This window comes from Massilia pseudoviolaceinigra (assembly GCF_030846505.1).
GTDB classification, from domain to species: domain Bacteria; phylum Pseudomonadota; class Gammaproteobacteria; order Burkholderiales; family Burkholderiaceae_D; genus Telluria_A; species Telluria_A violaceinigra.
Genome location: NZ_JAVCWL010000015.1, coordinates 1 through 54,993, shown reverse-complemented (window position 1 = coordinate 54,993; position 54,993 = coordinate 1). Strand labels below are relative to the sequence as shown.

At 64.4% G+C, this 54,993-nt stretch carries 57 protein-coding genes and 1 tRNA gene (1 of these 58 only partly in view); 27 read left to right on the top strand and 31 right to left on the bottom strand.

Annotation, left to right across the window (positions count from 1 at the left end; genetic code table 11):
- The 6 genes from RBA40_RS16175 to RBA40_RS16150 form a co-directional block, all read right to left on the bottom strand.
- On the bottom strand, nucleotides 1–271 hold the start of the coding sequence (locus RBA40_RS16175; protein ID WP_306648829.1) for a GIN domain-containing protein. It extends 500 nt beyond the left edge of the window; 271 of the gene's 771 nt are visible here — the first part of the coding sequence; it begins with the start codon at nucleotides 269–271; the stop codon falls past the left edge of the window.
- Between the two features lie 38 nt (nucleotides 272–309).
- Nucleotides 310–513, bottom strand: coding sequence for a hypothetical protein (locus tag RBA40_RS16170; RefSeq protein ID WP_306624983.1), 204 nt, complete (start codon nucleotides 511–513; stop codon nucleotides 310–312).
- 175 nt (nucleotides 514–688) lie between these two features.
- Entirely contained in the window at nucleotides 689–1,276 is a 588-nt protein-coding gene (locus tag RBA40_RS16165) for a hypothetical protein (protein ID WP_306648828.1), read from the bottom strand.
- Between the two features lie 197 nt (nucleotides 1,277–1,473).
- Entirely contained in the window at nucleotides 1,474–2,256 is a 783-nt protein-coding gene (locus tag RBA40_RS16160) for a 3-hydroxybutyrate dehydrogenase (protein WP_306648827.1), read from the bottom strand.
- Nucleotides 2,240–3,472 (bottom strand): patatin-like phospholipase family protein, encoded by a 1,233-nt coding sequence (locus tag RBA40_RS16155; protein ID WP_306648826.1) that lies wholly within the window; start codon nucleotides 3,470–3,472, stop codon nucleotides 2,240–2,242. The genes RBA40_RS16160 and RBA40_RS16155 overlap by 17 nt, the downstream gene beginning before the upstream one ends.
- Nucleotides 3,465–4,031, bottom strand: coding sequence for a carboxymuconolactone decarboxylase family protein (locus RBA40_RS16150; protein WP_099873653.1), 567 nt, complete (start codon nucleotides 4,029–4,031; stop codon nucleotides 3,465–3,467). Before RBA40_RS16150 ends, RBA40_RS16155 begins: the two co-directional genes overlap by 8 nt.
- Before the next feature lie 282 nt (nucleotides 4,032–4,313).
- On the opposite strand from RBA40_RS16150, the gene RBA40_RS16145 reads away from it, so the two are divergent.
- A complete protein-coding gene (locus tag RBA40_RS16145; RefSeq protein ID WP_306648825.1) occupies nucleotides 4,314–4,772 on the top strand; it encodes a hypothetical protein in 459 nt (152 codons plus the stop codon).
- A 392-nt stretch (nucleotides 4,773–5,164) separates the two neighbouring features.
- Here the strand turns inward: RBA40_RS16145 and RBA40_RS16140 are convergent.
- The 6 genes from RBA40_RS16140 to petA all read right to left on the bottom strand — a co-directional run bounded on the left by RBA40_RS16140 (nucleotide 5,165) and on the right by petA (nucleotide 9,427).
- A tRNA-Thr gene (locus tag RBA40_RS16140) sits at nucleotides 5,165–5,240 on the bottom strand.
- A gap of 26 nt (nucleotides 5,241–5,266) precedes the next feature.
- On the bottom strand, nucleotides 5,267–5,791 hold the full coding sequence (locus RBA40_RS16135) for a ClpXP protease specificity-enhancing factor (RefSeq protein WP_306648824.1): 525 nt from the start codon (nucleotides 5,789–5,791) through the stop codon (nucleotides 5,267–5,269).
- Between the two features lie 104 nt (nucleotides 5,792–5,895).
- Nucleotides 5,896–6,507, bottom strand: a complete 612-nt coding sequence (locus tag RBA40_RS16130; RefSeq protein WP_054265664.1) for a glutathione S-transferase N-terminal domain-containing protein — start codon at nucleotides 6,505–6,507, stop codon at nucleotides 5,896–5,898.
- Nucleotides 6,508–6,612: 105 nt separating this feature from the next.
- On the bottom strand, nucleotides 6,613–7,374 hold the full coding sequence (locus RBA40_RS16125) for a cytochrome c1 (RefSeq protein ID WP_306624998.1): 762 nt from the start codon (nucleotides 7,372–7,374) through the stop codon (nucleotides 6,613–6,615).
- Nucleotides 7,375–7,403: 29 nt separating this feature from the next.
- The gene (locus RBA40_RS16120; RefSeq protein WP_099873659.1) at nucleotides 7,404–8,816 is read right to left on the bottom strand and encodes a cytochrome b; all 1,413 of its coding nucleotides are present in this window, start codon (nucleotides 8,814–8,816) and stop codon (nucleotides 7,404–7,406) included.
- 2 nt (nucleotides 8,817–8,818) lie between these two features.
- The gene (petA, locus tag RBA40_RS16115; protein WP_099873660.1) at nucleotides 8,819–9,427 is read right to left on the bottom strand and encodes a ubiquinol-cytochrome c reductase iron-sulfur subunit; all 609 of its coding nucleotides are present in this window, start codon (nucleotides 9,425–9,427) and stop codon (nucleotides 8,819–8,821) included.
- A 293-nt stretch (nucleotides 9,428–9,720) separates the two neighbouring features.
- Here petA and mscL point away from each other — a divergent pair, with 293 nt between their 5' ends.
- The 4 genes from mscL to RBA40_RS16095 are packed head-to-tail and all read left to right on the top strand — an operon-like array spanning nucleotide 9,721 to nucleotide 12,371.
- The gene (gene mscL / locus RBA40_RS16110; RefSeq protein ID WP_306625002.1) at nucleotides 9,721–10,140 is read left to right on the top strand and encodes a large conductance mechanosensitive channel protein MscL; all 420 of its coding nucleotides are present in this window, start codon (nucleotides 9,721–9,723) and stop codon (nucleotides 10,138–10,140) included.
- 13 nt (nucleotides 10,141–10,153) lie between these two features.
- On the top strand, nucleotides 10,154–11,308 hold the full coding sequence (locus RBA40_RS16105) for a trypsin-like peptidase domain-containing protein (RefSeq protein WP_306648823.1): 1,155 nt from the start codon (nucleotides 10,154–10,156) through the stop codon (nucleotides 11,306–11,308).
- A gap of 32 nt (nucleotides 11,309–11,340) precedes the next feature.
- Nucleotides 11,341–12,030, top strand: a complete 690-nt coding sequence (locus RBA40_RS16100; protein WP_306648822.1) for a DUF2461 domain-containing protein — start codon at nucleotides 11,341–11,343, stop codon at nucleotides 12,028–12,030.
- A gap of 11 nt (nucleotides 12,031–12,041) precedes the next feature.
- Complete coding sequence (locus tag RBA40_RS16095; protein ID WP_306648821.1) at nucleotides 12,042–12,371, top strand: cupin domain-containing protein; 330 nt, start codon at nucleotides 12,042–12,044, stop codon at nucleotides 12,369–12,371.
- A gap of 297 nt (nucleotides 12,372–12,668) precedes the next feature.
- Here the strand turns inward: RBA40_RS16095 and RBA40_RS16090 are convergent, their stop codons facing one another.
- The 5 genes from RBA40_RS16090 to RBA40_RS16070 form a co-directional block, all read right to left on the bottom strand.
- On the bottom strand, nucleotides 12,669–13,709 hold the full coding sequence (locus RBA40_RS16090; RefSeq protein WP_306648820.1) for an NAD(P)H-dependent glycerol-3-phosphate dehydrogenase: 1,041 nt from the start codon (nucleotides 13,707–13,709) through the stop codon (nucleotides 12,669–12,671).
- Nucleotides 13,710–13,713: 4 nt separating this feature from the next.
- Nucleotides 13,714–14,157, bottom strand: coding sequence for an SH3 domain-containing protein (locus RBA40_RS16085; RefSeq protein WP_306648819.1), 444 nt, complete (start codon nucleotides 14,155–14,157; stop codon nucleotides 13,714–13,716).
- Between the two features lie 117 nt (nucleotides 14,158–14,274).
- Nucleotides 14,275–14,748: a protein-export chaperone SecB gene (gene secB, locus RBA40_RS16080; RefSeq protein WP_206091267.1), complete on the bottom strand. Its 474-nt coding sequence runs from the start codon at nucleotides 14,746–14,748 to the stop codon at nucleotides 14,275–14,277.
- A gap of 147 nt (nucleotides 14,749–14,895) precedes the next feature.
- Complete coding sequence (gene grxC, locus RBA40_RS16075) at nucleotides 14,896–15,159, bottom strand: glutaredoxin 3 (protein ID WP_306648818.1); 264 nt, start codon at nucleotides 15,157–15,159, stop codon at nucleotides 14,896–14,898.
- Nucleotides 15,160–15,172: 13 nt separating this feature from the next.
- Nucleotides 15,173–15,574, bottom strand: coding sequence for a rhodanese-like domain-containing protein (locus RBA40_RS16070; protein ID WP_306648817.1), 402 nt, complete (start codon nucleotides 15,572–15,574; stop codon nucleotides 15,173–15,175).
- A gap of 149 nt (nucleotides 15,575–15,723) precedes the next feature.
- Between RBA40_RS16070 and gpmA the strand changes: the two genes are divergently transcribed.
- The 18 genes from gpmA to RBA40_RS15980 all read left to right on the top strand — a co-directional run bounded on the left by gpmA (nucleotide 15,724) and on the right by RBA40_RS15980 (nucleotide 36,389).
- A complete protein-coding gene (gene gpmA / locus RBA40_RS16065; RefSeq protein WP_099873670.1) occupies nucleotides 15,724–16,470 on the top strand; it encodes a 2,3-diphosphoglycerate-dependent phosphoglycerate mutase in 747 nt (248 codons plus the stop codon).
- A 42-nt stretch (nucleotides 16,471–16,512) separates the two neighbouring features.
- Entirely contained in the window at nucleotides 16,513–17,988 is a 1,476-nt protein-coding gene (locus tag RBA40_RS16060; RefSeq protein ID WP_374710504.1) for a murein hydrolase activator EnvC family protein, read from the top strand.
- Nucleotides 17,989–18,066: 78 nt separating this feature from the next.
- A complete protein-coding gene (locus tag RBA40_RS16055; protein ID WP_306648815.1) occupies nucleotides 18,067–19,560 on the top strand; it encodes a S41 family peptidase in 1,494 nt (497 codons plus the stop codon).
- 37 nt (nucleotides 19,561–19,597) lie between these two features.
- Nucleotides 19,598–20,380 carry a HesA/MoeB/ThiF family protein gene (locus RBA40_RS16050; protein ID WP_306648814.1) on the top strand — a complete coding sequence of 261 codons (783 nt, stop codon included), beginning with the start codon at nucleotides 19,598–19,600 and terminating at the stop codon, nucleotides 20,378–20,380.
- Nucleotides 20,381–20,609: 229 nt separating this feature from the next.
- Nucleotides 20,610–22,730, top strand: a complete 2,121-nt coding sequence (locus RBA40_RS16045; RefSeq protein ID WP_306648813.1) for an amidohydrolase family protein — start codon at nucleotides 20,610–20,612, stop codon at nucleotides 22,728–22,730.
- Nucleotides 22,731–23,015: 285 nt separating this feature from the next.
- Complete coding sequence (gene gspG, locus RBA40_RS16040) at nucleotides 23,016–23,468, top strand: type II secretion system major pseudopilin GspG (protein ID WP_099873674.1); 453 nt, start codon at nucleotides 23,016–23,018, stop codon at nucleotides 23,466–23,468.
- Between the two features lie 26 nt (nucleotides 23,469–23,494).
- Nucleotides 23,495–23,965, top strand: a complete 471-nt coding sequence (locus RBA40_RS16035) for a GspH/FimT family pseudopilin (RefSeq protein ID WP_306648812.1) — start codon at nucleotides 23,495–23,497, stop codon at nucleotides 23,963–23,965.
- A gap of 28 nt (nucleotides 23,966–23,993) precedes the next feature.
- On the top strand, nucleotides 23,994–24,371 hold the full coding sequence (gene gspI / locus RBA40_RS16030; RefSeq protein WP_306648811.1) for a type II secretion system minor pseudopilin GspI: 378 nt from the start codon (nucleotides 23,994–23,996) through the stop codon (nucleotides 24,369–24,371).
- Nucleotides 24,368–25,054 carry a PulJ/GspJ family protein gene (locus tag RBA40_RS16025; protein WP_306648810.1) on the top strand — a complete coding sequence of 229 codons (687 nt, stop codon included), beginning with the start codon at nucleotides 24,368–24,370 and terminating at the stop codon, nucleotides 25,052–25,054. The genes gspI and RBA40_RS16025 overlap by 4 nt, the downstream gene beginning before the upstream one ends.
- Complete coding sequence (gene gspK / locus RBA40_RS16020; protein ID WP_306648809.1) at nucleotides 25,054–26,052, top strand: type II secretion system minor pseudopilin GspK; 999 nt, start codon at nucleotides 25,054–25,056, stop codon at nucleotides 26,050–26,052. The genes RBA40_RS16025 and gspK overlap by 1 nt, the downstream gene beginning before the upstream one ends.
- 18 nt (nucleotides 26,053–26,070) lie before the next feature.
- Nucleotides 26,071–27,288: a type II secretion system protein GspL gene (gene gspL, locus RBA40_RS16015; protein ID WP_306648808.1), complete on the top strand. Its 1,218-nt coding sequence runs from the start codon at nucleotides 26,071–26,073 to the stop codon at nucleotides 27,286–27,288.
- Nucleotides 27,285–27,806, top strand: coding sequence for a type II secretion system protein M (locus RBA40_RS16010; protein ID WP_306648807.1), 522 nt, complete (start codon nucleotides 27,285–27,287; stop codon nucleotides 27,804–27,806). The genes gspL and RBA40_RS16010 overlap by 4 nt, the downstream gene beginning before the upstream one ends.
- Nucleotides 27,803–28,582, top strand: coding sequence for a type II secretion system protein N (gene gspN / locus RBA40_RS16005; protein ID WP_306648806.1), 780 nt, complete (start codon nucleotides 27,803–27,805; stop codon nucleotides 28,580–28,582). The genes RBA40_RS16010 and gspN overlap by 4 nt, the downstream gene beginning before the upstream one ends.
- Nucleotides 28,582–30,837, top strand: coding sequence for a type II secretion system secretin GspD (gene gspD / locus RBA40_RS16000; RefSeq protein ID WP_306648927.1), 2,256 nt, complete (start codon nucleotides 28,582–28,584; stop codon nucleotides 30,835–30,837). Before gspN ends, gspD begins: the two co-directional genes overlap by 1 nt.
- 10 nt (nucleotides 30,838–30,847) lie before the next feature.
- Nucleotides 30,848–32,293, top strand: a complete 1,446-nt coding sequence (gene gspE / locus RBA40_RS15995; RefSeq protein ID WP_306648805.1) for a type II secretion system ATPase GspE — start codon at nucleotides 30,848–30,850, stop codon at nucleotides 32,291–32,293.
- 10 nt (nucleotides 32,294–32,303) lie between these two features.
- A complete protein-coding gene (gene gspF, locus RBA40_RS15990; protein WP_306625027.1) occupies nucleotides 32,304–33,524 on the top strand; it encodes a type II secretion system inner membrane protein GspF in 1,221 nt (406 codons plus the stop codon).
- An 11-nt stretch (nucleotides 33,525–33,535) separates the two neighbouring features.
- Nucleotides 33,536–34,147 carry a type II secretion system protein N gene (locus RBA40_RS15985; protein ID WP_306648804.1) on the top strand — a complete coding sequence of 204 codons (612 nt, stop codon included), beginning with the start codon at nucleotides 33,536–33,538 and terminating at the stop codon, nucleotides 34,145–34,147.
- A 7-nt stretch (nucleotides 34,148–34,154) separates the two neighbouring features.
- Nucleotides 34,155–36,389 (top strand): patatin-like phospholipase family protein, encoded by a 2,235-nt coding sequence (locus RBA40_RS15980; protein WP_306648803.1) that lies wholly within the window; start codon nucleotides 34,155–34,157, stop codon nucleotides 36,387–36,389.
- A gap of 24 nt (nucleotides 36,390–36,413) precedes the next feature.
- Here RBA40_RS15980 and RBA40_RS15975 read toward each other — a convergent pair whose 3' ends face one another.
- The gene (locus tag RBA40_RS15975; RefSeq protein ID WP_306648802.1) at nucleotides 36,414–37,148 is read right to left on the bottom strand and encodes a helix-turn-helix domain-containing protein; all 735 of its coding nucleotides are present in this window, start codon (nucleotides 37,146–37,148) and stop codon (nucleotides 36,414–36,416) included.
- A gap of 143 nt (nucleotides 37,149–37,291) precedes the next feature.
- Here RBA40_RS15975 and RBA40_RS15970 point away from each other — a divergent pair, with 143 nt between their 5' ends.
- Both RBA40_RS15970 and RBA40_RS15965 read left to right on the top strand, forming a co-directional pair.
- On the top strand, nucleotides 37,292–37,864 hold the full coding sequence (locus tag RBA40_RS15970; RefSeq protein ID WP_306648801.1) for an outer membrane beta-barrel protein: 573 nt from the start codon (nucleotides 37,292–37,294) through the stop codon (nucleotides 37,862–37,864).
- Between the two features lie 206 nt (nucleotides 37,865–38,070).
- Nucleotides 38,071–38,556 (top strand): DUF695 domain-containing protein, encoded by a 486-nt coding sequence (locus RBA40_RS15965; protein ID WP_306648800.1) that lies wholly within the window; start codon nucleotides 38,071–38,073, stop codon nucleotides 38,554–38,556.
- A gap of 110 nt (nucleotides 38,557–38,666) precedes the next feature.
- Here RBA40_RS15965 and RBA40_RS15960 read toward each other — a convergent pair whose 3' ends face one another.
- From RBA40_RS15960 to RBA40_RS15915, 10 genes are all read right to left on the bottom strand, one after another.
- Nucleotides 38,667–38,867 carry a hypothetical protein gene (locus tag RBA40_RS15960; protein ID WP_054265693.1) on the bottom strand — a complete coding sequence of 67 codons (201 nt, stop codon included), beginning with the start codon at nucleotides 38,865–38,867 and terminating at the stop codon, nucleotides 38,667–38,669.
- Between the two features lie 10 nt (nucleotides 38,868–38,877).
- Nucleotides 38,878–40,218: an ATP-dependent protease ATPase subunit HslU gene (gene hslU / locus RBA40_RS15955; RefSeq protein WP_208640244.1), complete on the bottom strand. Its 1,341-nt coding sequence runs from the start codon at nucleotides 40,216–40,218 to the stop codon at nucleotides 38,878–38,880.
- Nucleotides 40,219–40,241: 23 nt separating this feature from the next.
- Nucleotides 40,242–40,778: an ATP-dependent protease subunit HslV gene (gene hslV, locus RBA40_RS15950; RefSeq protein WP_306648799.1), complete on the bottom strand. Its 537-nt coding sequence runs from the start codon at nucleotides 40,776–40,778 to the stop codon at nucleotides 40,242–40,244.
- A 141-nt stretch (nucleotides 40,779–40,919) separates the two neighbouring features.
- Nucleotides 40,920–42,251, bottom strand: a complete 1,332-nt coding sequence (locus RBA40_RS15945) for an STAS domain-containing protein (protein ID WP_306648798.1) — start codon at nucleotides 42,249–42,251, stop codon at nucleotides 40,920–40,922.
- A gap of 293 nt (nucleotides 42,252–42,544) precedes the next feature.
- Nucleotides 42,545–42,997, bottom strand: a complete 453-nt coding sequence (gene dksA / locus RBA40_RS15940; protein ID WP_054265697.1) for an RNA polymerase-binding protein DksA — start codon at nucleotides 42,995–42,997, stop codon at nucleotides 42,545–42,547.
- A 199-nt stretch (nucleotides 42,998–43,196) separates the two neighbouring features.
- Nucleotides 43,197–44,252: a CobW family GTP-binding protein gene (locus tag RBA40_RS15935; protein ID WP_306648797.1), complete on the bottom strand. Its 1,056-nt coding sequence runs from the start codon at nucleotides 44,250–44,252 to the stop codon at nucleotides 43,197–43,199.
- 141 nt (nucleotides 44,253–44,393) lie between these two features.
- A complete protein-coding gene (locus RBA40_RS15930) occupies nucleotides 44,394–45,338 on the bottom strand; it encodes a tyrosine recombinase XerC (RefSeq protein WP_306648926.1) in 945 nt (314 codons plus the stop codon).
- A gap of 1 nt (nucleotide 45,339) precedes the next feature.
- Nucleotides 45,340–46,002, bottom strand: a complete 663-nt coding sequence (locus RBA40_RS15925; protein WP_306648796.1) for a DUF484 family protein — start codon at nucleotides 46,000–46,002, stop codon at nucleotides 45,340–45,342.
- A 136-nt stretch (nucleotides 46,003–46,138) separates the two neighbouring features.
- Complete coding sequence (locus RBA40_RS15920; protein ID WP_306648795.1) at nucleotides 46,139–47,422, bottom strand: porin; 1,284 nt, start codon at nucleotides 47,420–47,422, stop codon at nucleotides 46,139–46,141.
- Nucleotides 47,423–47,698: 276 nt separating this feature from the next.
- A complete protein-coding gene (locus tag RBA40_RS15915) occupies nucleotides 47,699–48,760 on the bottom strand; it encodes a porin (RefSeq protein WP_306648794.1) in 1,062 nt (353 codons plus the stop codon).
- Between the two features lie 443 nt (nucleotides 48,761–49,203).
- Between RBA40_RS15915 and RBA40_RS15910 the strand changes: the two genes are divergently transcribed.
- A complete protein-coding gene (locus tag RBA40_RS15910) occupies nucleotides 49,204–50,844 on the top strand; it encodes a tetratricopeptide repeat protein (protein WP_306648793.1) in 1,641 nt (546 codons plus the stop codon).
- 142 nt (nucleotides 50,845–50,986) lie between these two features.
- On the opposite strand, the gene dapF is transcribed toward RBA40_RS15910, so the two are convergent.
- The 3 genes from dapF to RBA40_RS15895 are packed head-to-tail and all read right to left on the bottom strand — an operon-like array spanning nucleotide 50,987 to nucleotide 53,592.
- A complete protein-coding gene (dapF, locus tag RBA40_RS15905; RefSeq protein WP_306648792.1) occupies nucleotides 50,987–51,847 on the bottom strand; it encodes a diaminopimelate epimerase in 861 nt (286 codons plus the stop codon).
- Between the two features lie 24 nt (nucleotides 51,848–51,871).
- On the bottom strand, nucleotides 51,872–52,744 hold the full coding sequence (locus RBA40_RS15900) for an LpxL/LpxP family acyltransferase (protein ID WP_306648791.1): 873 nt from the start codon (nucleotides 52,742–52,744) through the stop codon (nucleotides 51,872–51,874).
- Nucleotides 52,741–53,592, bottom strand: a complete 852-nt coding sequence (locus RBA40_RS15895) for a lysophospholipid acyltransferase family protein (protein ID WP_306648790.1) — start codon at nucleotides 53,590–53,592, stop codon at nucleotides 52,741–52,743. The genes RBA40_RS15900 and RBA40_RS15895 overlap by 4 nt, the downstream gene beginning before the upstream one ends.
- 187 nt (nucleotides 53,593–53,779) lie before the next feature.
- Between RBA40_RS15895 and metK the strand changes: the two genes are divergently transcribed.
- The gene (metK, locus tag RBA40_RS15890) at nucleotides 53,780–54,946 is read left to right on the top strand and encodes a methionine adenosyltransferase (RefSeq protein ID WP_099873702.1); all 1,167 of its coding nucleotides are present in this window, start codon (nucleotides 53,780–53,782) and stop codon (nucleotides 54,944–54,946) included.
- Nucleotides 54,947–54,993 lie beyond the last annotated feature (47 nt).

Here is a 54,993-nt window from a genome sequence, read left to right as displayed (position 1 = left end):
CGAAAGTGATGCCGCGCTTGACGGTACCGATCTGCAAGGTGTCGCCTTGCTGGGTCACGGTCACTTGCGAAACCTCATCCTTGTCGCCGTACAGGATCAGGGAGGGCGTTGCGCCTTGCTTCACGTTCAGATGAATGATGCCGTTGAGCGCGATCTTTACCGCGCGCGCATCGACGCTGCGCTTTTCGCTGACCTGCTCGTCCGCGCTGGCCGCGCCTGCGCTGGTGGTCAGGGCGGCGGCCATGAGGGCGCCGGCAAACAATCTGTTCATGATGGATCTCCGTGGTCGTGTCGGTGAAGTGGCACTGCTCAGCCTTTCAGCTGGGCCTTTTCGGCGGCGCTGAGGCGCTTGGCGCTGACGGTGACCACGGTCATGTTGGCATCGGCGCCGGCTTGCACGGCGGCCGGCGCATGGATGCGCGGGGCCGGTGCGCTGGCGGTGGCAAAGCTCGTTGCAGAGACGACGACGAGGGCGGCGACGAAGATGGCTTCCATGTTTTTTGCGATGTTCATGATTGACTCCTGTGGGTTAAGTTCGTTGGGTTGAGTGAACTATAGCCACAGGGCGGATTGTCAACACGGCCATTGCGATGAACTGCGTGTTTGGCGGGATGGAGCGTCGGTTTCGTGCCGAAAGCATGCCAAGCGGGGGCGCTGACGGCGCCAATGAGCGCGTGGCGCGCGGCGCTTACGGCTTGAAGCGGATTTTCATTTCCGGACGCTGTTCGATGCTGCCGATCTTCCACGAGTAGGTGCCGATCAGGCCGAAGAACGACGGGGTCGAGGTGGCATTGTGCGACAACACTTGCGCGCTGGTCGGTACCGTGACCGACAGCGTGCCGTCGAGCTTGATGCCGAGTTTGGCCATGCTGGCTTTTTCCTTCTCGTCGAGCTTGCCGGCGGCCAGGGTGACCACCCCATCCTTGTCGGTGGCCACGCGCAGCACCCCCAGCAGGTCGAGCGCCTGGCCGCGCTGGCGCTTGCCTTCGACACTGAGATCGTAGCGCGCATTGCCCTTGTAGTCGGCCTGGCGGATATCGCGGTCGCGCTTCATCTTCGCGGCTGCGTTTTCCAGGCTTTCCTCATCCTTGGCGTCGAGCTTGCTGCCCTTGGCCAGTTGCCCGGCCGCCATGGTGTGCACGGCGGTGCCGGCGTAGGAATACTCGTAGCTGCCGTCGGCCTGGAAGGCGGTCTTGGCGCTAAAGCGTTCAGGGACCAGGCATCCGGTCAGCAGCAGTGCGGCGCAGGCGCATGCAGGCAAGAGGCGACGGCTCATCGGGAATCCAGGGGAAGGTCAGAATGGCATAAGTGTAGCTCAGTCGACACAACCTTGTCAGAGTAGACAATTTTACTTACAAAATGCAATCTTGCACACGCTGCGGGCAAGGCCCGGTAGCGCCCGCCGCGTGGGCGGGCCTGTCCATCGTAATACGTAACCGCGCAAGACGCGCGGCGCCGCCACTGCCTGGGCGTTTACTGCATGAACCAGCCATGGCTGACCACGATCGACTGCCCGGTCAGCGCATTGCTCGGGAACGCCGCCAGGAACAGCGCGGTTTGCGCCACGTCGTCCACGGTGGTGAATTCGCCGTCGACGGTTTCCTTGAGCATCACGTTCTTGACCACATCGGCTTCCGACATGCCGAGTGCCTTGGCCTGTTCGGGAATCTGCTTTTCCACCAGCGGCGTGCGCACGAAGCCCGGACAGATGACGTTGGCGCGCACGCCATGCGCCGCGCCTTCCTTGGCGACCACCTTGCACAGGCCGATCAGGCCGTGCTTGGCCGTCACGTAGGCCGACTTGAGCGGCGACGCCTCTTTCGAGTGCACCGAGCCCATGTAGATTACGCTGCCGCCGCGTCCCTGCGCGTACATCACTTTCAGGCAGGCGCGCGTGGTCAGGAAGGCGCCGTCCAGGTGGATGGCCAGCATTTTCTTCCAGTCGGCGAAGGCGAAGCTCTCGAGCGGCGCCACGATCTGGATGCCGGCGTTCGAGACCAGCACGTCGATGCCGCCGAAGCGCGCCGCGACCGCCGCGATGCCGGCCTCGACTTCTTCCTCGCTGGTGACGTTCATGGCCACCGCCATGCTGCGCTCGCCGGATGGGTCGAGCTCCCTGGCGGCGGCTTCGGCCGCTTTGAGGTCGAGGTCGGCGATGACGATCCTGGCGCCGCTGTCGAAGTAGACCTTGGCGATGTGTTTGCCGATGCCGCTGGCGGCGCCGGTGATGACGGCAACTTTATCTTGCAGGTTCATGGGATGGTTCTTTCAAGGTGTTGGTGGTGGCACTGGCGTGCCGGGAAGTGAGGAAATCGTAAATGGCGGGGCTTTGGCCGGCCGGCGGCAAGGCCATGATCTGCGGATGCGACAGCGTCAGCGCCGCGTCATCGTAGCCGGAGCGCCAGTGTTCGTTCATGGTGCGGCGCGAAAATTCGAAGTCTTTCGACTGGCCTTCGTAGTTGGGCGAGCGGTACACCAGCTGGACGATGTTATATACCGCCTCGTCGGACGCCTCGGCCAGCAGGCGCGCCTGCGGCGTGGCTGCCAGCGCGGCCGGCATCTGGGCCAGCAGTTCGTTGAAGGCGGTGCGCAGCTCGGCCATTTTGCGGAACTTGTCGGTGGCGGCGCGCGTGCGGCTGGAAAACTGCACTTCCTTCATGCGCACGGCCACCTCGGTCAGGTCGCGCGGGATCTCGCCGCTGGCGCTCCACAGGTCGACCTGCAGCACCAAGGTGTCCAGGCCCGAGTGGGAAGACAGCACCCAGTCAAGCGGGGTGTTCGAGACCAGCCCGCCATCCCAGTAATGTTCGCCATCGATTTCGACCGCGTCGAAGCCGGGCGGCAGGGCGCCGCTGGCCATGATGTGCCTGGCGGCGATGGTGTCGATCGCGTTGTCGAAGTAGGCGAAGTTACCGGTGCGTACGTTCACGGCGCCGACGCTCAGGCGCATCTCGCCGCTGTTGATGCGGTCGAAGTCAACCAGATTGTTCAGCGTACCTTCGAGCATCGAGGTGTCGTAGTAGCTGGTGGCGCCGCGGTTGGCCAGCGGCAGGTAGGGCGGCGGCATGCGCGGCTTGAAGAAGCCCGGCACGCCATGCGAGAGCACGCGTCCGGCCGCCATCTGGTTGGCCCAGCCGCGCAAGGCGTCGCCGCTGAGCAGGCCGGTCCAGTAATCGCTGGTGCCGCCGTCGCCGGCGTTGCTGACCGTTTCCCAAAAGCTGCGCAGCTTGGCGACCCGGTCCGCGCGCGGGTTGCCGGCAATGATGGCGCTGTTGATCGCGCCAATGGAAATGCCGGCCACCCAGGTCGGTTCGATGCCCGCTTCGAGCAGGCGTTCGTAGACGCCGGCCTGGTAGGCGCCGAGCGCGCCGCCGCCCTGCAGCAGCAGGGCGATGCTGCCGAAGGCGGTGGCGCACGGACGCGCCGCTTCGGGCGGGGCGGTGGCGCGGTTGTGGGTGGATCCGTCACGCATGTTCGGGCACCGGTACGTCGAAACCATTGAGCGTGGTCGATACCATGGAATAGAGTCCGACCAGGTAAATCAGTTCATTCGTGCCTTTCTGGCCGAAGGTGGCCAGCGCCAGGCGGTAGATTGGCTCGGGCAGCAGGCCGCCGCGGCACAGGGCGTAGGCGAGGTCGTAGGCGACGCTTTCTTCCTTGTTCAGGTCGGACGGTTTGAGGTCGGCCACCAGGGTCGCCAGGCGTTCGAGCGGCATGCCTTCGGCCTCGGCCACGGCGATGTGAGCGTACAGCTCGTAGGCCGCATCGAAGCGGGCGCCGACCACCAGGATGGCGATCTGGCGCACATTTTCAGGGAGCACGGCGTTGGCGGTCATCGCCAGGGTCAGGTTCCAGATCGCCTTGCCGATGGCGGGCTCGTGCAGCCACGGGTTCCACGGCCCCATCAGCGCGCCATCCTCGCGCTGGGAGACGAAGGCGTTGAAGTTCGAGGCGATGCCCTTGCGCATGTCGTCGTACAGGGGTTGCTGTTCGGGCGTGAGGTCGGAAGGGGCGATGAGGGGCAGGCGCATGGGGGCTTTCTGGCGTGGTTGGCAAGGGGGGGAGGCCGAACCGGTCCATGCGTGGCGCTGGCCGGCGGCATGAGGATCGTTTCAGCTCGTTGCCAAAGAATACAGGCGCTTACTTAGGCGAAAATTGGTTCGTGCGCCGGGTTTGGCGCGGGTGGAGAAGGGCGCTGGCGCTTGAGGTACAGTGGTTCCCAGCAGCCTTGCATACGGATGCGGCGCCGATGGCGCTACTGCGAAGCTTGCTGGTCAGGAAGCTCGGCAGGCGTTGTTCGCGTCGGGAGAGAAATGATGTCTTCGTTGAAAATTCGCCAACTTAGCTCCTTTGCGAACGCAATTCGCTTGCGTGCCGCGCATGAACTGACCGTGCGCGCTCGTCCCGGTATGACGCTCAATGTGTCTCAGGGGCGGCGTAAGCGCTTGCTTCTGGCGCACCAGGGCGCGGATTACCTTATCAGCGTATTGACGGAGTCGGCCTTGCCCACCGGGGAGGCAGACGATGGACTGGTGGGATTGTTCGAGGGCGCACGCGAGGCGCTGGCTGGTGTCTACAAAAAATGGCGTTCCGAAGGAACAGGCGAGGTCGGCAAGAGCGAAGTAGAAGCGTCGCTGGAGCAACTGGCATCGCTACACGACAAACTCAACACGCTGTGCTGGCTTATCAGGGAGGGTGAGGCCGATCAGGATCGCGTTGTGCCTGGCGTTTTCAGTAGCCCGGACGACTTGTTTGCGGCAATGGGTGTGTAAATGTCGAATGGTATTCCTCGCATAACCACGGTGACGAGGAATGAAAGATTCGACAAGGATTTAAAGAATCTGCCCCGGATATCCAGATCGCGGCGAAAGAAGCAATCAAAGACCTTTTCAAGCATCCCATACCAGGTTCGAGGCGCTTCCACGCCCTCCAGGGCTATCGTAATCCCAAGGTGTTCACCATTGATATTCTGGCTAACCACGCGTATAAAATATCTCTGGAAATAGAGGGCCAAAACGGCAATCTGCGCAGGGTTCGCTCCGCGTAAAGATCAAAAAGCAAGCCGCGGTTGCGGCATGGGTGCCGCATACTCGAAAACCGGCCGGCAATGGAAAAAGGGGTTACATGCCTGAGCATGTAACCCCTTCATCTTGCTGCTCAATTCTGGTGCCGACTGCCGGTTTCGAACTGGCCACCTGATGATTACAAATCAACTGCTCTACCAAATGAGCTAAGTCGGCGAAACTTTTACAGCCCGGATTATACGCTATTTGATGCGCGTGAGCGTCGGACGGCCGCCTTTTTTAGGCGGATCGTTGTTGTCGTCCGGCGACGGCGCCGTGGCCGGCACGCCCGTCGGCGCATTCTCCGACCCCGTGTCCGGCACGCTCGAGAGCGCGGCGCCCGGCGCCTTGGCCAGCGACGGCACGCTCGACAGCGGACTGTCGGTCGGCTGGCCAGCCGCGTTCTCGGACGCCGTGCTGCTCACCTCGAACGCCATCCCCTGGCCGTTCTCGTTCGCGTAAATCGCCAGCACATTTTGCACCGGGACGTAAATTTCGCGCGAGACGCCGCCGAAGCGGGCATGGAACTGGATCGCTTCATTGTCCATCTTCAGGCCCGAGGTGGCGCCGAAGCTGATATTGAGCACGATTTCGCCTTTTTTGACGTATTCCATCGGCACCGTGGTAGCGGCGTCGACCTTCACGGCGAGGTAGGGCGTAAAGCCGCTGTCGGTACACCACTCGTAAATGGCGCGCAGCATGTAGGGCTTGGTTGAGATGTCGGGCATGTTCTGGTAGTGGTGTGTTACGACGTGTACACGCCAGTCTACTGCGATTCGCCCGAAGGCGTTGGGACTGGCGTGTAACGAAAGTGGCGAAGGGCAGCCGCCGATCAGCGGCGCATGACTTTCTCGGACGGGGTCAGCGCTTCGATGTAGGCCGGACGCGAGAAGATGCGCTCGGCGTACTTCATCAGCGGCGCAGCCGTCTTCGACAGTTCGATCCCGTAGTGATCCAGGCGCCACAGCAGCGGGGCGACGGCCACGTCGAGCATCGAGAACTCGTCGCCGAGCATGTACTTGTTCTTCAGGAACAGCGGCGCGAGCGTGGTCAGGCGGTCGCGGATTTCCGCGCGCGCCTTGTCGTGGCTCTTGTCGTTGGCCTTGGCGCGCTCGCTCTCGAGCACGTGCACATGGACGAACAGTTCTTTCTCGAAATTGAACAGCATCAGGCGCGCGCGCGCGCGCATCAGCGGATCGGCCGGCATCAGTTGCGGATGCGGGAAGCGCTCGTCGATGTATTCGTTGATGATGTTCGATTCGTACAGGATCAGTTCGCGCTCGACCAGGATCGGTACCTGGCCGTACGGATTCATCGTCGAGATGTCTTCTGGCTTGTTAAACAGGTCCACATCGCGCACTTCGAAGTCCATGCCTTTTTCAAACAGGACCAGGCGGCAGCGTTGGGAGAATGGGCACGTGGTGCCGGAGTAGAGAACCATCATTTTTATAGTTCCTTAGAAACAAAGGGGGTGAAACGACGAGCGGATCACCCCGAAATGTGCCCGCTGAGCGAGTCAGCGGGCAATGAATGAAGCGTGCAGCCTGTCTTACTTGACTTCTTTCCAGAACGATGCGCTCAGGCGCCATGCGAACAGAGCGAAGATCGACATCAGGAACAGCACCCACACACCGAGGCTCTTGCGGGTAGCCGCGGCCGGTTCGGCCATCCACTCGAGGTAGGCGACCAGGTCGGCCGTCGCTTCGTCGAACTGAAGCGAGGTCATGGTGCCCGGCGCGACTTGCTCGAAACCCTTGAACGTGTGCACGGTTTTGCTTGCATCATGCGGATCTTTTTCTTCGACCATCTTGACGGTGCGCACACCCTGCTGCTGCCACATAACGTGCGGCATCGCCACGTTCGGCACGACCATATTGTTCCATCCGGTCGGACGGGTATCGTCCTTGTAGAAGGTACGCAGGTAGGTGTACAGATAGTCGGGACCGGTGCCGGCCGAGGAAGCCTTGGCGCGGGCGATCACCGACAGATCCGGCGGTACCACGCCGAACCATTCCTTGGCGTCGGCCGGGCGCAGCGCGGTCGTCATCAGGGCGCCGACTTTCTCGCCTGTAAACAACAGGTTTTCCTTGATTTGCTCTTCGGACAGCCCCAGGTCTTTCAGGCGGTTGTAGCGCATCGAGGAAGCCGAGTGGCAGTTCAGGCAATAGTTGACGAACAGCTTGGCGCCGTTTTGCAGCGAGGTCAGGCTTGGGCGCTCGGGCGCCTTGTCCAGCTTGAAGGTGCCTTCGCTGGCTAACGCCAGGCCCGGCAGCAATGCCAGGATCGCGATCAGTTTTTTCGGAAAATTCATGTAATGTCCTTTTGCTGTGATGTCGTCGATTAGTGCGGCTGGAACGTCACACGTTTCGGCACGGGCTTGAAGGTGCCCATCGAGCTCCACCAAGGCATCAACATGAAGAAACCGAAGTACAACAGCGTGCACACTTGCGACAGTGCGGTGAACAGGGCGGTCGGCAGCTGGGTGCCGAGGTAGCCCAGGGTCACGAACGACAGGCCGAACACGATGTACACATACTTGTGCCAGTCAGGACGGTAGCGGATCGACTTGACCGGCGACTTGTCCAGCCATGGCAGGGCGGCGATGATCATCACCGACGAGCCGAACAGCACCACACCCCAGAATTTCGCATCCAGCACCTGCGGCAGCATGCCGATGATGACCAGCAGCGAGACGACGGCGATGGCGGCCTTGACCAGGAACGGCAGGCGCGTCGTGACCCAGATGAAGGCCACGTACAGGGCGATCGCACCCATCAGCACGTACATGAAGTCGGCCGTGGTGGCGCGCAGCACCGAGTAGAACGGCGTGAAGTACCAGGTCGGCGCGATGTGCGCAGGCGTCTTGAGCGAATCGGCCGGGATGAAGTTGTTGTACTCCAGGAAGTAACCGCCCATTTCCGGGGCAAAGAACACCACGGCGCTGAAGATCAGCAGGAATACCGACACGCCGAACAGGTCGTGCGCCGAGTAGTAAGGATGCGACGGGATCGAATCGAGCGGATGGCCGTCCGGACCCAGGGTTTCCTTGACTTCGATACCGTCAGGATTGTTCGAACCGACTTCGTGCAGCGCGATCAGGTGGGCAGCAACCAGGCCCAGCAGAACCAGCGGAATCGCGATCACGTGGAAGGCGAAGAAGCGGTTCAGGGTCGCATCGGAGACAACGTAGTCGCCGCGGATCCACAGCGACAGGTCAGGGCCGATGAAAGGAATCGCACCGAACAGGTTGACGATCACCTGGGCGCCCCAGTACGACATCTGGCCCCAAGGCAGCAGGTAGCCGAAGAAGGCTTCGGCCATCAGGCACAGGAAGATCGCAAAGCCGAACAGCCAGATCAGTTCACGTGGCTTGCGGTACGAGCCGTACAGCAGGCCGCGCGTCATGTGCAGGTAGACGATGATGAAGAAGGCCGAGGCGCCGGTCGAGTGCATGTAGCGCACCAGCCAGCCCCACGGTACTTCGCGCATGATGTATTCGACCGAACCGAAGGCCAGGTTGGCGTCCGGCTTGTAGTGCATGGTCAGGAAAATACCGGTAACGATCTGCAATACCAGCACCAGCATCGCGAGCGAGCCGAAGATGTACCAGAAATTGAAGTTTTTCGGAGCGTAGTACTGGCCCCACTGGTCGTTCCACAGTTTGGACAGTGGAAAACGGTCATCGACCCAGCCCAGTGCCTTGTCGGCCACCGGCGCATTCGCGGGGAACTTGGTTTCTTTAAACGCGGCCATGATTATGCCTCGCCTTTCTCGTCTTTACCGATGATCAGCTTGTTGTCGCTCAAGTACATATGGCGCGGCACTTCGAGGTTGTCCGGCGCCGGCTTGTTCTTGAACACGCGGCCGGCCAGGTCGAAGGTCGAACCGTGGCAAGGGCACAGGAAGCCGCCGGCCCAGTCGTCCGGCAGGTTAGGCTGGGCGCCTTCCGCGAACTTCGAGGTTGGCGAGCAGCCCAGGTGCGAGCAGATGCCGACCGCAACCAGGTATTCCGGCTTGATCGAACGGTGTTCGTTGCGCGCATACTCGGGCGTGAGCGCGTCCGGGGTCCGTTCCGATTTCGGATCGGCGACCACGCCGTCGGTCTTCTTGAGCGAAGCGACCATGTCGGGCGAACGCTTGAGAATCCATACGGGTTTGCCGCGCCACTCAACGGTCTTCATTTCGCCGGCAGCCATGCCGGTAATGTCTACTTCTACCGGCGCGCCAGCGGCTTTTGCCTTCTCCGACGGCTGGAATGTGCTTACCAAGGCTCCCGCCGTGGCCAAACCGACAACACCACCCGCCGCGCACGTAGCGGCGAGCATGACGCGTCGGCCCGGATCGACCTGCTTTTCGTTACTCATACCAACCCCAATCAGTCAAAATGCGAAATCTTAAAAAGCTACTTAGAGCTTCTAGCAACCTTAAATTATAAGGGAATAGGGGGGCGAGTTAAAGAAAAAATGTTGCACGTGCGCCTGTCAAGGCCGAATCATCGCCATTTTGAAACGATTCGGGCGCCCGCCGTGCGCAATTGGCCGCCCGCGCGCCTCGGGGCGGCGATATCGCGCTTCGGCCGGGAACCGATGACCCGGTTTGGTTTCTAACAGCGGTGAGGTATGATCGGCATGGCTATTACACAATCTTGGGGGCAATAATGACGATGATGGGCGAATTCCGGCAGTTCGCGATGAAGGGCAACGTGGTCGACCTGGCGGTCGGCGTGATCATTGGTGGCGCTTTTGGCAAGATTGTCGATTCTCTCGTGCAAGATATCATCATGCCGCCCATCGGCCGCCTGTTCGGCGGACTCGATTTTGCCAATTACTATCTGCCGCTGAACAACCAGGCCATGAACCTGACCCTGGTGGAAGCCAAGAAGGCCGGGGCGGTGCTCGCTTACGGCAATTTCCTGACCATTCTGCTCAATTTCATCATTCTCGCCTTCATCATCTTCCAGATGATCCGCCTGATGAACAAGCTGCGCCGCGCCGAGGAACCGCCGGCGGTGGCGGCCGCCGCGACGCCCGAAGACGTGCTGCTGCTGCGCGAGATCAGAGATTCCCTGAAGAAATAAAGAGGAGGGCGCGATGCGGCGCTTCTGGTTGTTGTTCGCACAAGTGGTCACGATTACGCTGGCCGTGTATTTCGTGGTCGCGGCCCTGCGGCCCGACTGGCTGGCGCTGCCGCTGCGCCGGGTCGAGCCGGCCAAGGTCGCCAACAACGTTTCGGTGCTGCAGGCGCCGGGCGCGCAGCCGGCCCCGGGCAGTTACCGCGAGGCGGCCGGGCGCGCCATGCCGGCCGTCGTCAACATCTTCACCAGCAAGAATCGCGGACGCGAGCATCCTCTGCTCAGGGACCCGTTCTTCCGCCGCTTTTTCGGCGACCGGCTGCCGCCCGGCGAGCAGCAGTCCAGCCTCGGTTCCGGCGTGATCGTCAGTCCGGACGGCTACATCCTGACCAACAACCATGTCATCGAGGGCGCCGACCAGATCCAGGTGGTGCTGGCCGACGGGCGCAAGTCGCCGGCGCGCCTGGTCGGCGGCGACCCCGAGACCGACCTCGCGGTGATCCGCATCGATGTGCGCGACCTGCCCGCCATCGTGCTCGGCAACGATGACGCCGTGCGCGTGGGCGACGTGGTGCTGGCCATCGGCAATCCGTTCGGCGTGGGCCAGACCGTCACGCTGGGGATCGTTTCCGCGGTCGGGCGCAACAATTTGCACATCAACCAATTCGAAAACTTCATCCAGACCGATGCGGCCATCAATTTCGGCAACTCGGGCGGGGCGCTGGTCGACACCAGCGGCAATTTGCTTGGCATCAATTCGGCCATCTACTCGCAAAGCGGCGGCTCGGTCGGCATCGGCTTCGCCATTCCCGTCACCACCGCCAAGAGCGTGATGGACGCCATTATCCGCCACGGCGCCGTGGTGCGCGGCTGGATCGGTATCGAAACCCAGGACATCACGCCCGAGCTGGCCGACAGCTTCGGACTGGCGCAGCAAAGCGGCACCATCATCGCCGGCGTCGTGCGCGACGGTCCGGCCCACCGCGCCGGCCTGCGTCCGGGCGACATCCTGCTCACCGTCGCCGGCAAGCAGGCCGGCACGACCACCGACACGCTCAAGCTGATCGCGCAGCTGCCGCCCGGCGGCAAGGCTACAATGACCGTGATGCGCAACAATCGCCCGGCAACGGTCGACGTCACCGTCGGCAAGCGCCCGCGGCCGCAGCCGCAGTAATTCCGCTCTACCTCATTTTTTGGACCCACAGCATGCATTTGCGCGACCTGACGCAGTTTTTGAACGAGTTAAGCGAGAACAACAACCGTCCCTGGTTCATCATGAACAAACCGCGCTACGATATTTTGCGCGAAGAATTTTTGGCCGTCGTCACTGAACTGATCCGCGAACTGACGAAGTTCGACAAGCAGGTGGCGGCCTGCAATCCCAAGAAAGCGATGTTCCGCATCAACCGCGACATCCGCTTCGCCAACGACAAGCGCCCGTACAAGACGCGCTTTTCGGCCGGCATCACGCCCAAGGATTTGCGCCGCCCGAGTGCCGGTGGCGGATCGACCTACTATTTTCAGATCGAAGGGAGCGGCAAGCTGCAGTTCGGGGTAGGCGAATACTTGCCGCCGGCACCGCGCCTGAAAGCCATCCGTGAGCAAATTGTCAACGATGCGACAGGATTTGCCAAAGTGCTGAAGAATAAACAACTGCGCGCCACCTACGGCGACCTGCTGGACGAAGACAAGCTGCAGCGCCCGCCCAAGGGTTTCGATCCGCAGCATGTGCATATCGAGTACCTGAAGCTGAAAAGCTTTTTCGTCTGGACCGAGATCGACCTGAAGATGAACCAGCCGGACCAGCTGGTGCCGGACCTGGCGCGCGGATTCAAGGATGCCTTCGCGCTGGTGACATGGTTGCGCGGCGTGGAGATGAGCAACGCGGAAGAATAAAGGGAACTACCATGGCCTTACAACATGCCGCCTCGGGCGAGCTGATACCACTCAAGCGGGGCGACGACGACATCGCCCATTTCACCTCGGTGGCGCTGGCCAAGACCGAGAACATGGAGCTGATCCGGCTGGTGCTGCCCAAGGACCGGGACATGCCGGTGCACAAGGTGGATGGGGAGATTACCTTGCTGTGCCTGCAGGGCGAGATCGTCTGCGATGCGTACGGCAACAGCACGGTGCTGCGCCCGGGCGAAATGCTGTACCTGCTCGGGGGCGTGCCGCATGGTTTGCGGGCCAATGAAGATGCGGTGGCGTTGCTGACGATTTTGCTCAAGCATTGATAGCTGCAATCGAATTGGCGCTGGAAGGAAAGCCGTCGTTCGGGAATTGCTGCTAGAAGAACAGCCGCCATTCGAGAATTGGCCCCCAGCTTAAGCTCCGTCATTCCCGCGCAGGCGGGAATCCAAGTACGTACCGTAAGCGGCGGCTCTGCAACCTTGGATTCCCGCCTTCGCGGGAATGACGAGGGTGTTGGCTGGAACGACGACGGTGTTAGCCGGAGCAACGAAGGAATTGGCTGCACCGACGAGGCTGTTGGCCGCACCGATGCAGCAGCTACGGAAACGGCCGCAAAACCGTCAAGCAATCTCATCCCGCGGATCGCGCGCCAGCAACTGCGCCAGCATCGCCTGCGGCGTTCCGCCATCGAACAGCACGCCCGCCACCGCATTGGTGATCGGCATATCCACCCCCAGCTTGAGCGCCAGCGCGCGTACCGCCTTCGCGCACGGCACGCCTTCGGCCACATGCCCCAGCTCCGCCACGATGGCATCGAGGGGTTTACCCTGCGCCAGTCCCAGCCCGACCCTGCGGTTGCGCGACAGGTCGCCGGTGCACGTCAAAATCAGGTCGCCCATCCCGGTCAAGCCCATGAAGGTACCGGGCGTGCCGCCCAGGGCCATGCCCAGGCGGGTAATTTCAGCCAGTCCGCGCGTGATCAGCGCGGCGCGCGCGTTCAAGCCCAGCCCCAGCCCATCGGCCACGCCGGTGGCAATCGCCAGCACATTCTTGACCGCGCCGCCCACTTCCACGCCGACCAGGTCGTCGCAGGAATACACGCGGATATTGCCGCCATGAACGCTGGACACCACCCGTTCGCGCAGCATCTCGGAGCGCGACGCCACCGTCAGCGCGCACGGCAAGCCGCGCGCCACTTCCTGCGCGAACGAGGGACCGGACAGGGCACCGCCCGCCACCTGGCTGCCGAGCACCTCGGCCACCACCTGGTGCGGCAGGAGGCCGGTATCGCCCTCGAATCCCTTGCAAAGCCAGACGATATGCGAAATTGCGTGCGCTTTAAGCTGCATCAGCAACGGCCGCAGCCCGGCGACCGGGCAGGCGGCGATCAGCAGCGGCGCCTCCGTCTCGGGCGTGCCCAACACATGGGCCAGTGCCGCATCGAAGTCGGCCGTGACGCGCAGGCCGGCCGGAAACGCGCAGCCGGGCAGGTAGGCGCTGTTCTCGCGGGCGCCGGCCATCGCTTCCATGGCGCCGCCATTGCGGCCCCACATCAGCACATCGTGGCGCGCGGCGAGGGCGATGGCGACCGCGGTACCCCAGGCGCCGGCGCCCAGGACGGTAATTTTGCGTGGTGAAACGCTGGAATTGCTGGTCGGCATGGGGTTACGTGCCCCACACGTCGGAAGCGCGAATATAACCGGTGATGCCGTCACGATGGCGTACCTTGATCCAGCTTGAGGTCTGGGCGTCGATCAGTTCGAGCAGCACGCCCTTGTCGGCGGTCATCAGGACGCTGGCATCGTTGTCGGCGCCGCCGCGCACTTTGGCGTTGGCGGTGCGTACCACCACATTGCGGCGCGTACTGAGCGACTTCGCTTCGGCCCAGGCCAGGTCGCCGTTCGCATCGCGCACCTTGACCCATTCGCCATAGGTGAGCACGACTTCGACCGGCATGCCGCGCGGGGCGATGAACAGCTTGCCGCCTTTCAGCGATGGCGCGTCATACAGGATCAGGCTCGCCGCACCCACGCTCTTGAAATCGAAGGCGTGTACGGGGGCCGAGGCCAGCACGAATGCGGCACTGAGGAGAAATCGGGGAATTGTCATTGCGTGGCCTTCGCCGTGAGAGTGCAGGGTGGGGCGGCCGCCAGGGGCGCGCTCGCCCGGGCAGGACCCGCGCGCAGCGGATGCGCGCGGGCGGCCTGGCCCACCCTGCGGTCGTGCTTAGTGTGCTGCGCTGTCAGCTGGGGCAGCGGCGGCTGCTTCAGCCAGCGCCTGACGACGCTGCTGGTAGAACACTTCGAAATTGATCTCTGCCAGATGCACAGGCGGGAATCCGGCACGGGTGATCACGTCGGCGATATTGCCGCGCAGGTAAGGGTAAACGATGTTCGGGCAACCGATTCCCAGCAGTGGATCCATCTGGTCCGCAGGAATGTTGCGCGCTTCAAAGATACCAGCTTGCTTGCCTTCAACCAGGAACGCAACCTTGTCCTTGACCTTGGCGGTCACGGTGATGGTGACGGTCGACTCGTAGATGCCGTCGGCGATGGCTTCGGCGCCAACGTCAAGCGACACTTCGATCGACGGTGCTTCTTGTTCGAGGAAGATGGCTGGGGAATTCGGCTGTTCCAGCGACATGTCTTTCAGGTAGACGCGTTGGATTTGGAATACGGGTTGCAGATTTTCGTCAGACATGGAACGCTTTCGTTGAGAAATTAACAGAACGGCGACACGCCGTTCCCTCTGTGCTTAGACTTCAAACGCGACGGCAATTGTAGCAAAATCATACGACTTGAAATAGTTTTGCGCAATCAATCGCCTGCATTCGGGCTTATATGCCGTTCAAACCCCTTTTAACAAGGGATCGAGGCGTCCTTGTTGATCGAGCGCATACAAATCGTCGAAACCGCCGACGTGGGTCTCTCCCACGTAAATCTGCGGCACGGTGCGGCGTCCGGTCTTGTTCATCATGACCACTTTCTGGTCCGGGTCGAGGTCGACGCGGATCTTCTCGATATCGGTCACGCCCTTCGCTTCGAGCAGGCGCTCGGCGCGCACGCAGTACGGGCAGGAGGCGGTATGGTAGAGCACTACATGGGCTGTCATGGTGTTTCCTTTCTCACTTAGCGGTCGGCAAGCCAGCGGCTTGCCATGCGGTCAGGCCACCATCGAGGCCGACGACGTCGGTAAAACCGGCGGCTTCGAGGATTTTGGCGGCCTTGTCGGCACGCGCGCCGGTCTGGCACACGACGACGATGGTTTTGTTTTTCGCTTTGTCGAGTTCGGCAATGCGGGACGACAAGTCTGACAGCGGAATGTTTTTCGCGTCGCGCAAATGCCCTTTTGCAAATTCATCGGCGCTGCGGATGTCCACCAGCACGGTCTTGCCGCGGTTCATCAGCTGGGTCACCTGCAAGGTGGAAGCGCGTTTCCCGCGCGGAAGCAGGGCCGGCAAGAGCAGGGCGCCGCCCGACAGCACGACGATGCTGACGATAAAAAGATGGTCAAGAATGAATTTCACGGGGTTCCAATGGTTTAGGACAATCCCCGCATTATAAAATAGAAGCCGGATCTGCTAACACTTACCCTTTACACTATCGCTTTGCCTGCATCTTGCATTCACCATTTTCGTATCAGGTTTCCCTTCTTCCACCTTCTTGAAAATTGCTTATGTACAAAATTGTCTTCATGCGCCACGGCGAATCCACCTGGAATCTCGAAAACCGCTTCACCGGCTGGACCGACGTCGACCTGACCGAAAAAGGCGTGCGCGAAGCGCGCAGCGCGGGCCAGGTGCTCAAAGAGGCTGGCTTTACCTTCGACGTGGCCTACACCTCGGTGCTCAAGCGCGCCATCCGCACCTTGTGGCTGGCGCTCGACGACATGGACATGATGTGGCTGCCGGTCAAGAACGACTGGCGCCTCAACGAGCGCCACTACGGCGCCCTGCAGGGCCTGGACAAGGGCGAGACCGCCGCCAAGTACGGCGACGCCCAGGTGCTGGTCTGGCGCCGCAGCTACGATACCCCGCCGCCGGCGCTCGAAGCGTCCGACGAGCGCACCTCGTTCAACGATCCGCGCTACGCCGGCGTGCCCAAGGACAGCATTCCCCTGACCGAATGCCTGAAAGATACCGTGGCGCGCGTGATGCCGGTATGGGATGAGGAAATCGCTCCGGCCATCCGCGCCGGCAAGAAAATCCTGATATCGGCCCACGGCAACAGCCTGCGCGCCCTGATCAAAATGCTCGATGGCATCAGCGACGAAGACATCGTCGGCCTGAACATCCCCAACGGCCAGCCGCTGGTGTATGAGCTCGACGCCGACCTGAAACCGATCCGCCATTACTACCTGGGCGACCAGGACGCCATCGCCGCCGCCGTCGCGGCCGTGGCCAACCAAGGGAAGGCCAAGTAAGTTTTGTATCGTGAATTAAGGCAGTTACCGGCCAGGGCGCTGTTGTGCGCGCTCCTGGCCGTCTTTACGTGCAGTGCCGCCGCCGCGCCTGCTCCCCGCCAAACCGAGCGCAGCAAGCAGAAAGTGCTGGCGGAGAAAACGCGCGCCGGCATCCAGCAAAAGCTGGCCGAACTCAAGCGCGAAGTGAGCAAGACCGAAAGCGAACGCGAGGACGCGGCCGATACCCTGGCCGAGTCCGAGGAAGCCATTTCCAACGCCAACCGCCTGCTGCGCGACCTCGCCAGCGAACAGAGCGAGACCAATGCCACCGTGGCCGAACTGGCCGCCTCGCAAGAACGGCTGGCAGCCACCATCGCCAGCCAGAAACAGCAATTGTCGCGTCTCTTGCGCGAGCAATACGTTGCCGGCAACGAAGACCGCATCAAGCTGCTGCTCTCGGGCGACAATCCGAACCGCATCAACCGCGACCTGCAACTGATGGCCTACGTCTCGAAGGCCCAGGCCAAGCTGCTCGGTTCCTTGCACGGCAACCTGGCCGCCGTCGCCAGCAACCGCGACAAGGCCGAAAACGCGCGCGAGGAACTCAACGAAATCGCCCAGGAAGAGCGCGAGCAGAAAGCCGTGCTGGAAAAGGAAAAGGCGCGCCGCGCCGCCTTGCTCGGTTCCCTGTCGAACCGCCTGGCCGAGCAGCGCAAGGAAATCGGCGGCCTGGAGCGCGACGAACAGCGCATGGCCGGGCTGGTCGACAAGCTCTCTAAACTGATCAAGGAACAGGCCGAAGCGGCCGCCGCCGAGCAGCGCCGCCAGGAAGCGCTGGCCGCCGCGCGCGCCAAGGCCGCCGAGCAGGCCCGCCTGCTGGCGGAGGCCAAAAAGGCCGAACGCAAGGCTGAACGGGAACGCCAGCGCGAACGCGAGCGCGAGCGCCTGGCGCGCGAAGCGGCCAAAAAGCCGCCCAAGGTCGATCCGCGCACCGGCGCCAAGATTCCGCCTGTCCCGGTTCCGGTGCCGATGGACCCGATCGACGACGACGAGCCGCCCGTGGTCGCGCAGACGCCCGAGCCGAAGCCGGAACCGGTCGCGCCGCGCAAGCCCGATATTGCGCTGGCCCCGGCCATGCCGGAAGGCGCTTTTGTCAGCCTGCGCGGCAAGCTGCGCGCGCCGGTGTCGGGCAAGCTGGCGGCCCGCTTCGGCGCCAAGCGCGGCAGTGGGCCGAGCTGGAAAGGCATGTTCATCAAGGCCGACGAAGGCAGCGAAGTGCGCGCCGTGGCGGGCGGGCGGGTGGTGTTCGCGCGCTGGATGCGCGGCTTCGGCAACCTGATCCTGGTCGACCATGGCAGCGAATACCTTTCGATCTATGGCAACAACCAGGCCCTGCTCAAACGCGAGGGCGACGCCGTCAAGGGAGGCGACCCCATCGCCAGCGCGGGAAACACCGGCGGCAACGAAGAATCGGGGCTATACTTTGAAATCAGGCACAAGGGCGCGGCGGTCGATCCGGCGGGCTGGGTGAACTTTTAGGTCAACAAGGTCATGCGGGCCGAACGGCCCGCAGACGCTTCGCTGTTGCTTCCGGTGGTATTGAGAATGGGTTTAAGAATGAAAGTCAAAAGTATCGGCCTGATCGGCTTTGGCATGGTCGCCGGCGTCGCCGCCTCGTTCCAGTTTTCGGCCATGGCGCAAAAACCCGGCAGCGCACCCTTGCCGCTCGACGAGCTGCGCCAGCTCACCGATGTGTTCGGCCTCATCAAGACCGATTACGTCGAGCCGGTCGAAGACCGCAAGCTGCTCTCGGAAGCGATCACCGGCATGGTGGCCTCGCTCGACCCGCATTCGGTCTACCTCGACAAGAAAGCCCTGCGCGAAATGCAGGAAAGCATGCAGGGCCGCTTCGTCGGCCTGGGCATCGAAGTGGCCATGGAAGAAGGCTACGTCAAGATCGTCACCCCGATCGAGGATTCGCCGGCATTTCGGGCCGGCATCAAGGCGGGCGACCTGATCACCCGCATCGACAGCACCCCGATCAAGGGCTTGTCGCTGGACGAAGCGATCAAGAAAATGCGCGGCGAGCCGAAAAGCAAGGTGGTGCTGACCATCGCGCGCAAGGGCGACGACATGCCGTGGATCGTGCCGCTGGTGCGCGAGGAAATCCGGGTCCAGAGCGTCAAGGGCAAGATCGTCGAGCCGGGCTACGGCTGGCTGCGCATCAGCCAGTTCCAGGAACAGACCGTGGACGACATGGTCAAGAAGGTCAACGCGCTGTACGCCCAGGACCCCAAGCTCAAGGGCCTGGTGCTGGACTTGCGCAACGACCCGGGCGGCTTGCTGCCGGGCGCGATCGGCGTGTCGGCCGCGTTCCTGCCGCATGACAAGGCGATCGTCTCGACCGCCGGCCAGCGCCGCGACTCGAACGAAGTGTTCTACGGCCGGCGCGAATTCTACGCCGCCCGCAACGGCGCCGATCCGCTGGCCAGGCTGCCGGCCGCGCTCAAGAGCGTGCCGGTGATCGTGCTGGTCAACACCGGCTCGGCCTCGGCCTCCGAAATCGTGGCCGGCGCCCTGCAGGATTACAAGCGCGCCATCATCATGGGCACCCAGACCTTCGGCAAGGGCTCGGTGCAAACCCTGCGTCCGCTCACCAGGGATACCGCCGTCAAGCTCACCACCGCGCGCTACTTCACGCCGCTGGGCCGCTCGATCCAGGCCAAGGGCATCGTGCCCGACATGATGGTCGACGAAACCGCCGAGGGCGATGGCTTGAACAGCCTGCGCGTGCGCGAAGCCGACCTGGAAAAGCACCTTTCCGACGGCAGCGGCAAGGACAGCATCGATCCGGGCAAGGCGCGGCGCGACGAAATGGAAGAAGACCAGCGTGCGCAGGCCCAGGCGCGCACCCGCAAGCCGCTCGAATTCGGCAGCAAGGACGACTTCCAGCTGGCCCAGGCCCTGAACCATTTCAAGGGCTTGCCGGTCAAACTGTCGAAGGTCGAACCGGTGCTCGACAAGGAAACCGAGAAGTCCAAGGACAAGGCCGCGGTCAAGCCGGCGCCGGACGTGAAACCGCCCGAACTGAACAAAGGCGTCAAGAAATAATGCGGCACAGCAGGATCAGCATCAGCACCAGCACCCGATGAACGACGACCAGCTGCTGCGCTATTCGCGCCACATCCTGCTCGACGAGATCGGCATCGAAGGCCAGCAGCGGGCACTGGCGGCGAGCGCGCTCGTCATCGGCGCCGGCGGGCTCGGTTCGCCGGCGGCGCTGTACCTGGCCTCGGCCGGGATCGGGCGCATCGTGCTGGTTGATGACGATGTGGTCGACCTGACCAACCTGCAGCGCCAGATTCTGCATACCAGCGAGCGCATCGGCCAGCCCAAGGCCGAGTCCGGACGTACTTCGCTACTGGCGATCAATCCCGGGATCGAGGTGGTGGCGCTGCGCGAGCGGGCCGACGATGCCCGTCTGGCCGAGCTGGTGGGGCAGGCGACGGTGGTGCTCGATTGCAGCGACAACTTTGCCACGCGTCACGCCGTCAACCGTGCCTGCGTGGCCCAGCGCGTGCCGCTGGTGTCGGGCGCGGTGATCCGTTTCGACGGGCAGATCAGCGTGTTCGACCCGCGCCGCGAGGATTCGCCTTGTTACAGCTGCCTGTTTCCGCAAGACCAGCGCTTCGAGGATGTCGCCTGCAGCAGCATGGGCGTGTTCGCGCCGCTGGTGGGCGTGATCGGCGCGATGCAGGCAGCCGAAGCGCTCAAGCTGGTGATGCAGGTCGGGCAATCGCTGGCTGGGCGTTTGCTGCTGCTCGACGGGCGCGGCATGGAGTGGACCAGTATCGGCGTGGCGCGCAATGCGGGGTGCCCGGTGTGTGGGGGCGAGGTTGCCCAAGAGGCGTCCCCTTTCACCGCTATCTGATAATCCGTCGTTCCCCGCCGAGTGCCGCCTTGGCGCGGGGAAGACGGCTATAAAAGAAGCGCTTAGTCAGGCTGCGCCGCCTCATCGGGCCGGCTTTTTACCCTACCCGCACCGCCCAAAATAACCATTTATTAATTTGTCTTTATGACATTGCTCTAGACCGTACGCACCCGTGCTATTCTTGCGTCCCAGCATAATAACTAACGTTCCGTCCAGGGAGATGCATCACATGAAACGTCCGCTCGTCCTCGCTGTCGCCGCCGCCCTGAGCTGGTCGGCGCACGCCGCCACCCAGACCCTCCGCTACGAGATGCACGCCGAAAACGGCAAGCGCATCGGGGAACAGGTCGTCGAGCGTGACGACGATGGCCTCACCCGCGTGCGCTTCATCTACAAGGATAACGGCCGCGGCCCCGAGCTGACCGAACAGTTCCGCCTGGGCGCCGACGGCACCATGACCGACTACACGGTCAAGGGCAACTCGACCTACGGCGCGGTGGTGGATGACCGCTTCGAGCGCAAGGGCGACAAGGCCAGCTGGAAATCGACCTCGGAAAAAGGCGAAAAATCGATCACCGGCCCGGCCATGTACGTGCCCCTGAACGGCTCGGCCGAAATGGCCTCGATCGCCATCGCCGCCCTGGCCGCCAGCCCGACCGGCAGCCTGCCGCTGCTGCCTTCCGGCACCCTGACCCAGCGCAAGCTCGACGAAGTCGAGGTCACCAGCAATGGCAAGACGCGCAAGGTGCAACTGTTCGCCCAGACCGGCCTGGGCATGTCGCCCCAGTTTTACTGGGCCACCACCGACGCCAAGCCGCGCCTGTTCGCGGTCGTCATTCCCGGTTTCATGACCGCCGCCGAAGAAGGCTGGAACGGTGTCTCCAAGGTCCTGGCCGAGCGCCAGAAAGTGGCCGAGAGCAAAATGCTGACCGATCTCGCCAGCCAGTTGCAGCACAAGCTGACCGGTTTGACGGTGGTCAAGAACGCGCGCATTTTCGACAGCGAAAAAGCCACCGTGGGCGCGCCGTCCGACGTCTACGTGCTGCGCGGTCGCATCAGCGCGATCCTGCCGGCCGGTTCGCCCGTGCGCGGCGCCGTCAACGAAATCGACGCGGCCGGGCGCATCATGCTGCCCGGCCTGTTCGACATGCATGGCCACGTGGGCCGCTGGGACGGCGGCCTGAACCTGGCCGCGGGCGTGACCACGGTGCGCGACATGGGCAACGATAACGGGCAATTGCAGCAAATCCTCGACGAAGTGGCCGAGGGCCGCCTGCTCTCGCCGCAAGTGGTGCCGACCGGCTTCCTGGAAGGCGAAAGCCCGTTCTCGTCGAACGGCGGCTTCGTCGTCAAGGACTTGCCGGCAGCCAAAAACGCGATCGACTGGTATGCCGAGCATGGCTATCCGCAGCTGAAAATCTACAACTCCTTCCCCAAGGCGATCCTCAAGGACACCGTGGCGTACGCCCACCTGCGCGGCCTGCGCGTGTCGGGCCACGTGCCGGTCGGCCTGCGCGCGCACGAAGCGCTCGACGCCGGCTACGATGAAATCCAGCATATCAATCAGGTCATGCTCAACTTCCTGGCCACACCGGAAACCGAAACGCGCACCCTGGAACGCTTCATCTTGCCGTCGGAAAAAGTGGTGGACCTCGATTTCGATTCGCCCAGGGTCAGGCAATTCATCGCGCGCCTGAAAGCCAAGCAGACCGTGATCGATCCGACCCTGGCCACCTTCGCCTTCCTCAAGCAGCGCGACGGCGACCTGAACGAGCCGTTCGTGGCCGTGGCCGACCACATGCCGCCGGATGTAAAGCGCGGCTTTTATGTCGGCACCATGAAGATCGCCGACGAAGCTGCCCAGAAGCGCTACGAAAAATCCTACGCCAAGATGGTCGACTTCGTCGGCCGCCTGTACAAGGCGGGCGTGCCGATCGTGGCCGGCACCGATGAAATGGCCGGCTTCACCTTGCAGGCCGAACTCGAACTGCTGGTCAAGGCCGGCCTCACGCCGGCCCAGGCGATCCAGGTCGCCACCCTGAACGGCGCGCGCTACACCCGCACCAGCGCCGAGCGCGGTTCGGTCACCCAGGGCAAGCTGGCCGACCTGGTGCTGGTCGATGGCGACCCGACCAAACAGATCGGCGATATCCGCAAGGTGGCGCTGGTCATCACGCGCGGCTACGTGGTCTATCCGCATGAAATCGACAAGGCACTCGGCATCGTGCCTTTCGTCAAGGATGCGCCGATGGTCAAGGCCCTGGCCCCGGTATCGAGCAACCTGGCCGAGGGCGGCAACGATGGCGCCCTGCATCGCCTGAGCGGCAGCAGTGCCAGGCATCATCACTAATCGGCACCAGGCTTGCGCCAACCGGCACTGTCGATTCGTCCATCAGTGGAAGGCGGCGCCACACTGACTTACAATCAGGTGGCGCGCCTCCACCGTCGTTACCGCCACTGGCGGGAAGCGCGGCGGCATCGCCGGGGTAACTTGAATAACGCCCCGGCAACTTAGATTCCCGCCTGCGCAAGATGACAGGAAGATGACGCAAAATAGCCCGCAGTTGGATAGCGACGGCGGGCGTTATTGGCCTTATACTCCGACTCATCGTAGAACTTACATCACTGACTGACTATGAAACTCGCTGCACACCGTTCCATCCGCCAGCGCTTCGCGCGCGGCTTTACCCTTGTTGAAATCATGGTGGTGGTGGTCATCATCGGCATTCTCGGCGCGCTGGTCGTGCCCAAGCTGATGAACCGTACCGTCCAGGCGCGCATCACCGCCGCCAAGGTCGATATCGCCAACCTGATGCAAGCGCTCAAGCTGTACAAGCTGGACAACCAGCGCTACCCGACCACGGAACAAAGCCTGCAGGCGCTGGTCGTCAAGCCGACCAACGGCCCGACCGCCAACGGCTGGAAGACCGGCGGCTACATCGAGAAACTGCCGAAGGATCCATGGGGCAACCCGTACCAGTTCCTGTCCCCTGGCGTGCAGGGTGAAATCGACGTGTTCTCGCTCGGCGCCGACGGCCTGCCCGGCGGCACCGGCGACGACAGCGATATCGGTTCCTGGGAAAACTAGGCCCGGACCGAGGCGTCTTGAAGGTCATGAACGCAGTGCGCGCCAGCCGGGGCTTCACCCTGATCGAGGTGATGGTCGTGATGGTCATCATGGGCATCGTGCTGGGCCTGGTTTCGATCAATGCGATTCCGAGCCCGCGCCAGAATCTCGAAGACGAGGCGCGCCGCCTGGCCCTGCTGCTGCAGCTGGCGCGCGACGAAGCCATCGTGCGCAACCGGCTGGTGGCCTTCGAGGCCGATACCGAACGTTATCGCTTCCTGGTGCGCAATGAAGCGGTCTGGGAACCGGTCACGCGCGACGACCTGCTGCGCGAGCGTCCCTTCAAGGGCGCCCCGGTGCAGTTGCTGCTCGACCCGCCGGTATCGGTGGGCGGCGGTCCGGTGCGCATTACCTTCGGGCGCGAGCCGGTCGACAAACCGTTCGTGCTGACCCTGGCGATCGGCGACGACCGGGTCGCCATCCGGGCCGACGGCATCGGCCACTTCGTCGTCGAGTAACCCTGTAAGGTATTTGTTGAACCAGACCATGCGCCATCCCCACGCCAACCAGTCCGGCTTTACCCTGCTCGAAGTGCTGGTGGCGCTCGTCATCATCGGCACCGCGCTGGGCGCCTCGCTGCGCGCCGTGGGCAGCCTGACCTCCAACAGCGCCGGCCTGCGCGCCGCCATGATGGCGACCTGGTCGGCCGAAAACCGGCTGGTGCAGATCCGCCTGGCCAAGGAATATCCGGCGATCGGCAAGAACAGTTACGAATGCCCCCAGGGCGACCTGAAGCTGCTGTGCCAGGAAGAAGTGCTGGCCAGCCCGAATCCGCGCCTGCGCCGGGTCGAGGTCAGCGTGTTCGACAGCGCCAATCCGGAGCGCCGCATCATCAAGCTGGTCCAACTGGTGCTCAACGAATGAGGCACACCGGGCAGCGGCAACATGAGCAACGGCGGCAACAGCGTGGTTTCACCCTGATTGAACTGCTGGTGGCGATCAGCATCCTGGCCATCGTGGCGGTGCTCGGCTGGCGCGGCCTGGACAGCATCGTGCGCGCGCGCGAAACGCTCACCGCGCGCCTCGAATCGGCGCGCGGCATGCAGCTCGCCTTTGCCCAGATGCAGAGCGACTGCGAGCACCTGGCCAATCCGGCCCTGATGCTGGGCCGGCCGTACCTGCTCTCCGGGCCCGACAAATTGACCCTGGTGCGCAATGTGTACGCCGAAAACGAACCGGCGCGCCTGCAGGTGGTCGCCTACCGCATCGTCGACCGCATGCTTACCCGGCGCGAATCGAACGGCACGCGCGACCTGGTCCAGCTCGACGTGATGTGGCAGGCCGCCATCAGCAACGCTGACACCACGCCGGCCGTCACCCTGCAGTCGGGCGTGAGCGCGATGCAGATCATGAGCTGGGAAAACAATGGCTGGCGCCAGAACTCCCAGCCGGTGGCGCAGGCCGTGTCTAGCGCGCCGCCGCCGCCGGCCCCGGTGCCGGCTCCGCTCAACGCCCCCAGCCTGACGCCGACCGGGCTGCAGGTGCAGCTGCAGGTCGATAACGTGGCCGCGGTGATGAGCAAATCGTTCTTGCTGGGGGGCATGTGATGCGCAAGCCTTTTCCGCGCCGCCAGCAGGGCGTGGCCATCATCACGGCCCTGCTGCTGACGATGCTGTCGGTGACCATCGTCGCCAGCCTGTTCTGGCAGCAGCAGGTCCAGGTGCGCTCGATGGAAAACCAGCGCCTGCACCTGCAGACCAAGTGGATCCTGCGCGGCGCGCTCGACTGGGCGCGCCTGGTGCTGCGCCAGGACGGCATCGACAACCGCAACCTGACCACCCTGAACGCGGTGTGGAACACGCCGCTGGCCGAAACGCGCCTGGACCAGTACATCGAGCGCGAGCGGGTCGAAGGCGAAGTGTTCGACGCCACCCTGTCGGGCCAGATTTCGGACGCCACCGCGCGCTACAACCTGATGAACCTGTCCAACGGACGCGTCATCGACAAGGTCCAGGTGCAGGTGTACCAGCGCCTGCTGCAAAACCTGCAGCTCGATCCGGCCCTGGCCCAGCGCACCGCGCTGGCGGTGGCCTCGGGCGCCGCGCCGGCCGTGCCGGCGGTGCAGGATCCCAACCAGCCGCCACCGCCGCCGCCCGACCCGGACGCGGTGCCGGTTCCGGTCTCGGCCGGCACCGCGCCGGTCGGCCTGACCCAGCTCGACGACCTGCTCTCGATTCCCGGCTACACGCTGCAAACCGTGAACCGCCTGCGCGAATTTGCCATCGTGCTGCCCGAACAGACCAAGGTCAACGCCAATACCGCCCCGGCCGAAGTGCTGGCCGCCATCGTGGAAGGGTATTCGGTGTCGGAAGGGGCGGCCCTGGTGACGCGCCGCAAGCAGGCCTACTTTATCGACGATGCCCGTTTCAAGGAGCAGTTGTACGGCAAGGATCCGGTCAAGAACACGTATAGTTTCAAAAGCGAATATTTCCTGGTGAAGAGCCGGATACGCCTGGACCGGGCCGCGCTCGACGCGGAAGCGCTGGTCCAGCGCAGGCTGGACGATCGTGTGCAGACCACGACCGTCTGGGTACGGCAAAATTAAGAACGAAAGCGAGACGGTTTGACTACTTTATATATCCGGCATCCGGCCAGGGCGGACAGCGAAGGGGCCCTGGCCCGCTTCGCGCTGGTCGCCGACGGTGGCGCGCTGATCCAGCAGGGCGATGGCGTGCTCAAGGGCATGGGCGAGCTGATCGCTTCCAGCCGGCGCGTGGTGCTGCTGCTGGCCGCGGCCGACGTGACCTTGTTGCACGTCAAGGTGCCGCCGCTGTCGGCGGCCCGCCTGCGCGCCGCGCTCCCCAACCTGGTCGAAGAACAGGTGCTGGGCGACCCCGAGGAATGCGTGCTGGTGGCCGCCCCGGCCGCGGGCGCGGATGGCTTGCGCGCCATCGCCGTGGCCCAGCGCGCCTGGCTCGAAGCGCTGGTGCGCTCGGTGCTGGCCCAGGGTGCGCGCGCGGTGGCCGCCTTTCCCGCCCAGCTATGCCTGCCGCTGGCGCCGGGCAATGCCTCGGCCGCCATCGATAGCGGCGGCATCACCATCCGCCACGGCCAGTATCACGGCCTGGGGCTGGCGATCGCCGGCGAACCGGCCATGGCCCTGCAAACGGTGCGCGCGCTGGCCGGCGACACCCCGCTGACCCTGTACGTGCCGCAGGAGCAACTGGGCGAGTACCAGGCCCTGTGCGCCGAAGCCGGTCCCGCCGTCACGCTCGAAGCCGAACACTGGGCGCACTGGATTGCCGGCTCGAAAAGCACCAGCCTGGACCTGGTTCCTGGCCTGGGCGCGGCCGGCGCCAAGGCGCGCGACTGGCAGCGCTGGAAGTGGCCGGTGCGCCTGGCCCTGCTGGCCGTGGTGGTCAACCTGGCCGGCCTCAATTACGAATGGCTGCGCCTCAAGCGCGAAGCCGACAACACGCGCCAGGCCATGGTGCAGATCTTCCGCGCCGCCTATCCGAAGGAGACGGTCATCAGTAACAACCTCGAACGCCAGATGAGCCAGAAAATCGCCCAGGCCAGGGGCGCCTCGGGCCAGGTCGGGCCCGACGAATTCACCTTCCAGGCCGCCGCCCTGGGCGAAGCGGTGCGCACCCTGGGCAAGCCGCCCGAGCTGGCCGCGCTCACCTTCCGCGAGCGCACCACCACCATCAAGCTCAAGCCCGAAGGCGCCGATCCGGCCCTGGCCTCGTCGCTCAAGCCGGGCTTGGCGAAGCACAAGCTCGACGTCAGTGAAATAGCCGCCAACACCTTGTTGCTGCGTACCGCGGGAGCCAAGCCATGAGCGCGTTGACCGCCGTGAGCCGGCTCAAGGACCAGATGGCGCTGTACTGGATGGCGCGCACCGAGCAGGAACGCAAGTTCCTCGGCATCGGCGGCGCCCTGGCGGCGCTGCTGCTGGTGTACGCGCTGTTCCTGGCGCCCGCGCTGGAAGGCAGCGCCCGGCTGCGCGCCGAATTGCCGCAGCTCAAGCAGCAGAAGGCCCAGCTCGAAGCGCTGGCCAAGACCGCCGCCGAGCTGTCCGGCCAGACGCCGCCGCAAGTAACGCCCATGTCGCGCGAGACGCTCTCGGCCAGCCTGACGGCGCGCGGGATCAAGCCCGAGTCGCTCAGCATGACCGGCGAGTACGCCAAGCTGCAGGTATCCGGCGTCGCTTTTTCCAATCTGTTCGCCTGGCTTGAAGCGCAGCGCCTGGAAAACCGCATCAGCGTGCTGGAAGCGGCCATCACGGCCTCGACCCCGGCCGGCCAGGTCGACGCCACGCTCACCTTGCGCCAGAACACGGATGCGAGTTCGCGATGATGCGCGCCGTGCTATGGTTGGGCGCGATCGTGCTGGCCGTGGCCCTCACCGTGCTGGCGTTCGCGCCGGCCTCGTGGCTGGGCGACGTGGTCGAACGCCAGACCGGCGGACGTTTGACTCTGGGGGATGCGCAGGGTACGCTTTGGCGCGGCTCAGCCTTTATTGGCGGGGCGGCCGGGCCGGGCGGGGCGGTCACGCCGCTGCTGCCGGGGCGCTTCGCCTGGACCTTGTCGCCGCTGGTGCTGTTCGGCCAGGTCGACATGACGCTGGCCAATCCGCTGGCGCTGACCCAGCCGGTGACATTGACCGGCAGCTGGTCGCAGTGGCAGGTCAGTCCGTCGGCGCTGCTGCTGCCGGCGGGCGGCCTGGCTGGTCTGGGCGCGCCGCTCAATACGCTGGCGCTCTCGGGCGACATGCGCCTGTCCTGGACCACCCTGGGCCTGGCGCGCGCGCCGGACGGACGCGGGGTGGCGGTGGACGGGGTGACGACCCTGGAATTGAATGACATGGGCTCGCGCATGGCGCCGATCAAGGTGCTGGGCAGCTACAAGATGACCATGGATTGGCAGGGGCAGCAGGCAAACGTGAATTTGAAGACGGAACGCGGTGCCTTGTTGTTGGCGGGAAAGGGCAGCCTGAACCAGGGCCGCTTCCAGTTTTCCGGCACGGCACAGGCCGCCGATGGATATGAAGAAACGCTGGGCAATCTCCTGAATTTACTGGGCCAGCGCCGAATGGTTGACGGCAAGAAAACTATCGCCTTAGAGTTTAAATGATGAAAAAACAGTCACTGAGCACTTCCACTTCCCCGGCGTTGCGCCGCATTGCCGCCGGCGTCCTGCTGTGCTGCGCGGTCGCGGGGGCGCCAAGCCCCGCGCTGGCCGCCGCGGACGTTCCGGCCGCCCTCAATTTCGTCGGCGCCGACATCGAATCGGTCATCAAGGCGGTGGGCCACTACACCGGCATGACCTTCATTATCGATCCGCGCGTCAAGGGCACCCTGACCGTGACGTCGGAAAAGCCGGTCACCAAGGCCCAGGCCTTTGGCCTGCTGACCTCGGCGCTGCGCCTGCAGGGCTACGCGGTGGTCACCGGCGACGGTTTCGCCAAGGTGGTGCCGGAAGCGGAAGCGAAGCTGCAATCGTCGCCGACCCAGGTCGGGGTGGGCGGGTCGGGCGTCAAGGGCGACCAGATCGCCACCCAGATTTTCCATCTGAGCCACGAATCGGCGGCCAACCTGACCGCGGTGCTGCGCCCGCTCATTTCGCCGAACAATTCGATCATGGCCAATCCGGGCAATAACAGCCTGGTCATCACCGATTACGCCGACAACCTGCGCCGCCTGGCCAAGATCGTCGCCGCGCTCGACGCCCCGGTGGCGGCCGACCTCGACGTCATTCCGGTGCGCCACGCGATCGCGTCCGACCTGGCGACCATGGTCAACAAGCTGATGGAACCGAGCGCCGGCGGCGATTCGGGCCGCATTTCGGTGGTGGCCGATCCGCGCACCAACGCAGTGGTGCTGCGCGCGCCGTCGCCCGCGCGCGCCAACCTGGCCAAGTCGCTGATCGCCAAGCTGGACCAGCCGACTTCGCAGGCCGGCAACGTCCATGTGGTCTACCTGAAAAACGCCGACGCCACCAAGCTGGCGCAGACCTTGCGCGCGGTGGTCTCGTCCGACTCTTCGTCCCTGGCCCAGCAGCAGCAGGGCACCTCCGGCGGCAGCGTGGCCAGCGGCGGCGGCGCCACGGGCAACAACCAGAGCGGCGGCAACAACAACCAGAACAGCGGCGCCGGCAACAGCATGGCCCAGCAGAGCCAGACCAGCGGCGGCAGCGGCGGCGGCGGGGCCGGTTTCATCCAGGCTGACGCTTCCACCAACACCCTGATCATTACCGCGCCGGACGCGGTGTACCGCAACCTGCGCGCCGTCATCGACCAGCTCGACGTGCGCCGGGCCCAGGTCTACATCGAATCCCTGATCGTCGAAGTCAGTGCCGAAAACGCGGCCGAATTCGGCGTGCAGTGGCTCGGCCTGTCGGGTACCAAGAACAGCGAGTACCGGGTCGGAGCACTCCAGCACTCGGTCGACGAGGCGGGCGCCAACAACCTGGTCAAGCTGGCCACGGGCGCCGGTGCGGCGGTACCCGGCAGCGGGCTGACGATCGGCCTGTTCAAGCAGGTCGCCGGTAAGCTCGGCCTGGGCGCGGTCGCGCACGCGATGCAAAACACGGGCAACGCCAACATCCTGTCGACCCCGAACATGCTCACGCTCGACAATGAACTGTCGACCATCAAGGTCGGCCAGAACGTGCCGATCATCACGGGCAGCTTTACCACCAACACTGGCGGCGCGGCCGGCGGCAACCCGTTCCAGACCATCGAACGCAAGGATGTCGGCCTCACGCTCAAGGTGCGTCCGCAGATTTCCGAAGGCGGCACCATCAAGATGGCGATCTACCACGAGACCTCGAACGTGGCAAGCAACTCGGCTGCGGGCGTTATCACCGACGTGCGCATCATCGAAAACAATGTCATCGCTGACGATGGCCAGATCATCGTGCTTGGCGGCCTGATCAAGGACGATACGAGCGAGGGCGAAGATCGCGTGCGTGGCCTGGCCGACATTCCGGTGCTCGGCAACCTGTTCAAGTACCGCAGCCGCAAGCGCAACAAGACCAACCTGATGGTGTTCCTGCGCCCGGTGATCGTGCGCAGCAAGGAAGACAGCAATGCCATCGCCACCGATCGCTACGACTTCATGCGCTCGGCCGGCCAGGCCACGGGCGGACCGAAGGACAATATCGTGATGCCCGACTACGGCACCCCGGTGCTGCCGTCGCTGAACAATGGCCAGCCGCCGCCGGGCGGCGCCATGGCGCCAGTGCCGCCGCGTCCGGTTCCAGCGCCCGCCACGCCCGCCCCGGCTCCGGGCAGCACGACCGAGCGTCCCTTGAGCGCCCCGGCCACGATCAACCCGGCCGACGTGAATATGTACCGCTCGGCCAAGCCGGTCCCGGCGACCAAGTGATGACTGACCGATGAGCAATCTTTTACCTTACGCTTTTGCGCGCGACTTCGGCGTGCTGGCGCGCTCGCCCGACAACGGCGAGCATCCGATCGAAGTGTGGGTCTCGGGCGCCACCGCGCCGGCGGCGATTGCCGAAGTGTCGCGCCGCTTCGGGCGCATCGCGCTGCGCTCGATGGACCGCGCCGACCTGGAAGCGGCCATTGCCAGCGCCTACGCCGGCGCCGGCGGCGACGCCTCGCAGGTGGCCGACGAATTCGATGCCGACCTCGATCTGACCAAGCTGCTGCAGGACGTGCCGGCCATCGAAGACTTGCTCGAATCGTCAGACGACGCGCCGGTGATCCGCATGATCAACGCGCTGCTCACCCAGTCGCTGCGCGAAGGCGCTTCCGACATCCACATCGAGCCGTTCGAGCAGACCTCCGTGGTGCGCTTTCGCATCGACGGCTCCTTGCGCGACGTGGTCCGTCCGCGCAAGGCCATCCACGCTTCGCTGATCTCGCGTATCAAGATCATGGCGCAGCTCGACATCGCCGAAAAACGCTTGCCGCAGGATGGCCGCATCACCCTGCGCGTGGGCGGTAAACCCGTCGACGTGCGCGTCTCGACCCTGCCGACCGGCCATGGCGAGCGCGCCGTATTGCGTTTGCTCGACAAGGAAGCCGGCCGCCTCGACCTGTCGCACCTGGGCATGAACGCCGCCCTGCTGCCGCAGTTCGACGAACTGATCAACCAGCCGCACGGCATCGTGCTGGTCACCGGACCCACCGGTTCCGGCAAGACCACCACGCTGTACGCGGCGTTGACGCGCCTGAACGCGTCGACCACCAACATCCTGACCGTGGAAGACCCGATCGAGTACGACCTGATCGGCGTGGGCCAGACCCAGGTCAACGCCCGCATCGACATGAGCTTTTCCAAGGCCCTGCGCGCGATCCTGCGCCAGGATCCGGACGTGATCATGATCGGCGAGATCCGCGACCTGGAAACGGCGCAGATCGCGGTCCAGGCCTCGCTCACGGGCCACCTGGTGCTGGCCACCCTGCACACCAACGATGCGGCGGCCGCGGTCACGCGTCTGCTCGACATGGGGATCGAACCGTTCCTGCTGTCGTCGTCGCTGCTGGGCGTGATGGCGCAGCGCCTGGTGCGAAAACTGTGCGAGCACTGCAAGGTGCGCGACGAGGTCGAAACGCCGCAGGGCCGCACGGTGCAGTGGAAGGCGGTCGGCTGCGAGAAGTGCGGCCAGACCGGCTACCACGGCCGGGTCGGCGTGTACGAGCTCTTGGAGACGAACGACAAGATCAGCGCCCAGATCCACAACCGCGCTTCCGAAGCCGAGATCCGCACCGCGGCCCAGGCCAGCGGCATGAAGACCATGCGCGAAGATGGCCAGCGCTGGCTCGACAACGGTACCACCACGCAGGCTGAATTGCTGCGCGTGACCAAGGACTAGGCCGACCACGATGCCCGCATTCCGTTATGAAGCCGTCGATGGCGACGGCGCCACCCGCAAGGGCGTGGTCAACGCCGACAGCGCCCGTTCGGCGCGGGCCGACCTGCGCCTGCAGGGCCTGACCCCGCTCACGGTCGACGCCATCGCCGCCCAGCTCGATGCCGCCGGCGTCGAGAAAAGCCGCGGCTTCGGCGAGCGCTTGTCGCAGGTCGAGCTGGCGCTGTTTACGCGCCAGCTGGCCAGCTTGCTGGAGGCCGGCCTGCCGCTCGAACAGGCGTTTACCGCGCTGCTGGAACAGGCCGAGCGCCCGTATGTGCGCGACCTGGTGGCCTCGATCCGCTCGGAAGTGATGGGCGGCGCCTCGTTTTCCGATGCCCTCTCGCGCCACCCGCGCGACTTTGCCGAGATCTACCGGGCGCTGGTCGCCTCGGGCGAGCAGATCGGCCACCTGGCGCGCGTGCTCTCGCGCCTGGCCGACTACATCGAACGGCGCAACGCGCTGGTGCAGAAGGTGCGCCTGGCGTTCACCTACCCGGCCATCGTCACCGTGGTGGCGTTCGCGATCGTGATCTTCCTGCTCACCTACGTGGTGCCGCAGATCGTCTCGGTGTTCGCCAACACCAAGCAAAAGCTGCCGCTGCTGACCGTCATGATGCTGGCGGTGTCGAATTTCGTGCGCGCCTACGGCATTGTCGTCGGCATCCTGCTCGTGGCCGCCTTCTGGCTGTGGCGGCGCGCGCTGCGCAATCCCGTGCTCAAGCGCCAGTGGCATACCTGGCTGCTGACGGCGCCGGTGTACGGCAAATTCGAGCGCAGCCTGAACACGGCGCGCTTCGCCAGTACCCTGGCGATCACCACCGGCTCGGGCGTGCCGATCCTGCGCGCGCTCGACACCAGCCGCGACACCTTGTCGAACGTGGCGATGAAGGAACTGGTCGAGCAGGCCAGCGCCAGCGTGCGCGAAGGCGTCAGCCTGGCGCGCGCGTTGTCGGCCCAGAAGCACTTTCCGCCGATGCTGATCCACATGATCCGCGCCGGCGAGATCACCGGCGAACTGCCCGCCATGCTGGAACGGGCCGCCAATTCGCAGCAGCAAGACCTGGAGCGGCGCACGCTGACCATCGCCGGCCTGCTCGAACCGGTGCTCATCCTGGCCATGGGCGTGGTGGTGCTGCTGATCGTGCTCGCGGTGCTGATGCCTATTATTGAAATCAATCAGCTGGTGCGGTAAAAAGGAATGTAATGAAGCGTTTGCCAATAGTTGTTAGCCTGATTGCCGTGGTCTTCCTGTCGGCCTCGATCGCGTACTGGGCCATGCAGTTCTTCCGGGGCGAGCAGCGTCCGATCGTGGCCGTGGCCAGCGCGCCCGACCCGGTGCCGGCGCCCGACGCCGCCGCCACCCTGTTCGGCGGCCAGGCCGCCACCGTGGTGGTCAGCAATTACCAGCTGACCGGCGTGGTCTCGGCCGGGCGCGACAGCGTCGCCATCCTGGTGTCCGACGGCCAGCCGCCGCGCGCGCTCAAGGTGGGCAAGGAGATCGCCCCGGGCGTGACCGTCACCTCGGTGTTCCCGCGCTATATCACCTTGTCCGAAGGCGGGGTCGAGAAACGCATCGAGCTGGCCACCGACGCCAAGGCCGGTGCCGAGATGGCGCCGCCGATGCCGATGCCGCAGACCAACAGCGGCGAACAGAACCAGGGCCAGAACCAGCAGCCGCCGCCGGCCGAACCGCCCCAGGCCCCCGGCCTGAGCCCGGAACCGCCGCAGAACGCGCCGCCGTCGCCGCCGCCGCCGCAGATGCCGGCCCCGACCCGCACCATGGTCAGCCCCGGCAACCAGCCCGCTACCCAATAAGCGGCGCATGAAGCGTTTGCGCATCCTGGCCGCGGCCTGCGCCCTGGGCTGGCACGCCGGCGCGGCGCTGGCCCAGTCCGTCGCCCCGGCCACGCCCGCCGGCGTCGCGGTGCCTGCCCGTCCGAAGGTGGCGCTGGTGCTCTCCGGCGGCGGCGCGCGCGGCTTTGCCCATATCGGCGTGCTGCGCGTGCTGCGCGAACTGCACGTGCCGGTCGACATCGTGGTCGGCACCAGCATGGGCAGCGTGATCGGCGGCGCCTACGCGGCCGGCTCCTCGGTGTCCGACCTGGAACAGATGGCGCGCCTGACCGACTGGGACCGCGTGGTGGCCGACCGCCCGGCGCGCGAAGACCTCGAATTCCGGCGCCGCGAAGAAGACGTGCTGCTGCCGTCCCGCATCGAGTTCGGCGTGCACCGCGACGGCATTTCGCTGCCGCCGGCCGCCGCCGGCAATGCCGCGCTGGAGCAGGCCCTGGCGCGCCTGCTGCCCGCCGGTACGCGCGACCGCCCCGTCAATCAACTCAGCTTGCCGTTTCGCTCGGTCGCCTCCGACCTGGTCACGGGCGAGCTGGTCGACCTGGTCGACACCCCGCTGTTCCTGACCATGCGCGCTTCGCTCGCCGTGCCGGGCGTGTTCGCGCCGGTGCGCGTCAACCAGCGCCTGGTGGTCGACGGCGGCCTGGTGCGCAACCTGCCGATCGACCTGGCGCGCAAGATGGGCGCCGACATCATCATCGCCGTCAACGTCGGCACCCCGCTCGCGCCCGAGAAAAACCTCGGCAGCGCGCTCGGCGTGGCGCAGCAGATGATCAATATCCTGACCGAACAGAACGTGCAGCGCTCGATCCGCGAACTCGGCCCCAACGACGTGCTCATCTCGCCCGAGCTGAGCGGCACCAGCTTCCTCGATTTCCGCAATATCGACAGCGCCATCAAGGGCGGCGAGCTGGCCGCGCGCGAACTGTCGCAGCGCCTGGCGGCGCTGGCGCTGCCGGCCGGCGAGTATGCGCTGTTCGAGAACAACCGGCTGGCCACGCCGCCGCTGTCGGACACGGCGCTGCCGCTGGCCGAGGTCAAGGTCGAGAGCAGCGGGCGCATCAATCCGAAAATCCTGCAGGTGCAGTCCGGTCTTGCGCAGGGACAGACGCGCACGCGCGAGCAGGTGCGGCGCGCCGCCAACAGCCTGTACGGGCGCGGCGACCTGGAACGGGTCGAAACCGACATCGACGATGAGGGCGGCCAGCGCGCCGTCGCCATCCGCGCCACCGAATCGAGCTGGACCAACAGCCGCCTGCGCGTGGGCCTGGAACTGGCCAGCGACTTCGACGACGCCAACCGCTTCGCCCTGAAGGTGATGCACGTGCGTTCGTCGATGAATCCGTGGGGCGGGGAATTGCGCACCAGCGCCCAGATCGGCGACGAGCGCGGCATCGGCGTGCAGTTCCATCAGCCGCTCGGCGCCGGCTCGCCCTGGTATGTGGCGCCCGAGGCCCAGTACAGTTCGAGTTCGTTCGACCTGTTCAAGGAAGGCCGGCGCCAGAGCCGCCATGCCTATTCGCAGCGCTCGCTGCGCTTCGTGGTGGGGCGCGAGCTGGGCACCTGGGGCGACGTGCAGGGCGGCATGGTGCGCCAGCACCTGGGCGCGCGCGCCGTGATTCCCGAGCAAGAGAACGGCGAGCTCGCGGCCAGCACTTATCACTACCTGCGCTACCGGGTCGACACGCTCGATTCGCTCGGCTTTCCCAGCCGCGGCTACCTGCTCGACGCCCAGCTGGCGGGCAGGGGCAGCGGGGCCGATGGCGCCGGCGCAATGGCGCAGTTTTCCCTGCTCGGGCTGGGCGCCTTCCGCACGCGCGACTGGGCCGGGCACGTGTACGGCGAATACGCGATTTCCAGCAGCGGCGCCGCGCCGCTCAGCCTGGGCGGCTTCTTGCGTCTGTCCGGCTCGCTGCCGGAATCGCTCGAAGGCAACCGCATCGCCTTCGGGCGGCTGGTCATGGCGCGCCGCATCGGCGCCTTGCCCGTGACCCTGGGCGGCACCGTGCGCGCCGGCTTTTCGCTGGAAGCCGGCGGCGCCTTCGACCGCTCGGAACAGGAAGCGGCGCAGAGCGGCGCGGCCTTCAAGCAAGCCATCAGCGGCTTCCTGTCGGTCGATACGCGCTTCGGGCCGGTGTATGTGGGCGCCGGCAAGACCGTGCGCGGCGGCGGCACCGCCTACCTGTTTCTCGGGCCGATCTGGTAGGCACGGGCCGGCCCGGGCGCAGGCCTAGCTGCGGCGCAGGGCGGTGAAAGCGCTCGACTCCCACGATTGAAAGCCGAGCAGCAGGGTCACGCCATTGCGCTCCTCGCTGGCCAGGCGGCGGTCGGCCTGGTGCAGGCGGGCCAGTTCGGCCGCCAGCTGCTGGATTTTCACCAGCAGTTCGCGCGAACTGCCCAGGGACAGGCGCGCGGGCAGGCACATCAGCGTTTCGCCGGCGCCATCGAAACGGCCGCGGAAGTAATCCTCCACCACATGCTCGCGGAAATACTGCTGCACCGGCCCGTCCGGCAGCCAGCGGAAGGTGGTCGACACGCGCATGCTGTAGCGATTCAGGGGTTTGAGTTCGATCAGGCCGAGGCGGTCCAGTTCCACCATCAGGCCGATGCATTCCGGCTCGCTGACATTGTAGGTTTCGACGATCTGGTCGAGCGTCCAGTTGCCCAGGCAGCAGATGGCGACCAGCAGCAGGCGCGGATTGGCCATCAGCGACTTTTCCTGGGTTGGGGTAAGGGTATCGGCCTGGGGCCGGGCGTCGGCGGCGCGGCGCAGCACGTCTTCGAGCGGCACCCCGGCCGCCTTGCAGATTTGCGCCAGGCGCGACAAGGCCATATCCTTCTGGCCGAACATCCGTTTGACGCTCGACTCGCTCATGCCGATGCGGGCGGCCAGCGCCTTGTAGGTGATGCCCGCCGCGCGCAACTCCGCGCGCAACACTTGTATGACCAGCTCAGGTGAGCTCATGCGATTCCTTTGAGGGCGAAATGTACAGTTATCCGATACTCAATGTACCGAATTTCAGTGCTTCGCACAAGCAGATAGGACTTTTTGAGGAAAAGCAGGACACTGGCTTCATACCAGAAGCGCCCACGCCTGAAAGAGAACAGATGCCGAAACCCCCGCTGCTTGCCGCCCTCCTGCTGACCGTGTTCAGCGGTGCCGCCAGCGGCGCCAGTTACGGCGACACCAGCCCGATCTATGCGGGCGGCGGGGCCGGGCGGATGCAGTTCAATGCGGACTGCGGCGGCCCCTGGCAATGCAAGGGGCAGGACAATGGCAGCGGCAAGCTGTTCGCCGGCTTCAACTTTGCGCCGTTCAGCGTGTGGCAGGGTTCCGAGCTGACCAGTTCGCTTGAACTGGTGGGCTACCGCGGCGGCAAGGCGAGTCTGGGGCGGCGCGGCGCGGCCTCGTTTGGCGGCGCGGGGCTGTCGTACCGCATCAGTTCGCGCGAGACCGATGCTGTGTCGGTGCATGCAAGGGTAGGGATGACGCGGCTGTCGGGCAAGTTCGATGGCGCTTCAAGCGCATCGACTGGCGTGACGGGCGGGGTAGGAATCGCGTATGCGCTCGACAAGCATCTGTCGATGACCGCCGATGTCGATTTGCTCAGGGCCAGTTTTGGCGCCTTGGCACGCACGCATGTGCATTTATTGACGTTAGGCGCCGCCTACAAGTTCTAGGCGGCGCGCACACAAGGATGGCCTGATCGCGGGCGCCCGCCGGGGCGCCCGCTGGCGGCCCCTGAATTCGTTCAACAATCATGAGAGGACGGCCGCGCCGTCATCGCTGCGCTGTACCGTGCCGGCTTCGAGCAAGCTTGGGCGTGTATTGCAGTCAGGCCCATTTCGCTGCCCATCCAGGGCGGAATTTCCGGAGGGACTTTGCTATGGAACAAGTAACGAAATATTTGCCGGTCACCTGTTTGGCGGAAGCTGGCGAAAGCTGGTACCGCGGCCTCGATTCCAACGCGTCCGAGTACTTGCTGGCCAGGGTCAACCTGGCGGCAGAACGATGGGCTGCACATCCCTTACTCGATATCAGGCTCAATTTCGCCACATTATTTAACCAGCCCAACCCGGGCGGTAAGCCGGATGAGAAGGAAAATAGCGAAGTAGAGATGATCGGCCAGAAAATCTATGCTTATCTCAAGGACGCGGGTCCAGCCCTGCATGTGGCGACGTTTACTACCGGAATACTCAAGGAATGGGTTTTTTACCTGGGTAATCGTCAAGCGGTCCCGGCAATCCATGAAAAAATTCAATCCGAGATCAGGTCGCACGAAGTGGAATGCGCGGGGCAGTCCGATCCCGCGTGGAAGGAATTTGCGTCCATTTTGAGCAAATGCCATATCCGCAAGAACGTGCATTCATAGGGGACCGGATATGCGACCGTCGTTCCTGGCATTGGCAGAAACGACGGTGTTAGGGATGGTAGAAACAATCACCGGTCGCGGCGGAGCGACGGCATTGAAGCGCGAGCCGGTTAATCCGGCTCCGGTTCCAGCTTGGCTTTCTTGAGCGCGCGCTTGGCCGCCTGGCGCTCCTGCGCCGGACCCTTGGCGTGCGGCCCGGCGGCGCGCAGCTTGGCTGCCACGGCCACCGGATTGCGTACCTTGGCAACCTGCTGCGTCGGCTTGACCGTGATGCGCATCTTTTGCCGCGTCGCCAATGCCTTGTTTGCCATTGCGCGCCCCTTACAGCACGTAGCGCGACAAGTCTTCGTTGTCGGCCAGTTTGTCCAGACGCTCGTTCACGTACGCGGCGTCGATCGCCACCACGCTGCCGCCGGTCTCGCTGGCGGTGAACGAGACTTCCTCAAGCAGCTTTTCCATCACCGTGTACAGGCGGCGCGCGCCGATATTCTCGGTGCGCTCGTTGACCGAAAACGCAATCTCGGCCAGCCGCGTGATGCCGCCCGGCGCGAATTCAACCTTGACGTCCTCGGTCGCCAGCAGCGCTTCGTACTGCTTGGTCAGGCAGGCATCGGTGCTGGTCAAAATGCATTCGAAATCGGCGATCGACAGCGATTCGAGCTCGACCCGGATCGGAAAGCGACCCTGCAGTTCGGGAATCAGATCCGACGGCTTGGCCAGGTGGAACGCGCCCGATGCGATGAACAGAATGTGGTCGGTGCGGATCATGCCGTACTTGGTGTTGACCGTGGTGCCCTCGACCAGCGGCAGCAGGTCGCGCTGCACGCCGGCGCGCGAGACGTCGGCCCCGCCCATTTCGGAGCGCGAGGCGATCTTGTCGATCTCATCGAGGAACACGATGCCGTTCTGCTCGACGTTGGCGATCGCCTTTTGCTTCAACTCGTCATCGTTGACCAGCTTGGCCGCTTCTTCATCGATCAGGATCTTCATCGCTTCGCGGATCTTGATCTTGCGCGGCTTCTTGCGCGCCGCGCCGATGCCGGAAAACATGGACTTGATCTGCTCGGTCATTTCTTCCATGCCGGGCGGGGCCATGATTTCCATCTGCGGACCGGCCTCGGCCAGCTCCAGCTCGATTTCGCGGTCGTCCAGCTCGCCTTCGCGCAAGCGCTTGCGGAAGGTCTGGCGCGTGCCCTCGCCTTCCTTGGTTTCAAGCGGCGGCGGCGTGACGTTAAAGCCGAAGTCGCGTGCCGGCGGCACCAGGATGTCGATGATGCGGTCTTCGGCCGCGTCCTCGGCGCGCTGGCGCACCTTTTTCATTTCGCTCGCGCGCGTCTGCTTGATGCCGATGTCGATCAGGTCGCGGATGATGGTGTCGACATCGCGTCCCACGTAGCCGACCTCGGTGAACTTGGTCGCTTCGATCTTGATGAACGGCGCGTCGGCCAGCCTGGCCAGGCGCCGCGCAATCTCGGTCTTGCCCACGCCCGTGGGCCCGATCATCAGAATGTTCTTGGGTGTGATCTCGTGGCGCAGCGGCTCGGCCACCTGCTGGCGGCGCCAGCGGTTGCGCAGGGCGATGGCGACCGCGCGCTTGGCCTTGCCCTGGCCGACCACGTGCTTGTCGAGTTCCGAAACGATTTCACGGGGCGTCATATTCATGGTGCTTGGCATGGTGCTTCCCCTTAATCCAGTGTTTCGATGATGTGCGACATATTGGTGTAGATGCATAGCTGGCCGGCGATGGTCAGCGATTTTTTCACGATCTCGGCCGGCGATAAATCGGTGTTCTCCTGCAGGGCCTTGGCGGCCGACTGGGCGTAGGTGCCGCCGGAACCGATCGCGCCCACGCCGTCTTCCGGTTCGAGCACGTCGCCGTTGCCGGTGATCACCAGGGTCGACTCATGGTCGGCCACCAGCAGCATGGCTTCGAGGCGGCGCAGCACGCGGTCGGTGCGCCAATCCTTGGCCAGTTCCACCGAGGCGCGCAGCAGGTTGCCCTGGTGCTTTTCGAGCTTGCCTTCGAAGCGGTCGAGCAGGGTGAAGGCGTCGGCCGTGCCGCCGGCGAAGCCGCACAGCACCTTGCCCTGGTACAGCTTGCGCACCTTGCGGGCCGTGCCCTTCATGACGATGTTGCCGAGTGTGACCTGGCCATCGCCGCCGAGCGCGACCTGCTTGCCGCGACGTACGCACAGGATGGTGGTGCCGTGAAATTGTTCCATTATCGTTGCCTCTCAGTTAGTGAGCCGCCGCCAGGCCAGGAGTACACTCCCGGGCCGGGCCGGCTGCTTGCATCCCAGAAATGGGGATGCTAAACGAAATTGCAAGATAGCTGCCGGCACCCGCACTGGCGCCGGCGAGGGTCAGTACTTGTGGGGGAACAGCTTGGCCACTTCCGTGAAGCCCAGTAGTTTGAACAGTGCGGCGACCAAATGGTTCAATTCGCGCAGCTCGATTTTTTTGCCGGCCGCGATCGGGCGCAGGCGGTTGAGGAGGGCGGCGGCGGCCGAATAGTCGACCCGCGCCAGGCGCGAGCAGTCCAGCAGCACCGTCTCGTCGCAGGTCGCGGCGTAGGCGTCGATGGCATCGAACAGGGCTGCGGTGCTGCCTTCGATGACCGACGGCAGCATGAAGCGTTCGGTGGCCGGCGCCGCATGCAGGATGCTGACCGCGGTGGCCACCTTCGAGGGCGGTTCGAACGATGGCGGCGACACCTCGTAGGTGACGCAGTAATCCATCGCCGTTTCCTCGAAATCCTTTTCGCGGTCGAGCAGCTGGAACAGCGCCAGCAGCAGCAGCCAGGGCGCTTCGCTGGCGTCGCGCTTGCCGATTTCGATGGTCGAGTGAACCAGCTCGGCCAGTTCGGCGGCGCCGGCCACGATCAGTTCGCGCTCGCTGGCGCGCAGGCGCTTGATGGTTTCGAGCAGCAGGGCGCAGCCGTCCGGGGTGACGGTCTGGATACGCGCGAATTCGAGGCGCAGCACCGGGTTTTCGCCGGCGCGCTGCAGCAGCCGTTCCAGGCGCGGGGCCACTTCGCCATCGAGCACGCCGGAAAACACTTCGGTCGGGGTGACGCCGGAAAAGGTGCGCTCTTCCATGCCGTGCGGCAGCAGCGGCGGCGACCACGAAGGCGGCGAGGTTTCGAACTGGCTGGCGTAATCGATGGCGATATTGTCGAAGTCGTCCTGGCGCCCGCCCACCTGGTACAGGTCGAACAGCATCCACCAGATGGTGCGGTCGTCCTTGCCCAGCTCGGCCAGGCTGTCGAGCAGCATGTGCTCGGTCACGGCCATCTGGTCGTTGGCGAACATGATGGCGATTTCTTCGATGACGGGGGCGGTCTGGGGCGACACCGGCGCGTCCGGCAAGTCTTCGTCGGCCAGCAGCTCGGTGGTGGCCAGTTCCAGCAGCGGCAGGGTGTCGGTCGGGGCGCCATCGGCCACGGGCGGCTTGGCCTTGCGCGGACCGCTGCCCCAGGCCGGTTCCGGCGTGTTGAAGATGTCGTTCGACATGGCCGACTCGATCGCATCGATCTTGGCGGCCGTGGCGCGGGCGATTTCGCGCTGGCGCGCGCGGTCGGCGTCGGTGTCTTGCGCCAGGCGCGACGGTTCGCCGACGCGCAGGCGCGAGTCCGGCGCCGCCTTGGCGCCGGGCTGATCAGTTTTCTTCTTGTTGAAGATGGAGAAGATACCCACGTCGTTCCCTGTCTCGTTCTAAGCTGCGCACTGCGCCGACCATACCGGGCGCCCGACCGCGGCGGGCGCCCTCATTGAACCAACCTCGGCACCGACCCGCGCCAAAGCGCACGGTAGCATGCCGACCCGCACCGCGTCACGCACCCCCATGCCGCGCATTTCCGGCCGGACTGGACCTGCAAGCATAGTGTAGCCTATAGGCAAGCTTCGAGTCGGTTTGGCGGGCGCAGCAAAACAAAAAAGCATGCGGGGGCGAACCCGCATGCTTCTTCGGAGGTGGCGTGCAGCGATGATCAATCGCCGTACAGTTTTTGTTTCAGCTCGCGCCGCTGCTGCGCTTCGAGCGACAGGGTAGCGGTCGGGCGCGCGATCAGGCGCGGAATGCCGATCGGCTCGCCCGTCTCTTCGCACCAGCCGTAGTCGCCCCCGTCGATGGCGGCGATCGACTGCTGCACCTTCTTGAGCAGCTTGCGCTCGCGGTCGCGCGTGCGCAGTTCGAGCGCGTGCTCTTCTTCGATGGTGGCGCGGTCGGCCGGATCCGGCACGAGCACGGTTTCACGCAGGTGCTCGGTGGTCTCGCCTGCGTTCTTGAGCAAGTCTTTCTCGAGCTGCTGCAGACGGGCCTTGAAAAACGCCAGCTGCGCCGGATTCATATAGTCCTTCTCGCCCATGGCCCGAATTTCGTCTTCGGAGATGAGATGGCCTTCTGTATTGACGGCGGGGGTCGATTTAGTTGTTTTAGTCATGACTTCACTTACCTTCGATACGACAGTGGTTTTCATTTTATCAGCTAACTCGGCCGCGGCACCGGTAAAGCGGCGGTGCCTGCGCCCGAAGCGCCTACCTTGACGGCTTGCTGAACTGCCGCCTTGTTCGTGTCTTCCCGCACCTGGATGACTTTTTACTGCCGGTGCGATAAAGCGGGCATCTTAAAACCCGGATAGTTTATACCAAACATTGTTCCAAACCGCTGACAAAGACATCTTTCGGTAAATTTTTGCCAATAAAAACCATTTTGCTGCCACGTTCCTCGTTTTCACCCCATTTTGCACCCAGATCGCTGCCCATCATCTGGTGCACGCCCTGGAATACCACCTTGCGCTCGGCCCCCTGCATCAGCAGCACGCCCTTGTAGCGCAGCATGCGCGGACCGAATACATTGACCAGGCTGGCCAGGAATTCGTCCAGCTTGGCCGGATCGAACGCACGCTTGCTCTTGAAGACGAAGGCGGCGATGTCGTCGCTGTGGTGGCCGTGATGGTGATTATGCTCGTGCTCGTGCCCGTGTTCGTGGCGGCAGGCGTCGGTGTGCACGTGCTCGTGGTCGTGCCCGTGTTCTTCTTCGGCCTTGAGGAAGTCCGGGTCGATCTCGAGCTTGTCGTTCAGGTTGAAGCCGCGGATATCGAGCACCTCGGCCAGCGGGGCGCGGCCGAAATCGACCTGGCTGATCGGCGCGCGCGGGTTGATGCGCATCAGGCGCGCCTTGAGCGCATCGAGCTGGGCCGGCTCGACCAGGTCGGTCTTGGAGATCAGCAGCTTGTCGGCAAAGCCGACCTGGCGCTGGGCTTCCTCGTAGTCGTCGAGCTGGGTCATGGCATGGCGCGCGTCGACCACGGTCAGCACGGCGTCGAGCATATAGTGCACGCCGACTTCCTCGTCCATGAAAAAGGTTTGCGCCACCGGGCCCGGATTGGCGAGACCCGTCGTCTCGATGATGATGCGGTCGAAGTGCAGTTCGCCGGCTTCGCGTTTTTTGGCCAGCGCCGACAGCGCCACGATCAGGTCGCCGCGCACGGTGCAGCAGATGCAGCCATTGTTCATTTCGACGATCTGTTCGCTGCTGTCCTGCACCAGGATTTCGTTGTCGATGTTTTCCTGGCCGAATTCATTCTCGATGACGGCAATCTTCAGCCCGTGGTCTTCCTGCAGGATGCGGTTCAGGAGCGTGGTTTTGCCTGCGCCGAGGAAGCCGGTCAGGATGGTGCTGGGTATCAGGGCCATGTTTGTCATCAGTCAGTGTGGCGCCCGGGCCGGGCGAATAATCGAGCGATTATGCCGGATTTCGCCATTTGCTTCCAACTACCGCCACATCGCTTGATGCGGATCATGCCGCAAGCGGCACGGAAAGGGTGTTTGGTGTGCTTATTTGGCCTTGGCGCGCGGGTGCGCCTGGTCGTACACGGCCGCCAGGTGCTGGAAGTCGAGCGCCGTGTAGACCTGGGTCGAGGTGATGCTGGCGTGGCCGAGCATGTCCTGCACGGCGCGCAGGTCGCCCGACGATTGCAGCACGTGCGAGGCGAACGAGTGGCGCAGCATGTGCGGATGCACGTGCACCGGGGTGCCGGCCGCGATCGCGTGCTGTTTCAGGCGTAGCTGCACCACGCGCGGCGACACCCGGGTGCCGCGTTCGGACAGGAACAGGGCGCCGCTGCCGTCGGTCGGCGGCGGGCGCACCGCCAGCCAGGCCGCCAGCGCGGTGCGCGCATGACTGCCGATCGGCACCGTGCGCATCTTGTTGCCCTTGCCGGTGACCAGCACATCGCCCGAGGCCAGGTCGATCCAGCCGAGCGAGGCGGGTTCGCCGTCGCGGCCCTTGCTGTAGAGCACATCGAGCCCGGCCAGTTCCGCCACCCGCAAGCCGCTCGAATAGAGCAGCTCGAACATGGCGCGGTTGCACAGCTCGGCGGAAGCGAGGGTGGCGCGCCCGGGCGGGGCGGATGAGACCAGCTGCACCGCGTCGTCCACCGCCAGCGCTTTGGGCAGCGGGCGCGGACGCTTGGGCGCGCGCACGCCGTCGGTGGGGTTGGCCGCCAGGCTCACCTGGTGCGACAGCCAGCCGAAAAAGCCGCGCCAGCTCGACAGCTTGCGCGCGATCGAGCGCGGTCCCAGTTCCTGCCCGTGCAGGATCGAGGTCAGGCGGCGGATGTCGGCCTGGCGCACCTGCTGCCAGGGCATGCCCTTGGCGAGGGTGTGCAATTGCCGCAGGTCGCGCCGGTAGGCGCTGATGGTGTGCGGCGAGAGCTGGCGCTGGGTTTCGAGCTGGGCCAGGTAGCGTTCGACCCAGTCCAGCTCGCTCGCGCTCTCCATCTCAGGCACGCAGGGCGGCCAGCGCGGCGCTGGCGGTGTCGCCGATATGGGCCAGGAAATCGGTGCCCATGCTGGCGGTGAAGCGTTCCGGATCGGGGGACCCCAAGATCAGCAGGCCAAATGCGCTGCCGTTGCTGCGCAGCGGCAGGATCACGGTCGACTGCACCGCGCTAGCGTCGGCCAGCCAGCGCACCGCTTCGAAGTCGTGGTTGCTGCCGCAGTAAGGCGCCAGCAGGCTGTTGGCGAACAGGCGCGCATCTTCCGACACGCCGTTCACATACCAGCTGCCCGCATGCGCCGGCGCCAGCTGCCACAGGCGCAAGGTGGCCTGGGGTACGCCGAAATGGGTGGCCAGGCCCTCGACCAGGGCGCGCGGCATGTCGCTGTCGTGGCGCGTCTTGAGCAGGGTCTGGGTCCAGCCGTGGAATTTATTGGCGATGGCGGCGTTCGCTTCGGCCAGGCGCACCAGGTCCGACATGCGCAGTTCGAGCGCCTTGTATTTATCGCGCATCACTTCCATCTGGCGTTCCTGCAGCGAGACGGCCTTGCCGGTCAGGGGGCTGGACAGCTTGACTTCGCCCAGCAGGTTGGCGTGTTCCTGGAAAAAGTGCGGATGGTCGGCCAGGTAGTCGGCGACGGCGGTGGAATCCAGTGTGGCGGTCATTGAAGTCTTTACTTGAAGTCTTGGTGCGGGTGAAAAACGTCCCGCAATTCTAACCTAAGCGACCGCTTGCGCGCGCCCATGAAAAAAGACGCCCGCAGGCGTCTTTTTTGCAGAGCCGCGTCGTGCGGCGCCGTGCTTAGAAGCGGTGACGCACGCCGATCTGGATGGCGTGGCTGTCTTCGCCAGCGACTTTGGTGAAGCCGCCCGGCGAACCGGCCGCGCCCGGCGTGTACTGGCCGTCGTTCTGGTTCTTGATGTGCGACAGCACGCTGTAGACGTCGGTACGGGCCGAGATGTTGTAGTCGTAACCGACCGCCACCAGGGTCGCATCGCTGTTCGAGGCGGTACGGTCGTTCTGGCGCGCTGCCGAGGCCATCAGGCGGCCCTGGCCCAGGCGGTAGTGCATGCCGAGCTGGTAGCTGCTGGCATCGACCTGGCTGTTGCGGGTGATGTTGTCGTTGTAGATCTTGTTCAGGGCGGCGATGTTGGCAGCCGGAACGCCAGCGGCGCGCAAGCCCGGCGCGACCGAGCCGGTGAACACGTTGAAGTAGTCGGCCAGCAGGGCCGAATTGCGGTTGACCTGGTCGTGGTAGCCGGCGAACAGCTTGAAGTCGCCCATTTTCACCGAACCGCCCACGGTGGTGGTGGTCAGGCTCTTGCGGCCTTGCAGGTCTTCACCCTGGTTGTGGCCGACGCCGAGGTCGAAGTTACCCTTCTTGTAGGTAACCGCTGCGCCCAGGAACTTGTTGTAGCGGCCCAGGTAGCCGGAATTCTTGGTGCCGTACATCAGCGAGCCGCCCAAACCGGACGGGGTGGCGATGCGGTACTGGATCGATTTCTGCGAACGGATATCCGCGCCCAGTGCGGTAAAGCCGGCGGTGCCGCCGGTGATGCCGCCCCAGGTGCCGCCGGTGCCGGTCTCGAACGCGTCAGCCGCGGCGAACACTTCATAGCCCGGGGTGTACATGCGGCCGATCATGATGGCGCCCACTGGCGTGATCAGGCCGACCATGGCGGTGCGGTCGAACAGGGCTTTCTCGGAATTGACGGCCACGGCTGGCTGCAGGCCGGTGCGCAGGCTGGCCAGGGTCGATGCCAGAGCCGGGCTCTTGAAGGCATCCATGCCCTTGGTCAGGTAGAAACCTTGGTTCGGGGTGACCAGGCCAGGACTCTGGGTACCGGTGTCGAGTTCGACGCGCGCTTCCAGATTGAAGATGGCCTTAAAACCACCGCCGATGTCTTCGGTACCTTTGAGACCGATGCGCGAACCGTCCGCGATGCCACTGACGAGTTTGGCCGATTCACCCTTGGTTTTCATAAAACCAGCGTCGGCGATACCGTAAATGGTCACGCTGGACTGGGCCAGGACCGGGGCTGCGAAACAGGTAGCGATTACACCAGCGATTAATTTTGTTTTCATTGTGTCTCCAGGAGATTATTTTGTCTAAAAACGAACGTGCGTACTAATTCGTTTTAACCAATATGCCATCGTTTTTTAGCCTTGTACAGAAAGCCGGGACCGCACGCAAGTACTGGTTGCGAAAAAGACACAGACGAAGCAAAAACGTCAATACCGTCTTATCTTAAACACCACAGCATCACGCGGATGCGACAAGGGCGTCGATGGTTACCCATTCGCCGCCCTTTGTTTTATCCGACAGACTTATGTCCGGCGCGGTTCACACCGCACCTTATATCAGAAAGCGTGATTCACGCCCAGTGCATAGATATTCATGCTCGACGGAACGGTCGGGCCTTTCTTGTTGGACGCATCGGCATACACATAGGTGCGTGGCGAGAGGCTGTACTCGTAGCCGATCGACATTTGCTTGGTCTTCTGCATGCCCTGGTTCAGCGCGCCCTGGTTCTTCTGGCCGTAACCGGCGAGAATCTTGCCAGAACCCATCTTGTAATTGGCGCCGACCACCCACGAACGGGCTTCCTCGCTATTAAAGAAGGTGTGGCCGCGGTCTTGCTGGACGCGCGTGGCCATCAGTTTCAGTTCTGGCGTGGCCATGACATAGCCGGCGATCGACAGCAGGCGCGATTCGACCGCGTTGCGTTCGGCGGCCAGCATCAGCGAGCCGGCCGCGCCCGTGTAGGTGGCCGAGACCGAGTACGGATTGGCCGACGCTTCCGCGCCAGGACGGTATTGCGGATTGGCCAGGGTACCGCGGCCGACGATGGCTGCCGAACCCGAGCTCGATTCCTTGGTGCCGACCGTGGCATTGATCTGGAAGCCGTTGATGACGTTCGAGTTATAGAACACGGCGTTGGAGAAGCGGTTGGTCGAATTGCCAACCAGGCCCAGCGGGTCCGAGGTATAGCCGGCGACCATCAGGTCGGTCTGGAAACCGGCAGGGCTAGGCACGCCATGGAAGGGCTCGAACTGGGTGCTGGTTTCCTGGAACGCGGTCAGGCCGCGCCCGATGCGCACCATGCCGAAGCCGCCTTGCAGGCCGACCCGGCTCTGACCCTGGAACAGCGGACGCTGGACGCCGCCGCCGCCCTGCTCGATGGTGCCCGAATCCGGTTCATAGCGAATTTCGAGCTGGAACAAGGCTTTCAGGCCGCTGCCGAGGTCTTCGACGCCTTTGAAACCGAGCGTGTTATTAGCGCGCTTGCCGATGGCCAGCGATTGGTCGGTACGCTTGATCATGCCGGCATCAACGGTGCCGTAGATGACCACAGACGATTGGGCTTGTGCAAAGCCGGCGCTTGCGCCGAGAAGTGCCAGAGCGACCAGTGATTTTTTCATGTACACGTCCTTAAAAGTGAATCCGTCGAATCCGACAGTGCGTTGAGTTTTCAATTGTCTGAACACTCGGATTAAGAAACCTTAATTGCTTGGCCTTCTGCTAATGGCCGTGGTGGTTGATTATGAGGGGTAGAATTGGTTGAAAGCCAATGATTCCAGCGGTGTTGTTGTATTTATGAAACGTGGCACTGTATTGATACAGGCAAGTGGTCATGCATTTAAATGAAAAGCTTTCATGCGGTATTCCACATATTCTTACTAACAAGCTTTGTGCGAAATCAAGGAAGTGGCCATCAGCGTCCCCCGGCCTGCGCGCCTGACGTAGACTTTAAAACGTCGGCTGCCCCCGCATCAGCCAAGCAAATGTTGTATATTGGCAACCAAACCGGTGCCATGCAGGCTCAGCGGATTGATCTCCTCCAATCAACGTGATGGCATGAACCATGGCAAACCGTGAAGAACTAGCGCTCATCCGTGGCGCGCGCGCTGGCCGCGCTCCGGCCCAGCTCGAACTGGGCACGCTCTATCTGTTCGGCAGTGCGGGCTTGCCCAAAAGCTTGCCGACGGCGCTGCACTGGCTCGACCGCGCCGCCCAGCAGGGCTGCGCCACCGCCTGCCAGCTGATCGGCACCCATATTCCGTTCGACGTCGCGGTGCAGAGCCAGCGCCCGGTGGCGTGCTGGTTCGGGCAAGCCTTCGCCGAGGGCAACCTGCGCGCCGGCGTGGTGCTGGCCCAGCTGATCCTGGGCGGGCATGGGGGCGAAGTGCCGGGTCCCGAGCGGCGCGAGCAAGCCTTCGCCGCGCTCGAGGCGGGCGCGGCGGGCGGGCTGGCCGAGGCCCAGTGGCTGCTGGCGCAGCACCGGCGGCTGACCGGCACCCTCGCGGAAGCGGCTGCGCCGGCCGTGGGCGCGGCGGCCGCCACCCCGATGCGGGCGGTGCCGGCGCCGCTCGCCGCCGCCATGGCGCCGCGCGCGGCCGACCCGCGCTGGCTGCAGCGCGCCGCCGACAGCGGCATGCCCCAGGCCCAGCTCTCGCAGCTCGACAATGACTGGGAAGACGGCCTGATGGACGCCTACGCCAGCCGCGCCCTGCCGCTGGCCAGGGCGCTGGCGCGGCAACTGGGCGCCAGTGCGCGCCTGGGCGGCCAGCTCAGTGCGGCCGACGTCACCCTGCTGTCGCGCTGCGCCCGGGCGCTGGCCGCCGGCGCGGTCGCGGGCGAAGGGGAGGGCGGCGCCGACGAAGCGGAAATCCGCCATTTCTTCGAACTGGCCGCGGCCGAGCACGATGCCCACGCCCAGATGGCGGTCGGCTTGTGGTGCGCGCGCATGCAGGTCGACGGCAAGCGCATCGTGGTCGGCGAAGGGTCGGCCAACTTCAAGAAGGCGATCCGCTGGCTGACCCTGGCCGGCAACCAGGGGCTGGCCGAAGCCTGGTATGCGCTCTCGCGTATCTATATCAAGCCGGAATTCTCCCAGCGCAACGTGCTCGACGCCCAGCGCTATCTGGAGCGCGCGGCAGAAATGGGATACCGCGACGCCCAGCTCGAATGCGGCAACAGCGCCTGGCGCGCGCGCCGCGAAAACGAAAGCAACGATGTGCGGGCCGTGTACTGGCTGCAAAAGGCGGCGCTGCAGGGTTGCCCGCAGGCGGCTGCGGCATTGCACAAGATCGCCCCGCGCTGCGAGGGAGCGGCCTACACCGAAACCGGGGCCTTGAGCGCGTATGGCTTGGGCAGCACGCATCCGTTGCTGGCGGCGCGCCTGGAGCTGGCGGCCTTGTTCGGGCTCACGCGTGCCGAGGCGCTGCTGCTCGATGTCACGGCGGCCGACCAGGGGCATTGCCTGGTGGTCGATATCCGCGGCAGCTACGGGCGCAGCAAACGGCGCCTGGTGGTGATCGATTCGATGCACGAGCGCCACGCGCTGGACCGCATCGTGTGCCTGTTCGATGGCATCGATTGTGGTCCGGGCGGTCCGGAGGGTAATTATAGGCAGCGGCTGTACCGCCTCAAGACGCTGGTGCCGGAGTCCGAGAGCGGGCATGCGGAGCACGGTGAGGTGGAAGCCTACGAGATGGCTGCCTGAGCCGGAAGGCGGGATCCGAATGGCCATCCGAACGGCTAGCCGAACGGCGAGCCCGATGCCGTTGACCTGAGAGCAACGGCGGTCCCTAAGGGCGCGGCCCAAGGGCAAGACTGCATGTCGCGGCGGGTGCTAACGCGGCAGGCTAGACCGTGATTTCCCCGTCAAACACCGTCACGGCCGGACCGCTGAGCATCACGGGCTGGCCATCGCCTTCCCAGGCGATCGACAATTCGCCACCGCGCGCGCTGACGCGCACGGGCGAATCGAGCAGGCCGCGCCGGATGCCGGCCACCACGGCGGCGCAGGCGCCGGTGCCGCAGGCCAGCGTTTCGCCGGCGCCGCGCTCGTACACGCGCAGCCGCACATGCTGCCGGTCCACCACCTGCATGAAGCCCGCATTGACCTTGTTCGGAAAGCGCGCATGCGCTTCGATCAGCGGCCCGGTCTCCTGCACCGGCGCCAGGTCGACATCGTCCACCACCTGCACCGCGTGCGGATTGCCCATTGACACTACCGACACGAACACCGTCTTGCCGCCCTGATACTTAATCGGCAGGGGCCACAAGGTATCCCGGCCTTCGGCCCAGCCGCCCAGGCCGGCCGCGTCGAACGGCACCTGGGCCGTTTCGAGCACAGGGGCGCCCATGTCGACCGTGATCGTGCCATCGGGTTCCAGGCGCGGGGTGATGATCCCCTTCATGGTTTCCACCCGGATGCTGCTCTGACGCGTCATGCCCTTGTCGGTCACGAACTTGACGAAAGCGCGCGCGCCATTGCCGCACTGCTCGACTTCGCCGCCATCGTTATTAAAGATCCGGTAACGGAAATCGCATTCCGCATTCCGTGCTTTTTCCACCACCAGAATCTGGTCGGCGCCGATGCCGAAACGCCGGTCCGCCAGGCGTTGCCACTGGGCGGGGCTGAAATCGACCTGCTGGCTGATCGCATCGATCACGATGAAATCATTGCCGGCGCCATGCATCTTGGTAAATTTGAGTTTCATATTGTCAGTATATTCCTGGCGCGATCATTTTTTCAGGTAAGGCGAGGGCTCGCCGGGCGGACGGGTCTTGAAACGCTTGTGCGTCCAGAAATACTCGGCCGGCGCCTCGCGCACCCGCTCCTCGATGAACGCATTCATGCGGCGCGCCGACTCGACCATGTCGTCGCCCGGATAATTCTCCCAGGCCGGGTAAAACGTCACCTTCCAGCCCGTGTAATTGGGCAGGAACGTCGCCACTACCGGAATCACTTGCGCGCCGGTGGCGGCCGCGATGCGCCCGGGGGCGGTCAGGGTGGCGGCGGGGATGCCGAAAAACGGCACGAATTCGGCATCCTTGTCGCCGAAATCCATATCCGGCAGCATGAAATAGGGCAGGTGCTCGCGCATGGCGCGGATGATCGGTTTGACTCCCTCCTTACGCGAAAATAATTGCACCGGGCGAAAGCGCGACCGCCCCTTGCGCAACACTTCGTCGAACGCGGCATTTTTCTGCGGCACGTACATGGAGCACAAGCTCGTTTCCAGCATGACCGCCACGCCGGCCACGTCCAGGCTCACGAAGTGCGGGCACAGCAAGATGGTCGGGCTGGCCGCGATCTGGGCCAGCGGTACACCCGGCTCGACCTGGATCAGGCGGCGCAGGCGCGCTTCCGGCGCCCACCACAGGATGCCGCGTTCCCACACGCTGCGTGAGTACGACTGGAAATGCTGGCGCGCCAGCACCACCCGTTGCGCCTCCGTCAGTTCCGGCATGCACATGCGCAGATTGGTCAGCGCGATATGGCGGCGCGTCTTGAGCACCATGAACAGCAGGCTGCCCACGCCCGTGCCGACCCGTCCCAGCAGGGGCAGCGGCAACCAGTGCATCAGCCACATCAGGCCCAGCAGGAACTTCATGCGCCCACCTGGGCATCTGGCGCGGGCACGCCGCCGGGCTGCTTGTAGCGGTTATAACTCCAGAAATACTGGGCCGGGCAGCGCGCGATCAGCTGCTCCATGGCGCGGTTGATGGTCGTCGCCTGCTCGGCGGCGGTGCCGTCGAGCGACTGCTCGAAGGGCACGAAGCGCACGATGAAACCTTTGCCTCCCGGGCGCCGCTCGGCGTACACCAGGATGATCTCGGCATTGCCCATCTGTGCCAGCTTGGCCGGCAAGGTCATGCTGTAGGCCGGGCGTCCGAAAAACGGCGCCCACACGCCTTCGCCCTCCTGCGGCACCTGGTCCGGCAGCACCCCGATCGGCTCGCCGCGCTTGAGGCACTTGGCCAGGATGCGCACGCCCGACAGATTGGCCGGCGCCAGATGCAGATTGTGGCGCGCGCGGGCGCCCTCGATCAGCGGCTTGAGGGCGGCCTGCTTGGGCGGGCGGTACATCACGGTCAGCTTGGTGCGCAGCGCGATCTGCTGGGCGGTGATCTCGAAGCAGCCCAGGTGCGGCGTGAGGAACACGATGCCGCGGCCGGCGTCGAGGGCCGACTGGACATAGTCCCAGTTCTCGTCGGTGGCCAGGCGCGCCACTTTGCCGGGCGGCGCGCACCACACGAAGGCCAGTTCGATGATCGACTTGCCGGACTCGGCGATGGCGGCCGACAGGTGCTGGCCGAAGCCGGCCGTGCGCAGATTCGTGCGCATCAGCTTGCGGTAGGAAGGGGAAGCGAGATACACGAACCAGCCCAGCGCGGCGCCCATGACATGCAGGACCGGCAGCGGCAGCTTCGATAAGGTACGGAAAAGGGGAACTAACATGGTTTTTGACGGTCGTTCAACAAACGGCTAGTTGCTTAGCCAAAATTTCTCAAGGAGCGTAAAATACCACGTATGCAGGATCCGCCGAGTTAATAGACAACTTGCGAAGCGGAATATAAATGTCGCTAAAGCGTCGCAGGCAACCCGGTTACTGCGACTTCAATTTCAACAGTAACAGGAGCATTGCATGTCAAACGACTATCTCTTCACGTCCGAATCCGTGTCCGAAGGCCATCCAGACAAGGTTGCCGATCAGATTTCCGACGCCATCCTCGACGCCATCCTTGAGCAAGACCCGAAAGCACGCGTTGCCGCCGAGACTTTATGCAATACGGGTCTGGTGGTGCTGGCCGGTGAAATCACCACCCACGCCAACGTCGATTATATTCAGGTCGCGCGCGAAACGATCAAGCGCATCGGCTATGACAATACCGACTACGGCATCGACTACCGCGGCTGCGCCGTGATGGTCTGCTACGACAAGCAGTCGCCCGACATCGCCCAGGGCGTGGACGAAGGCGCCGGGCTCGACCTGGACCAGGGCGCCGGCGACCAGGGCCTGATGTTCGGCTACGCCTGTGACGAAACGGCCGAGCTGATGCCAGCCGCCATCCATTATGCGCACCGCCTGGTCGAGCGCCAGTCGCAGCTGCGCAAGGATGGCCGCCTGCCGTGGCTGCGTCCGGATGCCAAGTCGCAAGTCACCCTGCGCTACGTCGATGGCCGTCCGGTTGGTGTGGACACCGTGGTGCTCTCGACCCAGCACGCGCCGGAAGTGACGCACGCCCAGATCGAAGAAGCGGTGATTGAAGAAATCATCAAGAAAGTACTGCCGGCCGAGTGGCTGCACGGCACGCGCTACCTGGTCAACCCGACCGGGCGCTTCGTCATTGGCGGCCCGCAGGGCGATTGCGGCCTGACAGGGCGCAAGATCATCGTCGACACCTACGGCGGCGCGGCTCCCCACGGCGGCGGTGCGTTTTCGGGCAAGGATCCGTCCAAAGTCGACCGTTCCGCGGCCTACGCGGCGCGCTACGTGGCCAAGAACGTGGTCGCGGCCGGACTGGCGCGCCAGTGCCAGGTGCAGGTGAGCTACGCCATTGGCGTGGCCAAGCCGATCAACATTACTGTGTATACCGAAGGCACGGGCGTGATTCCCGACGAAAAAATCGCCGCCTTGGTGATGGAACACTTCGACCTGCGTCCGAAAGGCATCGTCCAGATGCTTGATTTGCTGCGTCCGATCTATCAGAAGAGTGCGGCGTACGGCCACTTCGGGCGTGAAGAGCCGGAATTCACGTGGGAGCGCACCGACAAGGTCGCGTTGCTGCGCGCCGAAGCCGGCCTGTCCTAACGCCACATCTTGCAAACCCGCCAACAGCGCGCGGTTTGCAACCCCCA

Excerpts from the sequence above, each read along its gene's own strand:
- RBA40_RS16170 (WP_306624983.1), bottom strand. The coding sequence starts at position 513 with ATGAACATCGCAAAAAACATGGAAGCCATCTTCGTCGCCGCCCTCGTC.
- RBA40_RS16165 (WP_306648828.1), bottom strand. The coding sequence starts at position 1,276 with ATGAGCCGTCGCCTCTTGCCTGCATGCGCCTGCGCCGCACTGCTGCTG.
- RBA40_RS16160 (WP_306648827.1), bottom strand. The coding sequence starts at position 2,256 with ATGAACCTGCAAGATAAAGTTGCCGTCATCACCGGCGCCGCCAGCGGC.
- RBA40_RS16155 (WP_306648826.1), bottom strand. The coding sequence starts at position 3,472 with ATGCGTGACGGATCCACCCACAACCGCGCCACCGCCCCGCCCGAAGCG.
- RBA40_RS16150 (WP_099873653.1), bottom strand. The coding sequence starts at position 4,031 with ATGCGCCTGCCCCTCATCGCCCCTTCCGACCTCACGCCCGAACAGCAA.
- RBA40_RS16145 (WP_306648825.1), top strand. The coding sequence starts at position 4,314 with ATGATGTCTTCGTTGAAAATTCGCCAACTTAGCTCCTTTGCGAACGCA.
- RBA40_RS16135 (WP_306648824.1), bottom strand. The coding sequence starts at position 5,791 with ATGCCCGACATCTCAACCAAGCCCTACATGCTGCGCGCCATTTACGAG.
- RBA40_RS16130 (WP_054265664.1), bottom strand. The coding sequence starts at position 6,507 with ATGATGGTTCTCTACTCCGGCACCACGTGCCCATTCTCCCAACGCTGC.
- RBA40_RS16125 (WP_306624998.1), bottom strand. The coding sequence starts at position 7,374 with ATGAATTTTCCGAAAAAACTGATCGCGATCCTGGCATTGCTGCCGGGC.
- RBA40_RS16120 (WP_099873659.1), bottom strand. The coding sequence starts at position 8,816 with ATGGCCGCGTTTAAAGAAACCAAGTTCCCCGCGAATGCGCCGGTGGCC.
- petA (WP_099873660.1), bottom strand. The coding sequence starts at position 9,427 with ATGAGTAACGAAAAGCAGGTCGATCCGGGCCGACGCGTCATGCTCGCC.
- mscL (WP_306625002.1), top strand. The coding sequence starts at position 9,721 with ATGACGATGATGGGCGAATTCCGGCAGTTCGCGATGAAGGGCAACGTG.
- RBA40_RS16105 (WP_306648823.1), top strand. The coding sequence starts at position 10,154 with ATGCGGCGCTTCTGGTTGTTGTTCGCACAAGTGGTCACGATTACGCTG.
- RBA40_RS16100 (WP_306648822.1), top strand. The coding sequence starts at position 11,341 with ATGCATTTGCGCGACCTGACGCAGTTTTTGAACGAGTTAAGCGAGAAC.
- RBA40_RS16095 (WP_306648821.1), top strand. The coding sequence starts at position 12,042 with ATGGCCTTACAACATGCCGCCTCGGGCGAGCTGATACCACTCAAGCGG.
- RBA40_RS16090 (WP_306648820.1), bottom strand. The coding sequence starts at position 13,709 with ATGCCGACCAGCAATTCCAGCGTTTCACCACGCAAAATTACCGTCCTG.
- RBA40_RS16085 (WP_306648819.1), bottom strand. The coding sequence starts at position 14,157 with ATGACAATTCCCCGATTTCTCCTCAGTGCCGCATTCGTGCTGGCCTCG.
- secB (WP_206091267.1), bottom strand. The coding sequence starts at position 14,748 with ATGTCTGACGAAAATCTGCAACCCGTATTCCAAATCCAACGCGTCTAC.
- grxC (WP_306648818.1), bottom strand. The coding sequence starts at position 15,159 with ATGACAGCCCATGTAGTGCTCTACCATACCGCCTCCTGCCCGTACTGC.
- gpmA (WP_099873670.1), top strand. The coding sequence starts at position 15,724 with ATGTACAAAATTGTCTTCATGCGCCACGGCGAATCCACCTGGAATCTC.
- RBA40_RS16055 (WP_306648815.1), top strand. The coding sequence starts at position 18,067 with ATGAAAGTCAAAAGTATCGGCCTGATCGGCTTTGGCATGGTCGCCGGC.
- RBA40_RS16050 (WP_306648814.1), top strand. The coding sequence starts at position 19,598 with ATGAACGACGACCAGCTGCTGCGCTATTCGCGCCACATCCTGCTCGAC.
- RBA40_RS16045 (WP_306648813.1), top strand. The coding sequence starts at position 20,610 with ATGAAACGTCCGCTCGTCCTCGCTGTCGCCGCCGCCCTGAGCTGGTCG.
- gspG (WP_099873674.1), top strand. The coding sequence starts at position 23,016 with ATGAAACTCGCTGCACACCGTTCCATCCGCCAGCGCTTCGCGCGCGGC.
- RBA40_RS16035 (WP_306648812.1), top strand. The coding sequence starts at position 23,495 with ATGAACGCAGTGCGCGCCAGCCGGGGCTTCACCCTGATCGAGGTGATG.
- gspI (WP_306648811.1), top strand. The coding sequence starts at position 23,994 with ATGCGCCATCCCCACGCCAACCAGTCCGGCTTTACCCTGCTCGAAGTG.
- RBA40_RS16025 (WP_306648810.1), top strand. The coding sequence starts at position 24,368 with ATGAGGCACACCGGGCAGCGGCAACATGAGCAACGGCGGCAACAGCGT.
- gspK (WP_306648809.1), top strand. The coding sequence starts at position 25,054 with ATGCGCAAGCCTTTTCCGCGCCGCCAGCAGGGCGTGGCCATCATCACG.
- RBA40_RS16010 (WP_306648807.1), top strand. The coding sequence starts at position 27,285 with ATGAGCGCGTTGACCGCCGTGAGCCGGCTCAAGGACCAGATGGCGCTG.
- gspN (WP_306648806.1), top strand. The coding sequence starts at position 27,803 with ATGATGCGCGCCGTGCTATGGTTGGGCGCGATCGTGCTGGCCGTGGCC.
- gspD (WP_306648927.1), top strand. The coding sequence starts at position 28,582 with ATGAAAAAACAGTCACTGAGCACTTCCACTTCCCCGGCGTTGCGCCGC.
- gspE (WP_306648805.1), top strand. The coding sequence starts at position 30,848 with ATGAGCAATCTTTTACCTTACGCTTTTGCGCGCGACTTCGGCGTGCTG.
- gspF (WP_306625027.1), top strand. The coding sequence starts at position 32,304 with ATGCCCGCATTCCGTTATGAAGCCGTCGATGGCGACGGCGCCACCCGC.
- RBA40_RS15985 (WP_306648804.1), top strand. The coding sequence starts at position 33,536 with ATGAAGCGTTTGCCAATAGTTGTTAGCCTGATTGCCGTGGTCTTCCTG.
- RBA40_RS15980 (WP_306648803.1), top strand. The coding sequence starts at position 34,155 with ATGAAGCGTTTGCGCATCCTGGCCGCGGCCTGCGCCCTGGGCTGGCAC.
- RBA40_RS15975 (WP_306648802.1), bottom strand. The coding sequence starts at position 37,148 with ATGAGCTCACCTGAGCTGGTCATACAAGTGTTGCGCGCGGAGTTGCGC.
- RBA40_RS15970 (WP_306648801.1), top strand. The coding sequence starts at position 37,292 with ATGCCGAAACCCCCGCTGCTTGCCGCCCTCCTGCTGACCGTGTTCAGC.
- RBA40_RS15965 (WP_306648800.1), top strand. The coding sequence starts at position 38,071 with ATGGAACAAGTAACGAAATATTTGCCGGTCACCTGTTTGGCGGAAGCT.
- RBA40_RS15960 (WP_054265693.1), bottom strand. The coding sequence starts at position 38,867 with ATGGCAAACAAGGCATTGGCGACGCGGCAAAAGATGCGCATCACGGTC.
- hslU (WP_208640244.1), bottom strand. The coding sequence starts at position 40,218 with ATGAATATGACGCCCCGTGAAATCGTTTCGGAACTCGACAAGCACGTG.
- hslV (WP_306648799.1), bottom strand. The coding sequence starts at position 40,778 with ATGGAACAATTTCACGGCACCACCATCCTGTGCGTACGTCGCGGCAAG.
- dksA (WP_054265697.1), bottom strand. The coding sequence starts at position 42,997 with ATGACTAAAACAACTAAATCGACCCCCGCCGTCAATACAGAAGGCCAT.
- RBA40_RS15935 (WP_306648797.1), bottom strand. The coding sequence starts at position 44,252 with ATGGCCCTGATACCCAGCACCATCCTGACCGGCTTCCTCGGCGCAGGC.
- RBA40_RS15930 (WP_306648926.1), bottom strand. The coding sequence starts at position 45,338 with ATGGAGAGCGCGAGCGAGCTGGACTGGGTCGAACGCTACCTGGCCCAG.
- RBA40_RS15925 (WP_306648796.1), bottom strand. The coding sequence starts at position 46,002 with ATGACCGCCACACTGGATTCCACCGCCGTCGCCGACTACCTGGCCGAC.
- RBA40_RS15920 (WP_306648795.1), bottom strand. The coding sequence starts at position 47,422 with ATGAAAACAAAATTAATCGCTGGTGTAATCGCTACCTGTTTCGCAGCC.
- RBA40_RS15915 (WP_306648794.1), bottom strand. The coding sequence starts at position 48,760 with ATGAAAAAATCACTGGTCGCTCTGGCACTTCTCGGCGCAAGCGCCGGC.
- RBA40_RS15910 (WP_306648793.1), top strand. The coding sequence starts at position 49,204 with ATGGCAAACCGTGAAGAACTAGCGCTCATCCGTGGCGCGCGCGCTGGC.
- dapF (WP_306648792.1), bottom strand. The coding sequence starts at position 51,847 with ATGAAACTCAAATTTACCAAGATGCATGGCGCCGGCAATGATTTCATC.
- RBA40_RS15900 (WP_306648791.1), bottom strand. The coding sequence starts at position 52,744 with ATGAAGTTCCTGCTGGGCCTGATGTGGCTGATGCACTGGTTGCCGCTG.
- RBA40_RS15895 (WP_306648790.1), bottom strand. The coding sequence starts at position 53,592 with ATGTTAGTTCCCCTTTTCCGTACCTTATCGAAGCTGCCGCTGCCGGTC.
- metK (WP_099873702.1), top strand. The coding sequence starts at position 53,780 with ATGTCAAACGACTATCTCTTCACGTCCGAATCCGTGTCCGAAGGCCAT.